Here is a 56,881-nt window from a genome sequence, read left to right as displayed (position 1 = left end):
TGGATATGCTGCATGTCGGGCGTGTTGCAGCAGATCACCCAGGGATCGGCCGGCATCTCGCGATCATATTCGCCCGTCTTCCAGATCAGATTTTTCGGCGCGTCGGGGAAATCGGGAATGTCGAACAGCGGCGTCTCGCCATTGAAGGCGAAGATGCAGCCGTAACGTTCGGCCGTGGGAAAGGCGAAGAGCCGCGCGGTCGGCGGCGTCGGATCGCCCGATCCCGTCGCGACGCAGCGGCCCTCGGCATCGTAGCGCCAGAAATGAAAGGGGCAGCGGACCGTGCCGTCGATCATTTCGCCGGTGCACAGATCGGCGCCCATATGCGGGCAATAGGCACTCAGCACGCGCGCCTGACCGTCGGCATCGCGGATGACGATCACGCGTCCGCCGAGAAAGTCGAACCCCTGGACCGTATCGGCCACGACTTCGTCCGAGCGGCAGACCGGAAACCAGCTCTGGCTGAACAGGCCGTCGGTTCCTTCCGGCTGGGGCGCGAGCGAGCGGGCCGCGAATCTGGGCGCAACCTGGGTCAAGGCAATCTCCTGAAAGCCCGTTTGCCGGGCTGCATTGTGGATATGCCTCGATTCCGATCGAGTCAATAAGGATTCATCACTGTATGGACGGTTATGATAAGGAATACGCATAATATGGACGAATATGTTGCGGAAACCTCCAATATCGGCTAGTCGATCATTGTGGATCCGAAAGTCGCCAGGGAGCGAAGAAATGGCTGAAAAAGGACGAGGCGGCGCGCGGCGCAGGGGTGAAGGGCCATCCGCCATCGCCGGGTCGAGCGGCGTGGACGACACGCATGAACTGAACAGCCGGATCATCAATCTGCTGCAGCAGGACGGGCGTATGCCCTATTCCAACATCGCCGCTGCCGTCGGCGTGTCGGAAGGGACGGTGCGCAACCGCGTCCGCCAGCTCATCGATGACAATGTCATCACCATCCAGGCGGAGGCGCTGCCCGAGGCGTTCGGCTATGCCTTCAACGCGCAGACCTTCATCAACGCGGCACCGGGCGCCGACATCGAAGCGCTGATCGCGCGGCTGAGCGAGGTGCCCGAAGTCTTCTACCTGATCATGACGCTGGGCCGTTTCGATATCGGCCTGGCGACCTATCATCGATCGCACGAAGACTATCGCGCCTTCCTGATCGACCATTGCTACGGCCAGCCGGATATCGCCGCCGTCGAAACCGCGATGGTGCTCAAGGTCCACAAGATGCGGCTGCAATGGGATCTGGACAAGGGCGCGCGCGGCGCGGTCCTCGCCAAGGGAGGCAAGGGGCAATGATCACGATCGAACGCGCTTCGCGCTTCGCGGCGTCGGCCGATCGTCTCTGGCGGTTGTTCGCCACCGAGGATGGCCAGCGCCGTGCCGAACTCGGCTTCGTCTCGTCGATCGAGTTCGAGGGGGAAGGGCTCGGCATGATCAGGACCATGCGGACCGAAGGGCATCTGGGCGACGGCATGGTGAAGGAAAAGCTCGTCCATTTCGATCCGCAGGCGATGGAGATGACCTTCGAGATCGTCGATACCGGCGATATCGTGCCCTTTGCCGGCTATCTTGGGTTCGCCAAGGTGATTCCGGCCGGCCCCGACGCATCGGTGCTGCTCGCGCGCTCCACCTTCGTGCCGGTCGATGTGGCGGAGGACGATGCGCGCGCCATGTCGGAGGCGAACTACACATTGTTCTTCGACAATCTGCGCGACGCGCTTGCTTCCGGAGACTGGTGATGGCGGTGCTGCCGCTTCGGCCGGGCACCCGCTTCGATCATTTCCACTATATCGTCTTCTGCCCCGAAACGCGCGAGGCGGTGTCGGTCGATCCTTATGACGACGAAGCTGTGCGTGCGGCGGTCGCCGCAAACGGTCTGCGGCTGACCGCGATCGTCAACACCCACGAACATTGGGACCATGCCGGGCGTAATGCCGCGATGAAGGCGGAGGACGATCTGCAGATCCTGGCGCCGCTGGCCGCGGCGGGCACGATCCTCCCGATCGACCGGATGCTGTCGGACGGCGACGAGATCGCGATCGGCACGACGGCGATGCTGAAGGTGCTGGCGACGCCAGGGCACACCATGGCGCATATCGCATTGAGCGGCGAGGATGGCGGGATGCCCTTCCTCATTTCCGGCGACACGCTGTTCGCCGCCGGCGCGGGCAATTGCGGCTATGGCGGGCATGCGCCCACGCTTTACGAAAGCCTGACCGGCAGGATCGGGCCGATGGATGGGGCGACCATCGTCTATCCCGGGCATGACTATCTCGTGCGCAACCTGCGTTTCGCGGCGCATGTCGAGCCCGGCAACGACGATGTCCGTGCGCTTGCCGCCGAGGTTGCGGCGCTGCCGTCGGAACGGCTGCGGTTCACGACCCTGGCCGAGGAACGGCGGATCAATCCGTTCCTGCGCTGCGCGAGCCCCATCTTGCGGGGGCGACTTGCCGAACTCGATCCCGCGCTGGATCCGGATGCCGACGATCCTGCGGTGTTCGTGGCATTGCGCGCCTATCGCGATCGCTGGGCCGAAACGGTGCAGTGAAGGGTGTTTCCATATAGGCAGTGAGTGGCCGATCCCGCGTGTCACACCGGAATCATTATGGTAAGCACGCCCGCGCCTCCAGCGCGACCATCCGGCGATCGACTCGACCCGGCTGATAGGTTTCTTTCATATATTCGGCAAATATAACGGTATCTCTTCAATATTCACACATAAAGTGACGAATCTGGAATCATAATTCGCGGAATTAGTGTATAATCGCATCATGGCTGGATCAGATCTCATTCGCCCTCCCGGTTCCGCCGAGGACTGGACCGTTCCGCAGAATTGGTCGTCTTACACAACAGACGAGCATGCGATGTGGGACACGCTCTTCGCGCGTCAGGCGGAGATGCTGCCGTCGCGGGTCGTGCCGGCCTTTATCGACGGGCTCGATATCCTGCGCATGTCGCGGCCGGGCATTCCCGATTTCGAGGAATTGTCGGACCGGCTGATGAAGGCGACCGGATGGCAGGTGGTGGCCGTACCCGGCCTCGTCCCTGACGAGGTGTTCTTCGACCATCTTGCCAATCGGCGCTTCGTGGCCGGCCGTTTCATCCGCACGCCCGAGCAGATCGATTATCTGCAGGAACCCGATATCTTCCACGACGTGTTCGGCCATGTGCCGCTGCTCGCGCATCCGGTGTTCGCCGATTATATGCAGGCCTATGGCGAGGGCGGGCTGCGTGCGGCCAAGCTCGGCATGATCAAGCAGCTCGCGCGGCTCTATTGGTACACCGTCGAGTTCGGCCTGATCCGCGACGGCGACGCGCTCAAGCTCTACGGCGCGGGCATCGTCTCGTCCTTCGGCGAATCGCGCTTCGCGCTCGACGATCCGTCGCCCAACCGGATCGGCTTCGACTTGCAGCGCGTGATGCGCACAGATTATCGCATCGACGATTATCAGCAGACCTATTTCGTGATCGACAGCTTCGAGGATCTGTTGCGCCAGACGCTCGAGACCGATTTCGCCCCGGTCTATGCGGCGATCGCCGATGCGACGGACGTCGCGCCCGATCTCGCGACCGACGATGTGCTTGCGGACGACGTCGTCTTTACGCATGGCACTCAGGCCTATGCGCATTCGCGTCTGGAGTCCGCTGCATGACCACATTGTTTTCGGGGCTCGCGCCCCAACCCGCCGACGGCCTGTTGCGGCTGATCGTGCTTCACCGTGACGATCCGCGCCCCGGCAAGATCGATCTGGGCGTCGGCATCTATCGCGACGATGACGGCGCCACGCCCGTGCTGAGGGCGGTCAAGGCGGCCGAGGCCATCCTGCTCGAGACGCAGGAGAGCAAATCCTATCTCGGCGCGGAAGGCGATGTCCGCTTCGTCGAACTGCTCGAACCGATCGTGTTCGGCGCAGACGGGGCGGGATCGCCGCGGCGGGGCGGCGTGCAGACGCCCGGCGGAACCGGTGCGCTGCGGCTTGCCGCGGAGCTCGTCGCGCGTTCGCGTCCCGGTGCCCGCATCTGGACGGGCACGCCGACCTGGCCCAATCACGCGCCGATCTTCGCGGGCGCCGGGCTCGAAATCCTGCCTCATCCCTTTTTCGACGCGGAAACGCAGCGGATCGAATTCGGTGCGATGATGAACGCGCTGGAGGGCGCCGAGCCGGGCGATGTCGTGCTGGTGCACGGATCGTCGCACAATCCCACCGGCGCCGAGCTGGACGAGGGGCAGGCCGAGGCGCTGGTCGAGCTGTGCGCGCGCCGCGGGCTCGTGCCGCTGATCGACCTGGCCTATCAGGGGCTGGGCCGCGGGCTCGAAGAGGATGCGGGGCTGGCGCGCCAGCTGCTCGCCGCGTGCGACGAAGCTTTGCTCGCTTATTCCTGCGACAAGAATTTCGGCCTGTATCGCGAGCGTGTCGGCGCATTGTGGGTGCAGGGCCGGACCGCCGAAGCGACGCAGATCGCGCGCGACAATATGCTGGTGGTCGCCCGCGGCCTGTGGTCGATGCCGCCCGATCATGGCGCCGCGATCGTCCGCGTCATCCTGGAGCGTCCCGACCTCGTCCAGCTCTGGCACGCCGAACTCGACGAGATGCGCGACCGCATCTCTCGCCTGCGCGAGAAATTGGCGCAGAGCCATCCGCTGTTCGCCGGCGCGGTGCGCCAGACCGGCATGTTCGCGCTGCTGCCCTTCTCGCCCGAGGCGGTGACCGAGCTGCGCGAGATGCACGGCATCTATATGGCGGGCAATGGCCGTATCAACGTCGCCGGATTGACCGAGGAGAATATCGAGCGGTTCGTCGAGGCGGCTGCGCCGCTGCTGAGGGTCTACGCATGACGCCGCTTTCGACGGAAGCGCGGAACGAGGCGTTGGCCGGCCTGGACGGCTGGGCGTTCGATGACACGCGCAATGCGCTGTATCGCCGGCTCCGCTTCCCGAGCTGCACGCTGGCGGTCGGCTTCATGGCGCAGATCGCGATCGCCGCCGATGCCGCCGACCATCATCCCGAATGGTCCAACGTCCACGACCGCGTCGATATCTGGCTGACCACGCATGACGCCGATGGCGTGTCGGACCGTGATATTGCGCTGGCCGGCACGATCAACGCGGCGCTGGCGGATCGGGCCTGATCCCGGTCTGGCGAAAGCTGAGATTGTAACGATACGATCCCGTCGACGGATGTTCGCCGCGCGGCAGCGTGTCGATGCCGTGAAAGCTCAGGCGTGCGGGGCCGCCCCAGACCATCACGTCGCCATGGTGCAGCGGAATCCGGCGCGGCCGATCACGGCGTTCCGCACCGCCCCATAAAAAGGTCGCGGACAGGCCGAGCGAGATCGAGACGATCGGCGCGGTCATGTCGGCTTCGTTGCGATCCTGATGCAGTGTCAGGCGTGTGCCGGGTGCATAGCGATTGATCAGGCACGCGTCGGGTGCGTAGCCGGGAAAGCCCGCGGCGGCGGCAGCACGCCCGGCCAGATCGGCGAAGATCGCGGGCATCGCCGACCAGGCGGCGCCGCTTTCCGGGTCATGCGCGGCATAACGATAGCCGCGCGCGCTGCTCGTCCAGCCCAACGCACCGCAACTCGTCGTCGCCACCGACATGCGGCGCCCGCCGGGCGTCTCCATATGGCGGAACGGCGCCTGCCCGGCGATATCGGCGACATGACCGAGCAGGCATTGCGCGTCGTCGCATGCGAAGCCGCCGAGCAGCACTGCGCCGGGCGCGATGGCCAGTCGATCGCGCGCGAACAGATCATGCAGCATCGTGGAAGATGATCCCCAGCGTATGGCGATGGCCCGACCGCAGCGTGCTTACCCCATGGCGCAGCATCGCGCGATAATCGCCGCGCGTGCCGGCCCGCGGGCGGGCATTGACCGCGAAGACGACCGCATCGCCCTTGCCCAGCGGCACCACTTCCGCCCGCGACTGCATCCTTGGACGCTGTTCGGTGAGCACGAATTCGCCGCCCGTGAAATCCGCGCCCGGCCGCGACAGCAGGATCGCGGCCTGAAGCGGAAAGACGTGCGCGCCGTACAGATCCTGATGCAGGCAATTATAGTCGCCCGCACCATAGCGCAGCAGCAACGGCGTCGGCCGCCTCTGGCCCGCATCGTGGCAGCGGCCGAGAAAATCGGCGTGATCGTCGGGGAAGCGCGCCTCGATCCCCATGCGTTCGTGCCAGCGATTGGCGATCGGTGCGAGGTGCGGATAAAGCGCCGTTCGCAAGTCCTGCACCAGCGGTGGCAGCGGATAGGCGAAATAGCGATATTCGCCCCGGCCGAACCCATGCCGCGCCATGACCACCTGGCTGCGGAAGATGTCGGTCGGCGCATAGAGCGCAGCGGTGGCGTCGCACTCGGCTTCGCTCAGCAGCCCGGGCAGCATCGCCCAGCCCTGCGCATCCAGCCCGGTCCGCGCATTCTCCCAGTCGATCGCATCGACGCGCGCCTGAACCTCGTTCACGCCACGGCTTCCATATTGATCAGCCGCCGCTTGCGCTCGACGCCCCAGCGATAGCCGGAAATGCCGCCATCGGCCTTGACCACGCGGTGGCATGGCACCGCCACGGCAACGCGATTGGCGGCGCAGGCGGCGCCGACCTCCTGCGCGGTGGCGGGAATGCTCAGCCAGCGAGCGAGTTCGCCATAGCCGATCGTATCGCCACCCGGCACCATGCGCAGCGCCTTCCATACCGCGAGCTCGAGCGGCGATCCGCGCAGGTCGAGCGCGAAGGCCGCGCCCTTTTCCGGGTGGGCTAACAGGTCCGACACCGCATCCAGCGCCCCTGCCAGTGCGGTCGGGTCCTCGAGCAGCGTGGCGCCGCCGAGTGTCGCGTGCAGGTCGCGGAGTAAGCGCGCGCGATCGCTGCCGATCAGGATGGCGGCGACGCCACGCTCGCTTGCCGCGACCAATGCGATGCCGAGCGGCGTTCCGATAGAAGCATAGTTCAGGGTTTCGCCCGCAAAGGGGCGATCGTCGGTGCTCATCATATATCTCCAGAAGTTCTCTTGAAGACACAGTGGCATCGGCGCGATCCGCACACTCTCCGCTTCTTGCGGTCAAAACGATAAAATAACTGGGCTATCCCGATCTGTCGTCATTGCGAGGAGCGTAGCGACGAGGCAATCCAGAGTGTTGACGCATCCCCGGATTGCCGCGCTTCGATCCGTAGGATCGAAGTTCATCCTGAGCGCCTGCCTTGGCAGGCAGTCGAAGGGCTCGCAATGACGATGGTGAAGCAGCCCGGCCTCACCCGAAAAGCTAGACGACGCGACGGCCGGTGAAGAGCTGGATCAGCCCCACGATGACCGCGATTACCAGCAGGATATGGATCAGCCCGCCGGCGACGTGGAAGGCGAAGCCCAGCAGCCAGAGCACCAGGAGGATGACGGCAATTGTCCAAAGCATCGATTTATACTCCGAAGGATCGATCGCGTCCGCTAAGGGGCGCATGAAGATCAAACGTGGTGGCGCAGTTAAGCGTTCCACGGACCGGCAATGAGGGGAACAGGGTGAGGAACGGACTTGCGACGACAGCGGCGGCGATGGTGCTGGCCATGGCGATCGGCGGTACGGCGCTGGCGGGGCCGCGTGCCCGCGATGCGGGTGTCGTGGTCGGCATCCTCGAACCCGGGCCGCTCAACGGCATCACCGATGTCGAGGGCGTGCGCGTCGGGCAGGTGACGCTGGTCGAGGGGACGAAGATACATACCGGCGTCACCGCAGTGCTGCCGCATGGCGGCAACATCTTCCAGGACAAGGTGCCCGCCGGCTTTGTCGCGGAAAATGCCTTCGGCAAGTTCATGGGGTCGACGCAGGTGGCCGAACTCGGCGAGGTCGAGACGCCGATCCTGCTGACCAACACGCTCAATGTCGCGGAAGCGGCGGCGGGCGCGATCGAATGGACATTGGCGCAGCCCGGCAACGAACAGGTGCGCTCGGTCAATGCCGTGGTCGGCGAAACCAATGACGGTTACCTCAACGACATACGCGGCCGCCACGTCACCAAGGCCGATGCGCGCCGCGCGATCGAGACCGCGAAGGGCGGTGCGGTCGAGGAAGGTGCGGTCGGCGCCGGCACTGGCACCGTCGCGTTCGGCTGGAAGGGCGGCATCGGCACCTCGTCGCGCAAGCTGCCGGCATCGCTGGGCGGCTGGACGGTCGGCGTACTCGTCCAGTCCAACTATGGCGGTGTACTCAACATTGCCGGCGTGCCTGTCGGCGTCCGGCTCGGCCAATATGATTTCAAGACCGAGATCGAGCAGCGCAAGGCCGACGGATCGGTGGTGATCGTCATCGCCACCGATGCGCCGGTGTCCGACCGCAATCTGCGCCGTATCGCCGAACGCGCCTTTGCCGGTATCGCGCGCACCGGTTCGAGCTTCTCCAACGGATCGGGCGACTATGCCGTCGCCTTTTCGACCAATAAGGCGGTGCGCCGCACGCCCGAGCGCCGTTCGGCGACGGCATCGGTCGAGACCATTCCCAACGACGACATGTCGCCGCTGTTCCAGGCCGTCGCCGAGGCGACCGAGGAAGCGGTGCTCAATTCGCTCTTCACGGCGAAGACGGTCGCGGGCCATAACGGCACGATCGAAGCGCTGCCGCTCGATCGGGTGCTGCCGATGGTGAAGCGGCGCTGAAGGGGCGGCTTGGGGAGCGGGTAACATGAAGCACGAAGAAACCGCGGACCTGCCCTATCTCAAGAAAGTGGTCGGCGCGTCGATGGCGGGCACCGTCGTCGAATGGTATGAATTCTTCCTCTATGGCACTGCCGCCACCCTGGTGTTCGGCAAGCTGTTCTTCCCCAATTCGGGCAACGAGCTGGACGGGATCATCGCCGCCTTCGCCACCTATGCCGTCGGCTTCATCGCGCGGCCGCTGGGCGGTATCGTCTTCGGCCATATCGGCGACCGGATCGGGCGCAAGTCGCTGCTCCAGTTCAGCCTGGTGCTGATCGGTGTCTCGACCTTCCTGATGGGCTGCCTGCCCGTCTACGCATCGATCGGCTATTGGGCGCCGGCCTTGCTGGTGCTGCTGCGCTTCGTCCAGGGCTTCGCGCTCGGCGGCGAATGGGGTGGCGCGGTGCTGCTGGTGACCGAGCACAGCCCCAATCGCAGCCGCGCCTTCTGGGGCAGTTTTCCCCAGGCCGGCGTGCCGCTCGGCAATCTGCTCGCCACCGTCGTGCTGCTGATCCTGTCGGCGACGCTTTCCGAAGAGGCGTTCCTGTCCTGGGGCTGGCGCGTCGGTTTCTGGCTGTCGGTGATCATCGTCGGCATCGGCTATTATATCCGCACCCAGGTGACGGACTCGCCGATCTTCGAAGCGGCGAAGGCGCGGATCGAACAGCAGGCCGATGCCGGCTATGGGCTGACCGAGGTCTTTCGCCGTTATCCGCGCGGCGTGTTCACTGCGATGGGCCTGCGCTTCGGCGAGAATATCCTCTATTATATGGTGGTCACCTTCTCGATCACCTATCTCAATCATCTCAAGGTCGACACGACCCGCATCCTGACATTGCTGTTCTTCGCGCACATCGCGCATGTCGTGCTGATCCCGCTTTACGGCGCGGCGGCGGATCGCTGGGGGCGACGGCCCGTCTATATGCTGGGCGCCGCGCTGACGATGGTCTGGCCGTTCGTCGCCTTTCCGATGTTCGGCACGGGCGAGACCGTCCAGATCCTGACCGCGATCATCCTGGGGCTGGCGGTCCATGGCCTGATGTACGCGGCGCAGCCCGCGGTCATGGCGGAGATGTTCCCGACGCGGATGCGCTATTCGGGGGTGTCGCTCGGCTATCAGGCGACGGCGATCGTCGCCGGATCCTGGGCGCCCCTGATCGGCACCGCGCTGCTGCGCAGCTATGAGGACTGGACGCCGATCGCGATCTACATCCTGTTCGCCGGCGCGGTCAGCCTGGGTGCGGCGCTCTATATGCGCGAAACCCGTGGCGCATCGCTCGCCGCGCTCGACGTCGAGGATCGCGACCGGATGGCGCGCGCGGGATAGATCGGCGGCGGCATCGCGTCGCCGATTCCCCCGGCATCGAAACGGAAGTCGGGGCTGGTCCGGCTCGCCGATGGTGTGCCGGCAGCATGTTCGCATGCTGCCGGCGATCGAAAGATCCGAGAGCGTTGTGCAGGCGATGCATGGCGCTCGTCATACCTGTCACCGCGTAAAATCCCTGAGTTTCCTGGCTTTCGTTGCTTCGTGCGGGATGTGGTTCCGGCCAATTGACTCGTCATTTAATGTATGCATAATACGGCATACATTAAATCAAGAGCGGAACTCGGCACACCTCCACCCCTGTTCGCGGACCTCGATCAACGGCCGGAAACGGTCTGTGTCCGCAGGGTAGAGAGCCGAAACGCCGAACATGCAGTCAGGGAGGGATGGGGCAAATGGCTTTGAAGACGGGAATGCGCATTTCGCGACGGGCAATGCTGCTGGCGACGTGTATCACGGCAACTCTCGGTGGCGGTCAGGCTATCGCGCAGGACGGTTCGGATGCGGTCGCCGCGCAATCCGATGCGGCCGCGCCCGAAGCCGCCGATATCGTCGTCACGGGATCGCGGATCGCGCGGCGTGACCTGACCTCGAACAGTCCGATCGTGACCACGAACGAGCAGGCGCTTGAAAATACCGGTGCGGTCGAACTCGAGCAGAGCCTGTTGCGGCTGCCCCAGTTCACTCCGGGCGGTACCCAGTTCCAGACCGCATTGCTGATCGGCGGCAATGTCGGGCAAGGCGCCCTAAATCTCCGCGGATTGGGATCCGCGCGTAACCTGGTGCTGCTCGATGGCCGTCGCGCGCAGCCGGCCGCCGCCAATCTCCAGATCGACGTCAGCTCGATTCCGGCCTCGCTGATCGAAGGGGTGGAGGTGATCACCGGTGGTGCCTCGGCCGTCTATGGGTCCGACGCGATCGCGGGCGTCACCAATTTCAAGCTCAAGCGCAATTTCACCGGCATCGAACTCGCGTCGCAGGTCGGCGTCACCGAACGCGGCGACGGGCGAACCGTCGATACCAGCCTGACGGCCGGCGCCAAATTCGCCGGCGGCAGGGGATCCGCCATCATGGCGCTGAGCTATTATGATCGCGCCGCCATATCGATTGGCCAGCGCGACTATTTCGACAGGACTGCGGCCGCTGGACTGGGCGGAACGACGATCTTGCCGGAGGGTGTCTATCAGCCTGGCCTCGCCGGGCCGGTCGGGCCCGCCGATCTGGCGACGCCCTATTTTCTTCCCTTCGGCAATCGGCCGTCCTCGACTGTGCTGACGAGCCTGTTCAACACGCGCTATGGCGTTCCCGGAACCGTTTCGAACAGTTCCAACCTGAGTTTCAATGCCGACGGGAGCTTGTTCACGCAAAGCGCTGGGATACGGAACTATCGGGGCGCGGGCATCGACAGCGGCTATTATCTGAACACCGCGAACAACCAGCTCGTCTTTTCAAGCAACCAGGATCCCAACCAGCTGCTTTCCACCGCGCTGAAGCGCTACGGCGCATTCGGGCGGGTTTCCTACGAACTCACCGACGATGTGCGCTTTTTCGCCCAGGGGCTCTACACCTCGACCGAGACCACGCTGAAGATCCCGTTGACGCTGGCCGGCTTCAACGTGTGGGACCTGGTGGTGCCGGTAACCAATCCGTTCATTCCGGCGGACCTCAAGACCGTGCTCGCCTCACGCCCGCAACCCAACGCGAATTTCGCGATCACCAAGGGGATCACCGTCTTCGGTCCGCGCGCGCAGCATCGCAAGACGGATACCTATCAGTTGCTGGCGGGCCTGACCGGCAAGCTCGGGACCGGGGACATGAGCTGGGAAATCTACGGATCGCACGGCAAGACCAAGATCGATGCGCCGATCTCCGGTGCGGTCTCGTACCAGGCGCTCGAACGATTGCTGTTCGCATCGGATGGCGGCGCCAGCCTGTGCGCGGGCGGTTTCAACCCGTTCGGCAACAATCCGGTTTCGGCGCAGTGTATCGCCTTTGCGAGCCGTATCGCGCCGTCCTTCTCGTCGCTGACCCAGGACGCGGTGGAAGCAAGCCTGCAGGGCAGGCTGTTCACGCTTCCCGCCGGCGAAGCGCGCTTCGCCGCTGGTGCCGGCTATCGCCGGAACGGCTTCGAATTCCGGAACGATCCGGTACTCGAAAACGGCCTGCCGACGGCGGATCTGATCGCGCTTTCGCCCTCGAACGCGACCGACGCGAAAACCGAAGTGAAGGAGATGTTCGGCGAGCTGCTGATCCCGTTGCTGAAAGATATTCCGGCGATCCAGGAACTCTCGCTCAACATCGCCTATCGCTATTCGGACTATGATACGACGGGTGGGGCGCACACCTACAAGGCCGATCTCAGCTGGCAGGTGGTCGATGCCTTGCGTCTGCGCGGTGGTTACCAGCGCGCCATTCGCGCCCCCAATATCGGCGAGCTGTTCGGCGGATCGGTCGCCAATCCTCCGTTCATCGGCTTCACCGCGCTCGGCCAGGGCGATCCATGCGACATCGCCTCTACATTCCGGGCGGCGGGCAATTCCCAGGCCGCCAAGGTTCGGACGTTGTGCGTCGCGCAGGGTGTGCCGGCGTCGCTGGTCGACAGCTTCAGCTTCCCGGTGCCCCAGGTCGGGGGATCGACGATATCGAACGAAGCATTGACGCCCGAAAAGGCGGACACTTTCACCATCGGCGCGGTCTTCCGGCCGAGATGGCAGAGCGGTCCCTTCAGGAACTTCACGCTGACGGTCGATTATTACAATGTCGAGGTCAGGAACGCGATCAACTTCATCCCCGCCGCGACGTCGCTCCGGAACTGTTTCAACGAACTCGGTTCGAATCCCGATTTCGATCCGGCCAATCTGTTCTGCCGGCAGATCATGCGTTCTGCGGGCGGCCAGATCATATCGCTCGATACCCGCCCCGTGAATTCGGGTGGGATCAAGACCGATGGCGTCGATTTCCAGCTCAACTGGCGGTTCGATCTGGGCGAAGGCGGTAGCGCGCTCAGCCTCGACATACTGGGGAGCTACGTCAACAGCTTCAAGATCGCCAGCCTCGATACCCTGCCGTTCCTGGACTATGCGGGTACGGTCAATGGTCCACTCGGGCCGCAGGCGAAATGGCGGGTCAACACCACGCTCGGCTACAGCACCTCTTCCGCGAGCCTTGGTCTTCGATGGAATTTCCTCGATGCGATGCGTTCGGCCACCAGCGTGACCACACCGACGACGCCCCGACCCGGTGTGCCTTCGTACAGCAGTTTCGACCTGTTCTGGCGGGCGAAGGTGGACGCGGCGTTCGAGCTTTACGGTGGCGTGAACAATCTGACCGACAAGCGGCCCCTGGATGTGGACGGCATGCCGGGCCAGACCGACCCGTCGCTTTACGATCCATTGGGCCGGCGCTTCTATCTGGGTGCGAAGCTGCGCTTCTAGAGCAGGCTGCGTCACCACCGAACGATCCCTGGGAGAGGGCGATGCGATACCTTGTGAACCGGATCATCGCGGCAATAGGCTTGGCTCTGTTGTCGATGCCATCGCCCGCGGCTGCCCAGCCCGCCATTGCCGGGCTCGATGCCGATATCCGCCCGGCAATGGCCTGCGAGGCGATGACGAAGCGCGATTTCATCGCTCTTGCCGAAGCGCCGGCCACGATCCTCTCGGCGCGAACGGTGGCCGCGTCCGCCGCCGTTGGTGAATATTGCGACATCGTCGCTGTCGTCGCGCCGCAGATACAGGTGCAGTTGCGATTGCCCATGTCGGGCTGGAACGGGCGCTACCTTCAGCAGGGCTGTGGCGGCCTGTGCGGCACCTTGGGCTATATCGAAGGCTGCACGACGGCCCTGGCCGGCAAGTTCGCCGTCGCCGCCCAGAATATGGGGCATGTCGGCGGTGGGCCGGCACTGTGGGGCGGTGTCGAGCAGTTGCGCATCGACTATGGCGCCCGATCGACCCATGTCGCGTCGATCGCAGCCAAGGCGATCGTTGCGGCCTATTATGGAACGCGGCCGGGGAAGTCGTATTTTCGCGGCTGTTCGACGGGCGGCCGGGAAGGATTGATGTCCGCGCAATATCATCCCGGAGACTTTGACGGGATCATCGCCGGCAATCCCGCTTTTGCCGGGCGGCTGGGCGCGTTCGCCAACAATTGGGACGCGCGCCAGTTGCTGACGCGCGATGGCACCCCTGTGTTCAGCGACGATAAGTTGAAGCTGCTGCATCGCGCGGTTCTCGCGAAATGCGACACGCTGGACGGCCTCGCCGACGGCATCCTGAACGATCCGCGGCAGTGCAATTTCGACGTGCGATCGATCGCCTGTCCGGCCGGGAAAGACGCGGCCGATTGCCTGTCCGGCGTGCAGATCCGCTCTGCCGAGAACATCTATGGCGGCGCACGCAACAGCCGCGGTGAGCGTCTGTTCCCGGGCCATTTGATGTTCGGCAGCGAGGTCGGATGGAACGGCTTCTTCCTGCGCGCGCTGACCAACAATTATCTGCCGTATCTCGCATTCGAGAAGAATCCCGATGGCCCCTATGGTTATTGGGATTTCGATTTCGATGCCGATGCCGCCAAGGTTGAGAAAACGGCCGCGCTTTACGATCCCGTGCCGCCACGCGGCCGTCCCGATCTGGGCGCATTCCATGCGCGCGGTGGCAAGCTGATCCTGTATCATAGCTGGTCCGACGAAGGGACCTCGCCCCTCGCCGCGCTCGATTATTACGCCAAATTATGGGCAAGGGACGGGCTCGATGCCACCCGGCAATGGTTCCGTACCTTCATGATCCCCGGCATGCTGCATTGCCGCGGGGGAGAGGCGCCCAACGATTTCGACATGCTCGAGCCGATGGTTCGATGGGTGGAAAAGGGTGAAGCGCCCAATGCCGTCGTCGCGACGCAGCGTCGGCCCGACGGCGGAGTCGTGCGCACGCGACCGCTCTACCCCTATCCCGAATATGCGACCTATTCGGGCAAGGGGTCGGCCGATGACGCGGCGTCGTGGCGGCCGGCTCGGCCAAAGGGCACGCCGCGCGACGATATCGACTGGATCTGGAAGCCTGCGGATTAAGCCGATTCGGGAGTGAGTGGATGCAAGGCGATCTAAGGCGCGGCGATTGGGGGCTGGTCGCATCGGCGGTGCTTGGCGTTGCGGTATCGTTGATCGCCGTGGCGCTGATCCCGCTGTCGGTATTCCTCAAGCCGTTGAACGCGGCCTTTGGATGGGGGCGCGGGGAGATCTCGTTCGCGATCACGGTCATGGCGCTGTCGATGGCCGGGGCCATGCCGATCGCCGGCGCACTGATCGATCGGTTCGGCGTGGTCCGGCCCGCCATCTGTTCGATCCTCGCTTATGCTGCGGGCCTGGCCGCGCTGCCCATGTTGATCGATCATTTCGGTATTGCCGGTCTCTATGCCGGGGCGTGCTGGATTGGCGTGACAGGCTCTGCGTCCAGCTCGGTGATCTACGTCAAGGTCCTGTCCGCGGCATTCGACAGGTCGCGCGGACTGGTGCTCGGTTTTGCGATGAGCGGTATGCCGCTGGGCGCGGCGATGGCGCCGATGATCGCCGTCACCTTGATCGAAAACGGTGGTTGGGCCGCCGGCTTCCATGGTCTGGCGTTGCTCCCGGTCGTGATTGGCATTCCCATGATTCTGGTGGTGGGACGCCGGGCTCGGCCGTCGCGGGAGGGTGCGCCGTCCGTTGAGCGCGGGGCTGTTGGCGAGACGATCGGTCAGGCTGTCGCCACGCGAAGTTTCGGCACGATGTTGGTCGTGTTTCTGCTTGCCGCGGTGGCGCTGCATGGCATCCAGATCCACCTGCCTTCGCTGCTTTCGGATCGCGGCCTCTCGCCGCAGATGAGCGTCGCGACGATGAGCGGCATGTTCGCCGTCTCGCTCGCGTCACGCATCGTCTGCGGATATCTGTTCGATCGGTATTTCGCGCCTTGGGTCGGGGCCATTTGCTTCGCGTTATCCGCCGCTGGTGCGGCGATGCTGATGTTCGCGGATGACGGTGCCCTGCAGATCGCGGTCGCCGTCACCTTCCTGGCGATCGGCACGGGCGCGGAAACCGATCTCCTGGCGCTTCTGGTCAGCCGCTATTATGGCGCTCGTGCCTTTGCCCAGATCTATGGCTGGATCTTCGCCGCCTTCATGATCGGCAGTGCGATCGGGCCCTATCTGGTGGGCGAGGCATTCGATCTCACGGGAAATTACAGAGCGGCGTTGGGCTGGTCTGCAATGGGGTTGCTGCTGTCCACCATATTGCTTGCCACCTTGCCGCGCTTTGGACGCGGGGCGGAGAAAGCGGGCCGCGCGGCAGCGCCGGCCTGAAGTCGATCCCGTTCGGATCGACTCCGATGCTCTGTCCGGTTTTCGCGATTTAGAGCGATTTCGAGGCAGGGGATTCGGCCTGTCTCGAAATCGCTCCAGCTTCGCTGCCTATGACTCCGGGCTGGCAGATAATCCTGCAGCCGCCTGCGCGGGTTCAGCCCGCCGTATCGGCGTAGAGCGCGCCATTCCTCAATTCGACCCTGTAGGTCTTGAGGGGGCGCGTGCAGGGATATTCGGTGGGAGCGCCGGTGCGGATATCGAAGGCGCCGCCATGAAGCGGGCAATAGATGATGCCGTCTTCGACGTCCCCGCCCGACAGCGACACCAGCGCGTGAGTGCACATGTCGTCGGTCGCGAAATATTCGTCGCCGAGCCTGTAGACGGCGATGCCGTCGTCGAACCCGGGCGGGGTAACCTGGACGACGCCGTTTTCCCGCACGTCGTCGGCCTTGCATAGAAAGATGAGGTCGCTCATCCAGAGTCTCCGGTTTTCGGTGATGCGCCGCGCCTCAGGCGTCGGGCTTGTCCTTCTTGAGGACGAGGGCGTCATATTCGTGGCTGTCGACGATCGCCTCGACGATCATCGGCCCATCGGCGGCGAAGGCCTTGGCCAGGGCCGCGCGGAATTCCTCCGGCGTGCGGGTACTCTCGACGGGCACGCCGAACAGATTGTCGCCGCCGATCGTGCCGGTCGCGCGCACGGGCGTGCCGTAGATCGGGTTGCCTTTCTTCTCCTGCTTGATGCGGATCAGCGCCAGGTCGTTGTCGGTCAGGACGATGACGACGATCCGGGCATTGTGGCGCACGGCGGTGGCGAGCTCGCCGACCGTCATCAGGAAACCGCCATCGCCGACCACGGCGCAGACCGGCCGTTCGGGGTGGACCAGCTTCGCGGCGATCGCGGCCGGAACGCCGAAGCCCATGGTCGACCAGCCATTGGTCATGATCTGCGTTCCCGGCGCCGGCGTGCGCCAGAGCTGCCCGATCAGATGCGTGTGCGCCCCGACATCGCAGGTCATGATGCCATCGGCCGGCAAAAGGTCGCGCAGGATGGCGAGCGCCGCACGCGGCCCGAAGGGACCGTTGCCCGGCTCCAGCGCGGCGAACATCGCGTCGCGCCGTTCCGCCAGTGCCGTCAGGTCCCAATCCCTGGTGCCGGCGGGCAGCGCCAACAATGTATCGATGCTCGACATGATATCGCCGACGACATCGATGACGTCGGGATAGGTGGCGCGGTCGATGTCGGCGGGTTCGATGTCGAGGCTGACCAGCGGTACCTCGGCCATCCAGCTCTCATAATTGAACTCGATGGGGTCGTAGCCGATCGCGACGACCAGATCGGCTTCGGCATGGGTCACGCCCACCTGATCGCTCAGCGCATGGAACAGGATGCCGGCATAATTCGGATGATCCTCGGCAAGCAGGCCCTTCGCCATCGGCGTCAATATCACGGGCAGTCCGAAACGCTCGGCAAGCGCCCGCGCCTTTGGCCCGGCGCCCGCAGCGACCGCGCCCAGGCCGAGCGCGAGCACCGGTCTGCGCGCATCGGCGAACAATCGCGCTGCCCTGTCCAGTGCATCGGCGTCGGCGGCGGCGCGCGCCACCGGCGGTTCGAATTGGAGGACTTCTTCGCCCGCTTCCTCCGCCGACATGCCGACCGGCAGGCCGATATGAACCGGGCCGGGGCGTCCCTCCATCGCGACCATGGCGGCATCGAAGATCGTCGCCTTGACGCCGTCCGCGGTCAGCCGGGTCGTCTTCTTGGTGAGCGGCGCGAACAGCGCCTGATGATCGATGCCCATCTGCACGGTGCGGCCGCGCAGCTTCTCGCCGAATTCGTCGGTGAGCGCGATCATCGGCGAACGGTCGAGCAACGCCTCGCCCACCCCGGTCGCGAGATTGGTCGCGCCGGGCCCGAAGGTGCCGAAACAGACGCCCGGCTTGCCGGTCAGGCGGCCATAGACATCGGCCATCATGCCCGCGCCGCCTTCATGCGTCGCCAGCACGAACTCGATACCGTCGGCCTTGCGGAGCTCCTCCATATAATCGACCCAGCCACCGCTCGGCACGCCGAAGACATGGGTGACGCCGATTTCCCTGAGTGCCTCGACGACTTTTTGTGCGACCTTGGCCATATTATCCCCCTTTTTGAGACATGGACGATGTGGCGGGAGACAGACCCACACACATATATTTGAGCTCGGTGAATTCGTTGATCCCGTGGCGGGATCCTTCGCGACCGAGCCCGGATTGCTTGATGCCGCCGAACGGGATCGGCGCGCCCGTCATCGAAACGGTGTTCACCGCGATCATGCCGTATTCGAGCGCGTCGGCCAGGCGATGCGCACGCGCCAGATCATTGGTGAAGACATAGGCGGCCAGGCCATATTCGCTGGCATTGGCCGCTTCGATCAGCGCCGCCTCTTCGTCGAAGGGAAGCAGCGCGGCGACGGGGCCGAAGGTTTCCTCGTGCATGATCTTCATCGCCGGCGTCACATCGGCTAGCACCGTCGGCGCGAAGAAGAGCCCGCCGCGCGCATGCGCGCCGCCGCCCGCGATCAGGCGCGCACCCTTCCCGATGGCGTCGGCGACATGGTCCGCGGCCTTGTCGAAACTGCGCCGGTTGATCATCGGGCCGAGTTCGACCCCCGGATCGGTGCCGTCGCCGACGATGATCCGCGCCGTTGCCGCGGCAAAGGCCGTGACGAAGGCGTCGTAGATCCCCCGATGCACGAAGATGCGGTTGGCGGCGAGGCAGTCCTGTCCGCTGGTCTGGAACTTTGCGGCGGCGGCCGCTTTCGCCGCCGCGACGACATCGACATCGTCGAAGATCAGAAAGGGGGCATGTCCGCCCAGTTCCATCGACAGCCTTTTGAGCGTCGGTGCGCACTGCGCGGCGAGGATACGCCCGACATGCGTCGATCCCGTGAACGACAGGCCGCGGACGCGCGGATCCCGGCACAGGGCGCCGACCAGGGCAATGGGGTCTCCGGTCAGGACGGAGAAGACGCCGGGCGGAATGCCGACATCGGCGGCCAGCTTGGCGAGCGCCAATGCCGAAAAGGGCGTTTCGCCCGAAGGAACCGCGACGACGGTGCAGCCTGCGGCAAGCGCGGCCGACGCCTTGCGCGCCAGCATTGCCGAGGGGAAGTTCCAGGGGGTGACCAGGCCGACGACGCCCAGCGCTTCGCGCTGCGCCAGCAATTTGCGGTTGGGCAGATGGCTTGGGATCACCTCGCCATAGACCCGGCTGGCTTCTTCCGCGAACCAGCGGATGAAGCTTGCGCCATAGTCGATCTCGGATGCCGCATCGGCAAGCGGTTTGCCCTGCTCCGCCGTCATCAGTTCCGCCAGTTCGGCCCGCGCCGCAAGAATCGCGTCGGCCCAGGCAAGCAGCAGCGCGCCGCGCTCACGCGGCAGCAGCCCCTTCCATGCCGGCAAGGCAGCCGATGCGCCGGCGATGGTGGCGTCCATTTCGCCGATCGGGAGATCGGGCACGCTGCCGATGACTCTTCCCGTCGCGGGATTGGTGACGGCGATCCGTTCCGCTGCCGTTACCCAGGCGCCATTGGCATAGGCGCGCTCGCACAGCAGCCGCGCGGCGCCTTCGCGCGGCGCGGTGTGTGTCCGCGCTTGGATCGGCCTGGGGGCGGGCATGTATTTTTCCTCTGGAATAAATTGCTTCTGTCTATCGCGAATTAATGTATACAGTATCCATTAAATTTGTCCAGCCCGGCGCGGCCGGGATGTGATCTTTTTGATGGAGGGTGGATTGAAGGTCGGAATTGCGGGCTTTGGCGTGATCGGGAAGGCCGTCGCGCATGCATTGGTGCGGGGGGTCGAAGGGGCCAGGCTGGAAGCTGTGACGAGTGGCGATGCGGAGAAGGCGCGCGCGGCACTCGCCGCCTTTCCCGAACCGGTGGATGTCGTTTCGGCGGAAGCGCTGGCGGCGCGTTGCGACGTCATCATCGAATGCGCACCGACCGCGGCGTTTCTCGACATCGTTTCGCCTGCTCTGGCTGCGGGGCGGCAAGTGGTGACGGTCAGTGCGGCCGCGCTGATCGAGAATATGGGCGTCGTCGATCTGGCGCGCGAATCGGGCGGACGGATCATCCTCGCGACCGGCGCGCTGCTCGGCCTGGATGCCGTTCGGGCGGCGGCGGAAGGAGAGATCTTCTCGGTGACGATGATCACGCGCAAGCCACCGCGTTCGCTGTTCGGCGCGCCGTATCTGCTTGCCAATGGCATCGACATCGATGCGCTTTCCGAGCCGCTTCGGGTGTTCGCCGGAACGGCGCGCGAGGGCGCGGCCGGCTTTCCGGCGAACGTCAATGTCGCAGCCTCGCTGGCGCTTGCCGGCATCGGCCCGGATCGCACGCAGCTTGAGATCTGGGCGGATCCCACGCGCGAACGGAACACCCATCTGATCAAGGTGGATGCCGACAGCGTCCGTTTCGAGATGATGATCGAGAACATACCGACGCCTGAAAAGCCGGGAACGGGCAAGGTCACCGCGTTGTCGGTGATCGCCGCGCTCCGCAGTCTGACCTCGCCGCTGCGCGTCGGCACTTGAGCCGATCCGTGATCGGCCACCGGACCATGAAGATCAGCCGGTGGCCGATGGGACATGGCCGATCTCGGTCAGCCAGTTTTCAAGCGTGGCGTTGAAGGCGTCGGGGCGTTCGAAACAGGCTGAGTGGCCGGTGCGCGCAAGCTCGACATAGCGCGACCCGGCCACCTGTCGCTGAAAGGCGCGGACGGCCCATGGCGGGAACAGGATATCCTCCTCCCCGACGATGAAGAGCGATGGAATGCCGGTCGCGGAAAGCGCCTCCGCGGTGAAGCTCGGCATCTCGCCCCGCAGCGTCCTCAGGGTCGTCGCGTTGAAGCCGGCGATCTGGGAATAGAGCGTCGCGAAGGCTGGCGACTGGCGCTGGATCGTCGTTCCCAGCACCCGGGCGATTTGCGGAAGATCGGCTGTCCGCGCGGCATTTTCGGCCATTCGGGCGGCAATATCGGTCGGCAATATCGCCTGAGAGAGGCTGTCGGCCATCACCAGCCCGGCAACACGATCGGGGTGGGTGCAGACGAAGCCCAGGCTGGTGCCGCCGCCCATCGACTGGCCGACCAATACGCAACGGTCGACCCCGGCGGCGTCCAGAACGGCTTTCAGATCGTCGATGAAGCCCGCGCGGCCCAGTCCCTCGGCATCGGATGAAAGGCCGAAACCGCGATGATCCCAGGTGACGATGCGGAACCGGCCGGCGAGTGCCGCAATCTGCGGAAACCAGCTCGCATGATTGCCGCCGACGCCATGGCTCAGCACCAGAGCCGGGCCTGCGCCCGCACTTTCGTAATAGAGCCGGCTGGCGCCGCGATCGACAAAGGCCATCTCAGCGCCAGACCGCGAAGGTCATGCCGCAGCCGGTGCCGGCAAGGCTGCGATAGCAGGGAACATAGTCGATCAACTCCATCTCCATGCCTTGCACCGCGCCGGCGAGCGCGGACCAGCAGCGGAACTCGGAATTGCCCGATTGCAGTTTTTCCAGCGGCAGATTGGCATGGTCTTCGGCGGTGCCGCTGCGCATGATCTCGATAAAAGCCCTGTCGAATGCCTCGTCGACCACGAAATGGCTGAGGCCGCCGGTCGCCACCACCGCGACGCGCAGATCCTCCGGCCAGGCCTCGATCGCGGTGCGGATCGCTTCGCCCAGGCGATAGGCGCGCAAGGGATGGAGATTGTTGGGCGGATAATAGGTGTTGATGCTCACCGGAATGCTGGCGATCGGCTTTTCGGGCATCATCCGGCGATAGACATAGCCGAAGGAATGGCTCATCGCCTGATCGTCGCGCATATGTTTCGAATGGGCGGGATCGAAGCCGCCGGCCATCAACTGCTCGATCAGACGATAGGCGAGGTCGGACGCGACCGGATAATCGACCGGTTCCTGCCCATACCATAATTCCTGTTTCAGCGTCGGATCATATTTCCACTTCATGATGCCCTGGGGGCGATAGGGCACGGTCTCGCCCCAATAGACCGACAAGGCCGGCATATTGTCGTCCTTGAACACTTCCTTGTGATCGTCTCCGATGATGATGACGATGTCGGGATCGGCTTCGGCGAGCAGGCGTGCGGTTTCGGCGATGGCGCGCTGGTTGGCCGCGTGCCGCGCGTCCATCCGCTCATCGGTGATTTCGTCGGCCAGGCCGGGGTCGGCGCGTTCGAGCAGTTCGTCGAACTGGACCCGGGCGCCGCTGTGATCGTGGAGCACGAAGAAATTGCGGTCGTCGGTCTCGGCGCGCGCGCCCCAGGCCGGGGGCTCCATCAGCAGTGCCGGACTGTGGGATGAGCCGATACCCAGAACGATCTTCGCCATATTTCTCGCCTTGCATTTAATGGATGCAGTATACGTACATTCACTTTGGCGAACGCGCAAGACGCGACGGTGGGGCGATCCCGCCCCTTGCGGAAGGCTTCTCATTTAATGTATGCGGTATACATTATGACGATCCGGTCGCTTCTATCCGCATTGTCGCGACTGATGATCGCGCAGGGGCTGGCCGCGGCGCGCGGGCAACGGGGCGGCATGTTCCTGGCGCTCGGCTTTGTCGGATCGGATCATGGGGTTTGCGAGGGAGAGAGCGATGTTGAGTGCGGAAGAGAATGAGCTGCTGACCCGCGTCGGGCCGGGAACGCCGATGGGAAACGCCTTTCGCCGGTTCTGGCTTCCCTTCATGCTCTCGTCCGAACTGAAGGCCGATGCGCCGCCCCGGCGCGTCCGCCTGCTTGGCGAGGATCTGATCGCCTTCCGCGATACGCTCGGCCGGCCGGGGCTGGTCGATCGCTATTGTCCGCATCGCCGCGCGGACCTTTATTATGGCCGCAACGAACAATGCGGGCTGCGCTGCGCCTATCATGGCTGGAAGTTCGACGTGGACGGCAATGTCATGGAGATGCCGGCCGAACCCGCCAACACGCCGCTGCTCGCGGAGGTGCGGATCAAATCCTATCCGATGCGCGACTGGGGCGGCGTGATCTGGGCTTATATGGGTGATGCGGACAGGATGCCGCCGGAGATCCCGCAATTCGAATGGGGGACGGTGCCCTCGCATCGGCGCTTCATTTCGAAGCGGCTGCAGCAGAATAACTATGCGCAGGCCGTCGAAGGCGGGATCGATTCCTCGCATGTCGGCATCCTGCACAGCCTGCTCGATCCTGACACCAGCGTGCCCTTTCGCCAGCGGCAGCAGCCGATCAATCCCAATCTGCCGCTGATGGCCAAGGATACGTCACCGCGCTTCTTCGTGCGCGATACCGATTATGGCTTCATGGTCGGCGCCCGGCGGCTCGCGAGCGAAAGCGACTATTATTGGCGGGTCACCCAGTTCCTGCTGCCGTTCCACACCATGATCGCGCGCTGGGATGGCGAACCCGTGGTCGGCCATGCCTGGACGCCGATCGACGACTATAACACATGGACATTCACGATGACCTGGCATCCCGAACGGGATTTTGTCGATGGCGAGCAGGATCCGCATGAGATCCATGCCGACCTGGTCGATGAAATCGATTTCATGCCCGTCGCCAACAACCGCAACGACTATCTGATCGATCGCGAGCATCAGCGGTTGCGCAGCACCACCGGCATTCGCGGAATCGGTGCGCAGGATGCGGCGATCCAGGAAAGCATGGGGCCGATCGTCGATCGTTCGCGTGAAACCCTGGGATCGGGCGATGCGGCGATCGTCCGTTTCCGCCGCCTGTTGCTGAAGATGGCGCGCGATCTGGAACAGGGGATCGAACCCGCGGCCGCGACCGGGGCGGATCTTTACCGCGTGCGATCGGCCGGCATGATCCTCGATCGCAACGTCGATTTTGCCCAGGGGCTCGAATCGCGGATGCGCGTGGCGTGACGATATGCGCCGGGCATCGCGATGCCCGGCGCTTCGCGTTTCATACGCGATCTCGAAGATGCTGACGCATCCTCGATCGGTTCGCTCAAGCGCCGCGCGGGCTGATACCAGATCTCGATGAGTTCGACTCATCGAGATCTGGTATCAGTCGGTCGTGCGTGGCCGGCGCGGCCGGCGCTTGACCTGCACCGGTTCGCTGCTGCCGAAATCCTCGGGCGTGCTGATCACCAGCTTGCTGACTTCCAGCATATAATTGCGGGTCGCCTCTTCGGCGGCGGGGCCGTCGCCGGCCTCGATCGCCCGGAGGATGCGGTCGTTATGATCCAGGTCCATTTCCCGATAGGAGTCTTTCTTGAAGAGCTCGTTGCGGGCGGGAAGGAACTGGTCCTCGATCATCAGCGCGCAGCGGCGCAGCGGTTCATTGTCGCACATCTCGCGCGTGCCGACGCGGAACTGGTGGATGGCGTCGACATAAACGGCATATTTGCCGGTCTCGTGCGCGCGCTTCGCCTTGTCATAGGCTTTCCGCAGCGCCTTCACCGCCTCCGCGTCGTTCTTGGTGGCGGCATAAAAGGCGACCCTGGGATCGAGCAGGATATGCACTTCGATCCGGTCGGCGAAACGCTTCGGCGTATCGACGGGCAGGGTATAGCCGCGTTCCTCGCTGACGAGCAGGCCGTCGCGGATCAACTGGAACAGCGCTTCGCGCACCGGGGTCCGCGAAACGCCGTATTTCTCGGCAAGCTCGAATTCGTAGAAGCGCTGGTGCGGCTCGAAGCTGCCTGCTTTCAGGTCTTCCTTGATCAGGTCGTACACCTGATCGCGCAACCGTCGTCCTTGTACGACCTGAGTCGCTGCCTTTGCCACTTTTCTCGCTCCCATATGTCGTCGGAAGGCCGTTGGGAAAGCTCGTATATATGGCTCTTCCGAGTAGCGTAACCTCTTAATGGATGCACGAACAGGTTTTGACAGCCTTTTCATTTTGTGCATACTGCATCCATTAAATGCATTCAATCCATGGCAGGGGTACGGGAATGGAGAGGTCGACGTTCGTCGATGAAGCGCTGTTGAAGAAGGTGCCGCGCTGGCGCGACTATCTTGAAGCGAAGCTTGGTTTTCGGAATCACTGGTATCCGGTCCGGCTGTCGCGCGACGTGCCGGAGGCGCAGGTCGTGCAGGTCACCGTCTGCGGCGAGAAGATCCTGCTCAAGCGGATCGACGGCACGGTCCGCGCCATTCGCGATCGCTGCCTGCACCGCGGCGTACCCTTTTCGCAGAAGATCGAATGCTACACCAAGGGCACGATCACCTGCTGGTATCACGGTTTCACCTATCGCTGGGACGACGGCATGCTGACCGACATCCTGGCCTCGCCCGACAGCAAGGCGATCGGGCGGCAGACGCTGCGCACCTATCCAGTCGAGGAAGCCAAGGGCATCGTGTTCGTGTTCGTCGGGGACCAAGGCGCCGAGCCCCATCCCCTGGCGGAAGATGTCCCGCCGATGCTGCTCGACGACGACATGGTGCTGGAAGGCGATTCCTATGTCGTTCCCTCGAACTGGCGCGTCGGCTGCGAGAACGGCTTTGACGGCCTGCACGTCTATATCCATCGCAGTTCGCCACTGGTGCCCGACACCCAGCGCTCGCTGCCGATCGGGCACACCGCGCAATCGGGCCAGATCGTCATTCACGACACCGATGGCGAGCCGAAGGGCGTCTATGACTCGTTCGCGCATCACAATGTCCTGTGGGACGGTGCGATCGGCGGAGAGGTGGTGGTCAAGGGCGTGCGCAGTCCCAAGACCGACGGCAGCGCGACACGCACGACCGCCGCGTCGCTATGGCTGCCGGGGGTATTGCGCGTCGACGATTTCCCCGATGCGGGCAGGCACCAGTTCGAATGGTATGTGCCGATCGACGAGGACAATCATTATTATCTGATCATGATCGGCAAGCGCTGCGCGACCGATGCGGAGGCGCACGCCCACCGCCAGGAATTCTGGAATCGCTGGAAGCCGGTCTCGCTCGACGGCTTCAACAATCAGGATATCGAGGCGCGGCTGGCGCTCCAGACCTTTTACAAGGATGACGGCGCCTGGCTGCAGGAAATGCTGATCGAAGGCGACATGCCGATCGTCAAATGGCGCGAGCTGTGCCACGCGCATAATCGTGGCGTCCAGTCTCCTGGAGACCTGCGATGAGCCTGTCCCCGATCATCCATCCGGGCTTCGCTTCGCGCTCGCTCGAAGCCGATGGGCTCGAGACCCATTATCTCGAAGGCGGCGACGGTCCGGCACTGGTGCTGGTGCATGGCGGCGGGGCAGGCGCGGACGGCTGGGGCAATTGGCGTTCCTGCATCGACGCCTATGCACGGCATTTCCGTGTGCTGGTGCCCGACATGCCCGGCTTCGGCCGTACCGCAAAGCCCGACCCGGCCGACTATGCCTATGATCAGGCCGGGCGCACGCGTCATCTGATCGCCTTCCTCGATGCGCTCGGCGTCGCGCAGGCGCATCTGGTCGGCAATTCGATGGGCGGCGCGACCGCTCTTGGCATGGCGATGGAGCGGCCCGAACGCGTCGGCAAACTGGTGCTGATGGGCAGTGCCGGGCTCGCCATCGCCAATCCCGATCCATCCTATATGAAGCATCTGGTCGGCTATGATTATACGATCGAAGCGATGCGGCGGATCGTCGAGGCGCTGACCGCGTCCGGCCATGCGATCGATGAAAAGGCCGTCCTCTATCGTCACGAAATCATGCAGGACGAGCACGCCCGCAAGGCGTTGAAGGCGATCGTCTCTTCCAAGCTCAGCTATGAACGCGATGCGATCGCGGCGGTGAAGACGCCCACGCTCGTGGTCGGCGGCAAGGAGGACAAGGTCGCGATCCTGGCGCGGACCTATGGCTATCTCGAGCTGCTCGAGAATAGCTGGGGCTTCGTTCTGCCGCATGTCGGCCATTGGGCGATGATCGAGGCGCCCGGCGAATTCCTGGCCGTCACCTCCGCCTTTTTGCGTGACGACCTGTTCGGAGTGCGGCGATGACCGACAGCTATCGCATCAACCGCATGATCCAGGATCTGAACGGCGATCCGGCGGCGCGCGAACGGCATCGCGCCGATCCGGTCGCGACCTACGTCCGATACGATATCGATGCCGGGGAACAGGCGCTGCTGGCCGATGGCTCGATCGCGGCGATGACGCGGCTGGGCGTGCATCCCAATCTGCAGATGAAATGGATGTTCATCGATGCGAAGGGTGCGCCGTCCGGACCCGGTCCGCTAGCCTCGTTTATCGACCGGCTGCTTGCCGGCGCCGGTACGGAGGTCAGCTGATGGGACGGATCGTGGGTGGTTTCGCCACGTCGCATGTCCTGTTCCCGCCCGATGGCGTCGAGGTGCAGGCCGAACGGGTGTTCGCGGGCATGATGGCGATCCGCGCGGCGGTGCGCGCGCTGGCGCCCGACGTGCTGGTGGTGGCCTCGGGCGATCATCTCAACAATTTCACGCTGCGCCAGCAAGTGACCCTTGCGGTCGGCATCGCCGATATCTTCACGCCCTGGGGCGATATGGGCATTCCGCAAACCCCCTTTGCCGGACATCGCGCCTTTGCCGAGGGGATGGCACGCCACGCCGCCGGGGCCGGTTTCGACCTGGTCCAGGTCGAGGAGGTCCGGCCCGATCATGGGCTGATGCTCACCAAGCTGATCGGCGATCCGCAAGGCGACTGGCCGGTCGTGCCGGTCTTCATCAACAGCGCCATGCCGGTGCCGCCGACGCCGGCGCGCTGCTTCGCGCTGGGCGAGGCGTTGCGGACCTATGTCGAGGATGAGAGGCCGGGGGACGAACGTGTCGTCGTCATCGGTGGTGGTGGCTTGTCGCACTGGCTGCGGGTGCCGGGACAGGGCAGGGTGGCCGAGGATTATGATCGGCGTATCCTTCGCGACCTGGTCGAAGGACGCGCGCGTGCGTTGGCGGGGATCAGTAACGCCGAACTGCTTGCCGAAACCGGCAATGGCGGGCTTGAGGTCGCGTCCTGGCTGTTCATGGCCGGCACCCTGCCTGCGCGCGCGCGGGGCGAGATCGTCTATTATGAACCGGTGATCCAATGGGGATCGGGCATGGGGGGAGTCGCCTTTCATGTCTGAGCCCATCGGAAACCGCCTCGTCATCGTCGGCGCCGGGCTTGCCGGCGATCGTTGCGCCTTCGCCGCGCGTGCGGCCGGCTTTGCGGGAGAGATCGTTCTGGTCGGCGCCGAGACGGTCCGCCCCTATGATCGTCCACCCTTGTCCAAAAAGGTGCTGAAATCGCCGGGCGAGGAAGATGCGATCTTCTATCGTGGCGAGGCCGATTATGCGGAAGCCCGGATCGACCTGATGCTCGGCCGTCCCGTTGCTGCCATCGATCGGATCGAGGCGTGTGTGGTTTTCGGCGATGGCGATCGGCTCCCCTATGACACGCTGGTGCTGGCGACGGGGTCGCGGCTGCGCGTGCTGCCCGATCTGCCCCACGGTGCGCCGGGCATATTCTATCTGCGCGATCGCGAGGATGCGGTGCGGCTTCGCAAGGCCTTTGCAGAAGGCGGGCGCGTCGCCGTCGTCGGCGGCGGCGTGATCGGGCTGGAGGCGGCGGCGTGCGCGGTGTCCCATGGTCTTTCGGTGACCGTCATCGAACCGGAAACGCGCATCATGGCGCGTGCCTGCGGTGAGACGATGGCGGCGCTGCTGACGGAGCGGCATCGTGCCGCGGGCGTTGAGATTCGCTGCGGCGCCGGCCTGCGCGCGGCGGTGCGCGAGGGCAGGTATCACCGGATCGCACTTTCCGATGGCGGCACCGTCGAAGCGGAGATCGTCATTGTGGGCGTCGGCGTGATCCCCGAAACGCGCCTTGCTGCCGAGGCTGGTCTGGATGTCGTGCCGGGCGGTATCGTCGTCGATGGTCAGGGGCGCACGAGCGACCCCGCGATCCGCGCGGCGGGAGAGGTCGCCTATCATTACAATGCGCGAACCGGCGGCCATGAGCGGCAGGAGAACTGGCATCATGCGGCGGCGCATGGCGAGCATGTCGGTCGTACGATCGCCGTGGCCGAGGCGGATTATGCCGAACTGTCGGGTTTCTGGACCGATCAATATGATCTGTCCGTGCAAGCCGTCGGCCGCCCGGTCGCCGCGCACGATGTGCTGCGCGGCCACCCGGCGGACGGGCGCTTCATCGTCTTCCATCTCGATGGCGGGGTGCTGGTCGGGGCGACCGGCGTCAACGCTGCGAGCGAACTCAGGCAAGCCAAGGGGCTGATCCGGGCGGCCGTTCCCGTCGATCCTGCGAAACTGGCCGATCCGGCGGTCAAGGTCGGCGCCGCGACGGCGTGAAGCTAGAGTCGATCCGGTTCGGGTTGAACCGTATCGACTCTCGACTTCCCTTGTTCTCCGTGATTTCCGAGTCGGCAGGTGATTCCACCTGCCTCGAAATCACTCTTGATCGCCGGACCGCCCAGGCCGGTCAGAAGAAGCCGAGCTTCTTGGGGCTGTAGCTGACCAGCATATTCTTGGTTTGCTGATAATGGTCGAGCATCATCTTGTGGGTTTCGCGCCCGATGCCCGATTGTTTGTAGCCGCCGAACGCCGCGTGCGCGGGATAGGCGTGGTAGCAATTGGTCCAGACGCGGCCCGCGCGGATGGCACGGCCGAAGCGGTAGCAGGTATTGGCGTCGCGGCTCCAGACGCCTGCGCCCAGGCCGTAGAGCGTGTCGTTGGCGATCTCGAGCGCTTCGGTCTCGTCCTTGAAGGTCGCGACCGACAGCACCGGCCCGAAAATCTCCTCCTGGAATATCCGCATGCCGTTATGGCCCTTGAACACCGTCGGCTGCACATAATAGCCGCCCGACAATTCGCCGCCCAGATCGGCGGCCGCGCCCCCGATCAGCAACTCGGCGCCTTCCTGCTTGCCGATATCGATATAGCTCAGGATCTTGTCGCACTGCTCCGACGAGGCCTGGGCGCCGATCATCGTCGCGGGATCGAGCGGATTGCCCTGGACGATCGCTGCGACCCGCTTGAGCGCGCGTTCCATGAACCGGTCGTAGATGCGTTCATGGACAAGCGCGCGGCTGGGACAGGTGCAGACCTCGCCCTGGTTGAGCGCGAACATCACGAAGCCCTCGATCGCCTTGTCGAGGAAATCGTCGTCCTCGCGCGCGACATCCTCGAAGAAGATATTGGGGCTCTTGCCACCCAGCTCCAGCGTGACCGGGATCAGGTTGGCGCTGGCATATTGCATGATCAGCCGGCCGGTCGAGGTCTCGCCGGTGAAGGCGACCTTGGCGATCCGGTTCGACGAAGCGAGCGGCTTGCCCGCTTCCAGGCCGAAGCCGTTGACGATGTTGAGCACGCCCGGCGGCAGCAGATCGCCGACCAGCTCTATCCACACCATGATCGATGCCGGCGTCTGTTCGGCGGGCTTCAGCACCACGCAATTGCCCGCGGCGAGCGCTGGGGCGAGCTTCCATGCCGCCATCAGGATCGGGAAGTTCCAGGGGATGATCTGCGCGACCACGCCGAGCGGTTCGTGGAAATGATAGGCGATGGTGTCCTGGTCGATCTCCCCGATCGATCCCTCCTGGCCGCGGATCGCACCCGCGAAATAGCGGAAATGGTCGATCGCCAGCGGAATGTCGGCGGCGGTGGTCTCGCGGATCGGCTTGCCATTGTCCCAGGTCTCGGCGAGCGCGAGCGCTTCGAGATTTTCCTCCATCCGGTCGGCGATGCGGTTGAGGATCAGCGCGCGCTCGGCGGCGGAGGTGCGGCCCCAGGCGTCCTTGGCGGCATGCGCGGCGTCGAGCGCTGCCTCGATATCGGCGGCGTCCGATCGGGCCACCTCGCCGACGGGCCTGCCGGTGACGGGCGAGATATTCTCGAAATAGCGGCCCGATTTCGGCGCCACCCATTGGCCGCCGATGAAATTGTCGTAGCGCGCGGCGAACGGCGCCTTCAGCGTTGAAGCGCGATCCTGAACGATCATGTCCATATCAGCTTGTCCTCTTCCCAAGAAACTGCCGTTTGCCGGCGTCGCGGGCGAGATTAGCGTCGATGGCGTGCAGCGCGGAAGCGCCGCTCCGAAACGCCGGCCTCCAACTGTCTCAATATCGAGACAGGTGGCCGGCGCATCGCGTCATTGGCGCAGGCCCGAGCGCGACATGCGCCGATAGAGTGTCGCGCGGCCGATCCCCAGCAGCTGCGCCGCCTTGCTTGCATTGCCGCCGGCCTGGGCGAGCGCACGGCGCAGGACCGCGCGGTCGCCATCCTCGAACGATGGTGATTCCCCGCGCCCGAGCAATTGGTCGAGCGGGCGCGGATCGGCGAGCACCGCATCGTCCAGGCCCAGCTTCAGCCGCGCCGCCCGGCTTGCACCGACCACCAGATCGTCGCGGTCGGCGGCGAGCAATGCCGTGCCGTGCGTTGGATCGTCGGCCAGGAAGATGATCCGCGTGCCTTCGAAATGGCTGCAGAAATAGTCGCGCTCGATTCGCCGTGCCGCGTCGCGGACGAATGCGATAATGATCTCCGCCATCGCCGAACCGTGATCGTCGCGGCAGGTGGAGATATCGAGTGCGGCGACCAGCCGTCCGTGCGGATCATGGACGGGGGCATCCATGCAGCTGATCCCGATATTGCGGCTCGCGAAATGCTGGTCGCGATGGATCACCACCGGCCTGTCCTCGAACAGGCAGGTGCCGATGCCATTGGTGCCTTCCTCCGCCTCGGCCCAGCGGGCGCCATCGGCGAGTCCGGCCTGCGAGAATTCGCGATCGTCTCCGGCGCCGATCCGGCGTTCGAGGATCACGCCGTGCGCGTCGCTCAGGATCACGCCGCACCCCGACCGTCCGACCGAGCGGAACATCTGGTCGAGCACGGGATTGGCCACGTCCAGCAAGGGGCGATGCGCATCGCGCAGCGCACGCAGCGACGATTCGTCGATCAGTTCGCGCGTGCGTCCGTCGGTGGGATCGAGACCGTGATGAAGCGCGGAACGGCACCAGGATGCGGCCACCGGCGAAACCGCCGCGCTGGTCGTCGACTGCACCGTGTCGAACACGATGTCTGCATGGGGGGATATGGCCCGATTCATCCTTGCTCCAGTCCCCCGAGGCTGCGCCCGACCGAAGGCGGAGTCAAACCCCGGATTGCACGGGTGTCGTCGCCCCGCCGGTTTGCGTGGCCATTGCGAATATTGTAGTAGCCAAAATATGCGCCAATATGAACCTTGCTCGCGATCCTGGTGTTTTTCCGAAGCGACGGGCGGCATCGCGGTCCGATTCGTGTCCAGCCACGATCTGCCGCACCTGCCGGACGAAGCTGGATCGCATATCGGTTCCTGGCTGCGCATGTCGGGTTTCCGGGCGCGCATGGGCGAATATCTGCTCCTGCCAGACAACAAAGGTGAGCCATCTGAAATGCTCGTCGGCACCGGCAAGGGCGCGCCGACCGATCCGGCCACCTATGCGTTGTCGGTGCGCCGATTGCCGGCCGGGCTTTACCGGTTGCGCGACGAAGATGGGCCGGTCGGGGCGATTGCGATCGGCTGGGCGCTGGGCAGCCATGGCTGCGCGGGGGCGGTCGGCCCCATGCTGGCCTGGCCTGCGCGTCTCGATCCGGCGATCGCCGTGCTTGCCGATATGGAGCGCTGGGCCCGCGATCTCATCGACATGCCCGGCGGCGAACTCGGGCCCGACGAACTCGCCGCCGAGGCCAGCCGTCTGGCGGAGCGTCACGGTGCGCAGGTTGCGATCGTCCGGGGGGAGGCGCTGGTCGCGCACGGCCTGCCCGGCATATTCGCGGTGGGCAAGGGCAGCAGCCGTCCGCCGCTGTTGATCGATCTGCGCTGGGGCGATCCGGACGCGCCGCGCGTGGCCCTGGTGGGCAAGGGCGTCTGTTTCGATGCCGGCGGACTCGATCTCAAGCGCCAGCCCGAGATCGCGATGATGAAAAGCGACATGGCGGGCGCCGCGCATGTCCTGGCGCTCGCGGCTTTGGTCATGGAGGCCGGGCTGAACATATCGCTGCGCGTGCTGATCCCCGCAGTGGACAATCTGCCCTCCGCGACATCGGTCATGCCCGGCGACATGGTCCGCAACCGCAACGGGCAGACCATCGAGATCGTCAATACCGATTATGAGGGGCGGATCCTGCTCGCCGATGCATTGGCGCTCGCCGCGGAGGAACAGCCGGCGCTGCTGATCGATTTCGCGAGCCTGACGACGACCGGGCTCGGGCCGGATATCGCCGCCTTGTTCGCACGGCAGGACGAGACCGGTGCCGCACTGCTGCGTGCCGCAGCGGAAACGCAAGACGCCCTGTGCCGGCTGCCGCTCCATGCCGGCTATCGGCCGTCGATCCGTGCTGAGGCTGCGCAGCTCACCAATTTTCCGCCGCTCGAACATGGCATATCGAGCATCGCGGCGGCGCTGTTCCTGGCGGAGTTCGTCCCGCCAGCGCTCGACTGGGTCCATCTCGATATCGAGAGCTGGAACGTGATGCGCGACATCCCGCGTCCTTATGGCGGTAACGTCAGCGGGCTGCGCGCCGTCTGGCGCATGCTGGAGACGCGCTTCGGCGCTTGAGACTGGCTGCTAAGCCTCGAACTGCGCGGTCGCGAGTACGGTGCCGCCTTCGCGCCAGCGATTGAGGTGGCGGTCGACCAGTGCGACCAGCCCATCGGCGTCGCGCGCTTCCAGCAGCCGCACCATCTCGGCATGGTCCTGGTTGCTCTGGCGGATCGAGGCGTGTGAGCGCCAGCCGCGTGCGCCGGGCAGGCCGCGCTGGCGCATCGCGGTGATTTCGCCAGCCAGGATGCGGTTGCCGCAGGTCGCGTAGAAGCGATCGTGGAAAGTGAAATTGAGATCGCGCAACATCTCCATCTCGCCTGTGTCGATCGCATTTTCGAAGCGTTCAACCAGCGTGCGCAATTCGAGCAGATCCTCTTCGTCGCGATGCTTCACCGCAAGCCGCACCGCCGCCGTTTCCAGCACCGTGCGCGTATGGATCAGGTCCTCGCGCTCGCGCTCGGTCAGGTTGATGACGCGATAGCCGCGATTGGGGATATGCTCGATCAGGTGGCGCGTCTTCAGGTCGAGCAGCGCCATGCGCACGTCGAAGCGGTGCGCATTGTACATCGTCTCGATATCGGCCTGTTTCAGCCATTCTCCGGGCCTGAACATGCCCGCGATCAGGTCGGCCTCGAGCAGGCTGGTGACGCCGCGACTCTCCTCCGGCGTCTTCGCCGTTGACTTGCGCACAATAGTAGCCAATCTTTGCTGCCAATAACGAGCAACTTTTCTAGCATCTGTCTGGCGCGCTGGCCAGCGGCGGCTGGCAATTTTCCGAGGGAGACGAGATCGTGATCGATGAAGGGAAGACGCTACGCGTCGCCGCGGTGCAGATGTGCGCGACGCCCGACGTGGCGGCCAATCTCGCCGCGGCCGAAGCGGCGGCGCGGGAGGCTGCAGGCAAGGGCGCACAATGGATCGCCTTTCCGGAAGCCTTTGACTGTCTGGTGCCGACCGCGGCGGAAATGCATGCTTATGCGCGGCCCGAAGAGGATCATCCGGCGGTGCGGAGCTTCACGCGCCTCTCGCGCGAGTTAGGGCGCTGGCTGCTCGCCGGTTCGGTCTCGGTCCGCTCCGCCGACGATGCCGTCGTCAACCGGACCCTGGTCTTCTCGCCCGAAGGCGTCATCACCGCGCGCTACGACAAGATCCATCTGTTCGACATCGATCTGCCCAATGGCGAATCCTCGCGCGAGTCGGATTTCTACCGCCCTGGCGGCACGGCGGTGGTCGCCGATCTCGATGGCGTCGGGCTGGGGCTCAGCATCTGCTACGATATCCGTTTCCCGCAATTGCTGCGCGCGCTGGGCCAGGGCGGCGCCCGGGTGATCGCGACGCCCGCCGCGTTCAGCAACTATACCGGGCCGCTCCATTGGGAACCCCTGTTGCGCACGCGCGCGATCGAGACCGGCTGCTTCGTGATCGCCGCCGCCCAGTGCGGCGACAATTATCCCGGTCGCGTCAGCCATGGCCAGTCGATGATCATCGATCCCTGGGGACGGGTGATGGCGCGCGCCGGCGATGCGCCGGCGGTGATCCTCGCCGATCTCGATCTGGCCGAGGTCGACCGGTTCCGCGCCGCGATCCCATCGCTTGCCAAGGGGCGCGACTTTGCCGTCGGGACGGTGGCGCAATGACGATCGAAGCGACACGCCTGCCGATCCGCCTCGCCGGCGGACATATGGTGATGGGCTATTGCTACGGTGACGGGCCGGAGACGCTGATGCTGGCCAATGGCGGGCCGGGACTGCCGAGCCTGTATCTGCGCGCACCCCATGCCCGACTCGCGGCGAAGGGCTGGCGCGTGATCACCTGGGATCAGCTCGGCTGCGGCGATTCCGACCGGCCCGACGACCGGTCTCTCTGGACGCTCGAACGCTATGTCGACGAGGCCGATCAGGTGCGCGCGGCGTTCGGCGCGGATCGCGTGCATTTCCTCGGGCATAGCTGGGGGACGTGGCTGGGCACCGAATATGCGCTGACCCATCCCGATCGCGTGAAGAGCTATATCGTCGCCGACGGCGCGTGCGATATTCCGCACCTCGTCTCCGAACTCGGCCGGCTGCGGCTGGCGCTGGGCGGAGAGACGGTGACGATGATGACCGCGCACGAGGCGGCGGGCTCGATCGACCATCCCGAATATCAGGCGGCGATCACCCTGCTCAACCATCGTCATGTCTGCCGTCTGGCCGAATGGCCGGCGACGCTGACCGATGCGCTCGCCGACTGGAACATGGCGCCGTACGAAACGATGCAGGGGCCGAACGAGTTCACCTATACCGGCAATATGAAGGACTGGAATCGCGTGCCCGACATGGGCGCGATCCAGGCGCCGTGCCTGGTGCTGTGCGGCCGGTACGACGAACTGACGCCCGCCTGCTCGATGCGCATGCATGCGGCACTGCCATCGTCGCGAATCCATATATTCCCGCACAGTTCGCACATGCCGTTCTACGAAGAACCTGATGCCTATTTCACTGTTCTGGAACGATTTTTGCACGATGTTTCGTCCCTATGAGATTTCTGTTGCTGAAATTGGCTACAAATAGTAGCCAATGTGAGCGACACCGGAGAATCAAGGTCTTCGGGCGTGGGGACAGGGAAGGGGTGAGATTATGCGCGGACTGAAGATTCTGATGATGACGACGGCGCTCGCGGCACTGCCGATGGCGGCGCATGCCCAGGCGGTGGCCGAGGCGGAAGAGGGCGATGGCGACATCGTCGTCACGGCCACCCGGCTTGGCGAGACCATCGCCGATTTCCCGGGATCCTCGACCGTGGTCAACGCCGCGCAGCTCGAAAGCCAACTCGCGACGACGCGCGATCTTGGCAGCGTTCTCGCCTTTTCGGTTCCGGGCCTGTCCGCATCGAGCAACACTGCGGCCAATGTCGAACAGGGCCTGCGTGGCCGTCCGCTGCGTATCTTCGTCGACGGTGTGCCGGTTTCCAACCCGCTGCGTGACGGCGGTCGCGACCTGCGCCTGATCGCCCCCACCGCGATCGGCGCGATCGAGGTGATCCGCGGCGCTTCCGCCATTTACGGCCAGGGCGGTGCCGGCGGCATCATCAACTATGTCACGAAGCGCGGCAAGGCGGGCGATGCCTGGACCTTCCGCACCGAAGCCGGGCTGGGCTTCTCCACCCAGAATGTCGGCGACAGCCTCAATCCGATGATCCTGCAGAGCGGATCCGGGGCGATCGGCGATTTCGACGTCACTTTCGCCGGCAGCTATGAGCGGGTGAACGGCCAGTTCGATGCCGAGGGCGATCGCCTGCCGCCCGATCCGCAGAATTTCGGCGGCATCGCCGATTCCGATATCTGGAACTTCTTCGGCAAGGTCGGCTATAATTTCGGCGGACAGCGCCTTGAGGCGATGTTCAACTATTATGACCAGCACCAGCGCAGCGACTTCATTCCCACAGGCGGCAATGTTGCGCTGGGGCAGAAGGTGCGCGCGGTGCGCGGCAGCTACGATCCGCGCGCGATCGATCCGATCAACCGCAACGTCATGGGCTATCTCGCCTATTTCAACGACAATCTGCTCGGCACCTTCCACGCCCAGCTCTATCATCTCAGCAGCTATTCGGTGTTCTCGTTCAACGCCGCGCGACTGGGCGGCACGCAGACCACGATCAATTCGAAGAAGACCGGCCTCCAGGCCGATTTCAAGACGCAGTTCGAAACGCTCGGGCTGGGCGACGGCTATTTCCTGTGGGGCGTCGATATCGCGCGCGACACGACCGAACAGCCGCTGATCCCGCTGACCGACAAGCCGGGCGACGGGCGCACCTTCACCCCGCCGCTCAAGCAGATGAACTATGCGGCGTTCATCCAGATCGACAAACCGATCACGCCCTGGCTGTCGCTCAATGCGGGCATCCGTCATGACGAATTCACGCTCGACATCGACGATTTCGTCGCCGGCCTCACCAATGTCCATGTCGCCGGGGGCAAGCTCAAATACAGCGCGACGCCGGTGAATATCGGTCTGAAGGCGCGGGTCGGGCCCGAGCTGGAGCTGTTCGGCGGCTTCTCCCAGGGGTTCTCGATCCCCGATATCGGATCGCCGCTGCGCAGCGTGGTCGCACCCAACCTCAACGGTTTTCGTCCGGAGCCGCAGCTCGTGAACAATTACGAGATCGGCGTGCGCGGCAAGATCGCCGGCATCAGCTATTCCGCCGCTTATTATATCAGCACCGCCGATTTCGGGACGGACTTCGTGATCGACACGGTCAACCCCACCGAGGCGCTGACCTTGCGCGAAAAGGAAAAGGTGCAGGGCTGGGAAGTCAGCCTGAGCGGCACCATCGCAACCAGCACCCGGTGGATGGCGAATTATTCGCACAATCAGGGGCGCCGCGACGCGAACAAGGACGGCAAGCTCGATACGCCGCTCACCAATCGCCGCATCGGGCCCGACCAGTTCAACCTCGCGGTCGATCACGACATCACCACCGACTGGTCGGTGCGCCTGCAATATAATCACTCGGGCTCGCGCAATGCCTTTCCCGGCTCGGCGGCGGGCAATTTCTACACCGGCCGCATTCGCCCGACCGATCGCATCGATCTGTCGACCAAGTTCAAGGCCGATCCCTTCGATGTGAGCGTCGGCGTCAACAACCTGCTCAACGAGGATTATTTCTCGGTCTCGGCACAGCTCATCAACCGCAACGAGCTCTACACCAAGGCCGAGGGGCGGACCGTCTATGTGAAGCTCGGCGTCAACTACTGAGCGTTCGCATATCCCGACAGACCCGAATGAAGGCAGCCGGCCGTTCGTGCCGGCTGCCGAGAGGAACCGCATGACTCCGTCGACCCAGCCGCCCAGCCTTTCGCCTTATGATCTGGGGGCGACGCCCGCCACAGCCTGCGCGATGGATCAGCGCTTCTCCTATTGCCTCTATGTTCCCCGCGACGGGGATCCGGCGACGCGGCGTATGCTCGTCGCGGTGCATGGCACCGGGCGCGGCAACCAGGTGGTTCGCGACAGCTTCACGGCGCTCGCCGACCGGCTGAACCTGATCATCCTCGCGCCGCTCTTTCCGTGCGGGATCGATGACCCGAACGATCGCGACAACTATAAATATATCGAATATCGCGGTATCCGGTTCGATCATGTGTTGCTGGCCATGATCGACGAGGTCGCCGCGAAATACGGCGTCACCGACACAAGTTTCGGCCTGTTCGGCTTTTCGGGCGGGGCGCATTTCGCGCATCGTTTCTATTATCTCTATCCTGAACGCCTGTCGGCCGTGTCGGTCTGCGCGCCGGGATCGCCGACATTGCCCGATCCGGATCGCCCCTGGTGGGTCGGCGTCGCCGATATGGAGGCACGCTTCGGTCGCCCGCTCAACCTGCCGGCGATGCGCGCGGTGCCCGTCCATCTCGCCGTCGGCACGCGCGATGTCGAGACCTGGGAAATCACGCACCGGCCGGGCAGTGCGCACTGGATGGACGGTGCCAACGATACCGGCGACACAAGGGTCGAGCGGATCGGCGCGCTGCACGATGCGCTGCGCGCGTCGGACATCGATGTGCGGCTCGATCTGGTCGAAGATACGGCGCATGAATATGAGCCGCTCGTGCGGCAGGCGATGGCCTTTTTCGCCGAAACGCTCGGCGATGTTGCGCGCTAATCGTCTGAAGCGCCGGCTGGCGGCCGGCGCGCCATCGCTCGGCTGCTGGCTGTTCATGGGCAGTCCGCCTGCGGCGGAACTGCTGTCGCATCTGCCGTTCGACGCGCTGATCGCCGATCTGGAGCATCGCAGCACCGGCATCGGCGCGATGACCGACCAGCTGCGCGCCGCCAATGGCGGCACCCAGCCGACCCTGCTGGTGCGCGTGCCCGACGGACGGCCCGAAACGGTGAAGCCGGTGCTCGACAGCGGTGCCGAAGGGCTGCTGCTGCCCTGTGTCGAGCGCGCCGAGGATCTGGCCGGACTGGTCGCGGCGGCAAGCTATCCGCCGCATGGCGTACGCGGGCTGCATTACACCGTCTCGCGTGCGTCGGGCTGGGGCGCCTATGCCGACGATTATCCCGCCCATGCCGCCAGCGAGACGCTGATCGTCGCGATGATCGAATCCGCCGCCGGGGTTCAGGCGATCCCCGAGATGGCGAAGGTTGCGGGCATCGACATGTTTTTCATCGGCCCGCTCGACCTGTCGGCAAGCATAGGTGTGGCGGGGCGTTGGGACGATCCCGGCTTTCTCGATCTGTGGCGCGAAGCCGAGCGGCGCATCGTTGAAAGCGGCGTCGCGCTGGGCGGGACGATCCTGCCTGGTCATGGTGCTGCGGCGCTGTTCGAGCGCGGCTATCGCTTCGCGACGCTGGGTGCGGATGCCGGCTTTCTCCGCAATGCGGCGCTCGCCGCGCTCGAAGTGGTATGACCGAGATGGACGAGGGTAGCGGAACGCTTTCGCGCCGGATGCTGCTGGCGGGCGGCGCCGCGACGCTGTTCGCCGGGGGCGCCGAGCAACGCGCCGAAGCGGATACGCGCCTCGTTGCAGCCGCACGGCGCGAGCCCCCGGTGCGCATCTATTCCAATATGTCGCAATATAATTGGCGTCCGGTCCTCGCCGGATTGCGCCAAGCCTATCCGACGCTCGCGATCGAGACGATCGACATGGGGCCGACCGAGCTGTTCGAACGCTATTATGCCGAAAGCGCGGCGGGCCGCCGCAGTGCCGACATGCTGATCAGCAATGCGCCCGATGCGTGGCTGCGCCTGGTCGGACGCGGGCAGGTGCTGCCCTATCGCAGCAGCCAGATCGCGGCGCTGCCCGGCTGGAGCCTGCCTTTCCCAGGGCTCTACACGCTGTCGGCGGATCCGATGCTGCTCATCTACAACAAGGCTTTGCTCGATCCGCCGCTACGCCCGACCGGGCTGCTGCATCTGGCGCAAATCGCCGCCACCAATCCGCGCAAGTTCCGCCACCGCATCACCACCTATGACGCGGCCAGCCATGCGCTCGCATATGCGCTGCAGCGCGCCGCGATCGTCGCGGGCAAGCCCGGCGGCTGGGATCTGATGCAGCGGCTGGCGCCCTATACGCGCCTCGAAACCGGCGGGGCGACGATGTTGGACAAGGTCACGACCGGCGAATATCTCGCCGGCTTCCATGTCTCGGCGGTGACGGTGCTGCCGCAGATGCGCACCAAGGGACGCGCGCAGCTGCTCGACTGGACATTGTGCCGCGACGGCACCCCGCTGGCGCTGCGCGGCATGGCGATCACCAAAGCGACGCGCACCCCGGCGGGATCGCGGCTGGTGCTCGACTGGCTGCTGTCGCGCACCGGGCAGATCGCTGCGGCCAATGGCGGGCTTACGCCCTGCCGGCGCGACATCGCCGAGCGCGAAGTGCCCTTCCTGACGATCGACGGCATCGTGCGCCGGCTCGGCGGTACCGCGCCGATCGTGCTGGTCGGTTATGACCGGCGGCTGATCGCCGACTATCCCGGGTTCATCGCGCGTTGGAAGCGCGTCTTCGCACCGGTGCGGGCATGAGCACGGCTGTCCGCGATCCCGCCATGGGCTGGGCCGGCCGCGCGCTGACGATCCAATGGGGCGTCGCGCTGCTGACGCTGCTGCTCGTCGTCGCGCCGCTCGGCCCGATCCTATGGCAGTCCTTTCTCGACCGGCCGCTCTACGAGGCGGGCGCGGTGCTCGGCTTCGCGAATTATGTCCGGCTGTTCGGCGATCCGGACTTCCATGCGGTGCTGCGCAACTCCTTCGTCTTTGCAGCGCTGGCGACGGCGATCGCGGTGCTGGCGGGCGTCGCCTTCACCCTGTTCCTCGAACGGACCCGGCTGCCCGGCCGCAATCTGCTGCGCAACCTGCTGATGTGGCCGCTCTATATCTCACAGCTCGTCACCGCCTTTTCCTGGTACACGCTCTACGGCCCGGCCGGCTATTTCACCCTGCTTGGCGAGCGCATCTTCGGGGTGCCGCTATGGGATATGTATTCGGTTCCCGGCATGGCGATCCTGGGCGGCGTCACCCAGGCGCCCGTGGTCTATCTGTTCTGCGCCAGCAATGCGCGCATGGCCGATGCCACGCTGGAGGATGCCGCGCGCAGCGTCGGCGCGGGGCCGTTCCGGATCCTGTGGTCGGTGGCGCTGCCGATGCTGCGTCCGCCGATCATCTACAGCGCGATCCTGGTCTTTATCGGTTCGCTTGAGACGCTGGCGATCCCGCTGATCTTCGGCCGGCCGGTTGGGATCGAGTTCTTCACCACCTTCCTCTACAGCAAGGGGCTCGGCGCGATCACGCCCGACTATGGCATGATCGGCGCCGCAGCCTCGCTGCTGCTGGTGATCGTGACGCTGCTGCTGGTCGTGCAGGGGCTGTTGCTGCGCCGCGCCGGCCGGTTCGTGTCGGTCAAGGGCAAGTCGCAGCGGCCCAAGCGGATTGATCTCGGCGCGGGCGGTTATGTCGTCTCCGCCCTGCTCGCGCTCTATCTGCTCGTCGGCGTGCTGCTGCCGATGGCGGCGGTGCTGCTGCGCGCCTTCACTACTTTCCTCACGCCGTTGCTGTCGCCGTTCGACCTGCTGACCCTGGAGAATTTCCAGAGCATCTTCGATTATCCGGTCCATGTCCGCGCGATCGTCAACAGCGTGGTGATCGCGAGTGTCGGCGGGCTGGTCGCGACCGTGCTGATCGCGGTGATCGCGCTGGTCATCCGCCGTTCGACCTTCCCCTTTGCCCGGGTGCTCGAATATGTCGCGCTTTATCCGCGCGCGATGCCGGGGATCGTCGCGGGCATCGGTTTCTTCTGGGCGATGCTGTTGCTGCCTTTCATCGGCGCGCTTTCGGGCACGATCTGGATCCTGATGATCGCCTTCACCATGCGCGGCATTCCAACCGCCTATGGTGCGATCGCGCCGGCGCTGATGCAGATCGGGCCGGAACTGGACCAGAGCGCGCGGTCGCTCGGCGCGGACTGGTGGACGGCAGTGACGCGGATCATCCTGCCGCTGACCAAGCCGGCGCTGTTCGCGGCCTATACGCTGCTGTTCCTGAGCTTCCTCAAGGAATATTCGGCCGCCGTCTTCCTCTATGCGCCGGGGGCCGAGATCATCGGCACCACCATGCTGTCCTTCTGGGCGGAGGGCGAAGGCGGCGCGGTCGCGGCGCTTTCGGTGATCCAGCTTCTCATTACCCTGGCGTTCGTCCTGATCGCCAATCGCTTCACGAGGACGCATCGCGATGTCTGAGGTCGTCATCGACAATCTGGGCAAACATTATGGCGCGGTCCGCGCGCTCGACAATGTCAGCCTGCACGTCGCGGAAGGCGAGTTCGTCACCCTGCTGGGGCCGTCGGGCTGCGGCAAGTCGACCACGCTCTTCGCGCTGGCCGGGCTCGACCGCCCGACCGAAGGCACGATCCGCGTCGGCGATCGCGTCTTTTTCGACGCGGCGGCGGGGATCGACGTGCCGGCGGAGCGGCGCGGCATCGGCCTGGTCTTCCAATCCTATGCGCTGTGGCCGCATATGACGGTGCGCCAGAATCTCGCTTTCCCCCTGAAGCTGCGCAAAGTGTCCAGGGCCGAACAGGCGGTGCGCATCGAAGAGGCGCTGGCGCTGGTCGATCTGACCGGTCTTGGCGAGCGGCTGCCGCACGAATTGTCGGGCGGACAGCAGCAGCGCGTCGCGCTGGCGCGCACGCTCGTCTTCCGCCCCTCGCTGCTGCTGCTCGACGAGCCGCTCTCCAATCTCGACGCCAAGCTGCGGCACAAGGCGCGCGACTGGTTGAAACAGCTCCAGCGCCAGCTCGGCCTCACCACGCTCTACGTCACCCACGACCAGGAAGAGGCGCTGGCGATGAGCGACCGGATCGCGGTGATGCAGGCGGGCAGGATCGTCCAGCTCGACACGCCCGAACGTATCTATCGCCGCCCGGCGACGCGCTTCGTCGCCGACTTCATCGGCGCAGGCAATTTCCTGCCGGTGCGTTTTGTCGCGTTCGACGGCGACGGACGGGCGCTGGTCGAGACGACGGGCGGCATAAGGCTGGTTACCGCGGCGACGGCGGCGCCGACATCGGCTGCCGCGCTGATGGTGACCATCCGCCCGCAGCATCTGCGGCTGTCGGCGGCACCGCTCGACGGCGAGAACAGCCTGACCGGCGCGATCGTCGATCGCACCTATCTCGGCGCGCGCCACGGCTATACGATCGCGATCGGGGATCAGCGGATCCAGGCGGAGTCGGAACAGCTTTTCGAACCCGGCGCGATCCATCTGGCCTTTCGCGCCGAGGACACGCTGCTGCTGGACGGATAGGATGAGCTTCGCGATCGATCTGGGCGGCACGCGCTATCGCTTTGCGGACCTGAAGGCGCTGCTGGCCGCGGCATCCCCGCATCGGTCGGGCGATGTGCTGGCGGGCCTAGCGGCGGCCGACATGCGCGAACGCGTCGCCGCGCGCCATCTGCTGGCGGACCTGCCCTTGCGCGCCTTTCTCGACGAAGCGCTGATCCCCTATGAAGCGGACGAGGTGACGCGGCTGATCGTCGACAGCCACGATGCCGCCGCCTTCGCGCCCGTCGCGCATCTGACGGTGGGCGGGCTGCGCGACCTGCTGCTCTCCGAAACGGTCGATGGCGCAATGCTCGCCGCGCTGGCGCCGGGGCTGACACCGGAGATGGTCGCCGCGCTGTCCAAGCTTTGCCGCAACCAGGATCTGATCGCGATCGCCGCCAAGACGCGGGTGGTCACGCGTTTCCGCAGCACGATCGGACTCGCCGGCACATTGGCGGTGCGGCTGCAGCCCAATCATCCCGTCGACGATCCGATGGGGATCGCGGCATCGACGCTCGACGGCCTGCTGCTCGGATCGGGCGATGCGGTGATCGGCATCAATCCGGCGAGCGACAGCGTGCAGCGCGCGGGCGAACTGCTGCGCCTGCTCGACGATCTGCGCCAGCGTTATGCGATCCCGACGCAGAGCTGCGTGCTGACGCATGTGACCAACAGCATCCTCGCGATCGAGCAGGGCGCGCCGGTCGACCTCGTCTTCCAGTCGATCGCCGGATCGGAAGCGGCCAATCAGGGTTTCGGCGTCACGCTGGCACTGCTGCGTGAGGCACATGATGCGGCGCTGTCGCTCGGCCGCGGCACGATCGGCGACAATGTCATGTATTTCGAGACCGGCCAGGGTGCGGCGCTGTCCGCCGACGCGCATCATGGCATCGACCAGCAGACCATGGAGGCGCGCGCCTATGCGGTCGCGCGCGCGTTCGATCCGCTGCTCGTCAACACCGTGGTCGGGTTCATCGGCCCCGAATATCTCTATGACGGCAAGGAGATCGTCCGCGCCGGCCTTGAGGATCATTTCTGCGGCAAGCTGCTCGGCCTGCCGATGGGCGTCGACGTCTGCTACACCAATCATTGCGAGGCGGATCAGGACGACATGGACACGCTCCTGACCCTGCTCGGCGTTGCCGGGGTGAATTTCGTGATCGGCGTGCCCGGCTCCGACGACATCATGCTCAACTATCAGTCGACCAGTTTTCACGACGCGCTGTATCTGCGGCGCACGCTGGGGCTGGCGCCCGCGCCCGAATTCGCGGCGTGGCAGCGCGAGATGGGATTGGTCGAGGCCGACGGATTGCCGCGCCGGCTTTCCCCCGACGAGGCGGCCCGGTTGCTGCCGCCGCCGCTATGACGCTGCCGGTCGACGACAGCCCGGCTGTGCGGCTGCGTGTGGCGACCCAGGCGCGGATCGCGTTGGGCCGCAGCGGTGCGGCGTTGCCGACCGCGCCGATGCTCGCTTTCCAGCTCGACCATGCCAGCGCACGTGACGCCGTGCACCTGGCAATGGATGGCGACACGCTGGCGCAGATGATCGGCGGCGAGACGCTGTCCGTTCAAAGCCGGGCGGGCACGCGCGAAACCTATCTGAAGCGCCCCGATCTCGGCCGCGCGCTCGATCCCGACTCCGCTTCCGCGCTCGGCGATGCAGTGGGGCAGGGCCATGATCTGGCACTGGTCGTCGGCGACGGCCTGTCCGCCCATGCCGTGCACGCACACGCCCCGGCGCTGGTCGCGGTGCTGCGCGATCGCCTGTCCGGCTGGCGGATCGCGCCGGTGGTACTGGCGCGCCAGGCGCGCGTGGCGCTCGGTGACGAGATCGGAGAGCGGCTGGGCGCCGCGATGGTGCTGATGCTCATCGGCGAGCGGCCCGGGCTGAGCTCGCCCGACAGTCTGGGGGCCTATCTCACCTGGGCGCCGCGCGTGGGACGGCGCGACAGCGAGCGCAACTGCGTCTCCAACATCCGCCCGCCGCACGGCCTGTCCTACGATCAGGCGGCGGACCGGATCGCCTGGCTGCTCAACGCGGCGCGTGCGCGCAGCGTCAGCGGCATCGCGCTCAAGGACGAGACCGACATGCCGGCGATCGAATATCGGAGCACGCCGTGATGCAGCTGATCGATTTTCTCCATCGCTGGATCGGCGGTACCATCGGGCTGCTGCTGGCGCTGCTCGGCCTTTCCGGCATCGCGCTGGTGCATCGCTACAGCTGGATCATGCTTCCCCATGCCGGCGAGACCGGCCCGCAATCGGCGGAGCGTGTCGCCGTGCTCGCCCAGGCGGTGATGACGCATGGCGCGTCGCGGCCGCGAAGCATCCTGTTCGCCGGCGAGGAATTCGGCCTGTCGCGCCTCACCTGGCCGGGCAGCGGCGGCGGCGCCTATGTCGACTGGGCGGGCAACGCCGTCGCGCGCTGGGACAGCGCCTGGGGCCGTCCGGAATTGTGGCTGTTCGAATTCCATCATTATCTGTTCGCGGGCGACACGGGCAAGACGGCGACCGGCATTGCCGGACTGGCCGGATTCGCGCTGGTGCTGATGGGCGTCATCCTGTGGTGGCGCACACGCAAGAGCTTCGAATTCCGTCTATGGCCGAAGCGGATGAGCCGGCCTGCGATCGTGCGCCAGCATCGCGATCTCGGCATCCTGCTCGCGCCGCTGCTGCTGCTCTCGCTGGTGACCGGGACGGTGCTGATCTTCCGGCCGATCACGAATATCCTGTTCGGACCGGGCGCCAATGCGGTGATCCAGGCGGCGCTGGACGACCCGGCCGCACCGCCGGGCGCGATCGGACCCGATCTGGACTGGCATGAAATGATCCTTGCCGCGCATGCGCGTTATCCCGATGCGGAGATCCGCGCGCTGATCCTGCCCGCAAAGCCGGGTGCACCGATCGCGATCCGGATGCGGCGTCCGTTCGAATGGCTGCCCAATGGCCGCACGATGATGTGGTTCGCGCCGGCCACGGGGCAGGTGATTGGTACACGCGATGCCGCCACACTGCCCTGGCAGGCAAAGGCGTTCAACCTCGTCTATCCGCTCCATTCCGCCTCGGGCACCGGGCTGATCCATCGGCTGCTGATGACGCTGTCGGGCCTCGGCCTCGCGCTGTTCGGATCGCTCGCGGTCTGGACCTTCTGGTTCAGGCGCCCGCGCGCGGCCGTCGGTCCGCGCCGTCCGAACACCATCGGTGCCCGATGATGCGTCATACGAAGGTGCAGGGATGCTGACGCATCCGCACCTTGAAACGCTCAAGCGCCGCGCGGGCTTTGCCAAGGTTCGATGAGTCATACTCATCGAACCTTGGTATCAGACATCCTGCACGATGATCACGATCGTGCCTTCGGGATCGTAGATCACTGCCTCGTAAACGGCATAGACTTCGCCCTTCTGGCTGACGGCGGTCATCTTCATCGGCGCGCGATTGAACTCGATGTCGAAGGGCTTCATCTTTGCCAGCGCGGCATCGAGATCCGGCACATGGATCACGAAATAATGATCCCCGGCAAAGGGCGCGGCGCTGCGGACACGCGGTAGCGGCTTGAGCGTCTGGCCGGTGACATAGGTCACCTGCAATTCCATGTCGCCGCGCGGCGCGCGCATCAGCATGCCGTTCAGCCGTGCGCCCTTGTCGAGCTTCCATGCCTTGGCGATCATCTCGGCATTCTCGCCTTCGCCGATCACGCCCTGCCACAGCGGCTGGAAACCGAACACCTCGGTGTAGAAGCGGCGCAGCCGGTCGGGATCGGCCGAAAGCATGCTGACCCGCGCGACCGTCTTGCGCGCGGGCGCGGCATCGGTCTGCTGCGCGGGCGCCTGGGCCGGCAGCGCGGACAATGGCAGCGTCAGCAGCGAAGCGGCCATCAGGCCGTGCAGCAGCGAATTCCGGATCGACATCATGCTTCTCCCTTGGGTCAGTAGCGGAATGAGATTTCGCCGCCGACATATCGCGGCTGCGCGAAATAGGCGCCGCGCGTGGCGCCGCCGAGCAGGTTCTGGAGGTTCGAGACATAGCGCTCGTTGGTCGCGTTGCGGACGACCGCTGCCACTTCCCAGCGGCCGTCGGCGGGGCCGATGCCGGCACGCAGATCGACGTTGATCACGGAAGGGCGCAGATAGGCCATGCGCGCCGGCTGGATCAGCGCCTCGAGATAATATTTGTCCTCCATGCTCACCGACGCGCGCAGATTGGCCTCGAGCCCGCTCGACACCGCGAAGCGATAATCGGCGGCGACCGACGCCTTCCATTCGGGTGCGCGCGTCAGCGGCTGGCCGCCGATATTGGTGCCCGCCGGATTGCGATCGTCGAGTATGAAATCGTCGTAGCGCGCGTCGATATAGGCGAGCGAGGCGTTGATCGACATGCCCGGAGTCGGGATCGCGACCGCCTCGATCTCGATGCCCTTGATCGTCGAGCTTGCCGCATTCTGGATCAGCGCCAGGCCGTTGCCGGTGTTCTTCGACACCTGGATATTGCTGTAATCCATATAGAAGGCGGCGATGTTCAATCGCAGCGACCGTCCGATCAGGTCGGACTTCAGGCCGATCTCGTAATTCCAGACATTCTCGGGCGCGAAGGGCGCGACGGGCGAGATGTTGAAGCCGCCGCTCTTGAAGCCCTTGGATGCGGTCGCATAGGTCATCACCGCGTCCGACCAGCGATAGTCGACACCGACCAGCGGGGTGAAGGACGACCAGCTTTCGTCCGCCTTGGCGACGGTGCGTGTCGATCCGGTGGCGGTGAACAGGTCGAAATCGATATCGACCGCTTTCTTCTCCCGGCTGTAGCGGCCGCCGGCGCGCAGCGTCAGCTTCGGGCTGGGCGACCAGGCAACATGCGCGAAGGCGGCATAGGCGTCGCTCGTCGAATCCTGCAGCCGGAAATAGGTGCCGCCATTGCGCACGCGGGGCGGACCGGTGACCGCGAACAGTCGCACGTCATTGTCATATTCGTGCGGATTTTCGTGGATGTAATAGACGCCGACATCCCATTGGAATGGCGATGTGCCGGTGGAGGACAGGCGCCATTCGGTGGAGAAAGCCGAATATTCGACATGACGCTGCTCATTCTCCGACCGCACCACCGTCGAGCCATCCGAATCCCCGCGCGAATGCTGCTTGAAACCCTGATAGCCGGTCAGAGTGACCAGCTCGACACCGCCGAAATCATATCTGGCTTCCAGCGAGGCGCTATAGCCGTCGCGGTCGGTGAAGCCCTGATAATCATTGCCCAGATGATAGGGGCGATAGGCCGGGTCGTGGAAGATCGCGCGATAGGTGTCGGTGCCGAAGGCGACGATGTTCTTGATGCCGAAGCTGTTCCAGTTGTTCGAGACATTGCCGCGCAGGATCACTTCCAGATCGGGTGTCGGGGTCAGTCGGATCGTGCCGCGCACGCCCCAGCTCTTCTCTCCGAACAGCCTGTCGCCCGTCACGTCATTGGTCACATAGCCGCCCGAATGGGCATAGAAGCCGGCGAGGCCGACCTGGAGCAGATCCTCGACGATCGGCCCGCGCACCGAGAATTGCCCCTGATAGGTGTCGAACGATCCGCCTTCGATCCGCCCCATCACCGACCAGTCATTGTCGGGCAGCCGGTGGATGAGCTGGATCGCGCCCGCCGTGGCGTTGCGGCCGAACAGTACGCCCTGCGGACCGCGCAGCACTTCGATCCGCTCCATGTCGAACAGATGGTCGCGAATGCTGTAGGGGCGATCGGTGAACAGCCCGTCGATATAGAAGGCGACGGGATAGCTGACCGCGGTGATCCCGCTGTAGAAGCTGATCCCCCGGATCGCGACCGCCGGATTGTTGTTCAGGCTGGCGCCCGGCATCGTCAGGCTGGGCACGGCCTTGGCCACGTCCTCGATGCGATTGGCGCCGGTGCGCTCGAGGAAATCGGCGCTCAGCGCGGTGATCGCGGCGGGTGTGTCCTGCAGCTTGGTTTCGCGGCGCTGCGCGGTGACGACGATGTCCTCGACGGTATCGCCCGTCGGTATCGCAGCCTGCGGCGTATCGGCGGACATGTCCTGCGCGAATGCTGGGCCGGCTGCCGCCAGGGTGGCGAGTGCCACGCCGCCGAGCATTGCGCCGCGACGGTCGCGCACCGCCCCCATGCTGAATCCTGTCATATCCATCCCCTCTCCCGGCGGTGACGGTCGGTTTTCGTCGCCGGTGCCCATCGTCGCCTACGCGGACCGATCCCGGCGACGCGCCTTGCTTTCCCGCCGGCTCGAACTTTCGCGCCCGCGCCGGCCAAACGTCAATACAAAATCATTTTACGGGATAATATTCCCATTTTATGGGATTTAAGATCGTGCTTCCCGCACTCGGCGTCGAGCACGGCCCATTGCCGCCGCATCCGGTGCGGATCCGGTATAAGGCGATCGGCAGCTTGCTTCATTTTCCCAAACAGAACTGTATTGTTTTTGTCGTTGGAATCGGATGATATGATTGCAGAAGGCCGGGCGTCCTTCGGTTGACGAGCGAGACCGGCGCCAGCCATGAGGGAGCACCCATTGAGTCAGGATCATCCTCTCCGCCAGCAACTCACCCAGGAAATGCATGCCCGGCGGCTGGGCCATATCGAGGCCCCAAGCCACATGACGCAGCTGCTCGCGGTGTTCGCGGAAGGGGAGCAGGAGGCCGTCCGTCAGCATGCCCTGAAGATCGCCGGTGCGATGCCCGATGCGTGCCCCGCCAATCCTAACCATCTCAGCGCATCGCTTGCGGACGTCGACTTCACATGGGAATGCCATACCGAATTCTCGACATATAGCTTCATCCGGCGCGGCGGCGCGGATGATGACGCCGAAGGCTGGATCTCGGCCATCCCGCGTGGGTGGATGGCGGACCTGCCGGCCAGTATCCTGCGCGGAACACAGATCAGGCTCCTATCCGCGACCGACCCCGAGCCCGTGAAGCTGCTGGAGGCGTTCGATCAGGGCGATCTTGTCAGCTGCGACGTTTTTGATGGCGGCGCCCGCATATGGGCCGATTTCAGGCTGCACGCTGATGGGTTCGGCAGGATTGTCGTCAAGGATCGAGGGCTGATCGGAGGCGAGGCGACGCGGCTGATCCAATGGCTGCAGGAACTTGGCAATTATCGCAAGATGGCGTTGCTGGGCCTGCCGCTCGCACGCGAGCTCGGGACCCGTCTGAAGCAAATCGAGCTCGATTTCGCGGATCTCGTCGACCGCATCGCATTGCCTCAAAGCCAGACCGACGCGGCGCTGTTTCAGCGGCTTTCCCGGCTGAGCGCGGAACTGAACATGCTCGAAACCGAAGCCAGCTTTCGAATGAGTGCGACGCGCGCCTATGCCCAGCTCGTCTTCGATCGGCTGGATTCGCTGCGGGAACGCAGGATTCCGGGCCATCCCACCCTGTCCGAATTCACCGAACGCAGATTCATGCCGGCGATTCGAACCTGTGAATCCTTCATGGATCGAACCCAGCAGGTTTCGCGGCGGGCCGATTCCGCCAATGCGCTGATGCGCACGCGGATCGAGGTGGATCTGCGGAGCCAGACCCGCGACCTGCTGGCATCGATGGACCATCGCGCGACGCTGCAGCTCAGACTTCAGCAGGCGGTCGAGGGGCTGTCGGTCGCGGCGATCACCTATTATCTTGTGGGGCTGCTCAATTATGAGCTGAAAGCGGCGCATCCGTTGCTGCCCAGGCTCGATCCCGCGATCGCCCTGGCGATTGCCATACCCCTGATCTTCGCAGTCATCTGGCGCGTGATTCATTCCAGGGGGCATGGTTTGCAACGGGTTCCCGATCCCCGAAATGGCTGAGCAACGCGTGCATCGGTCCTCGTATCGGGCAGGCGCTTTCAAGCGCGCTCAGTCGAGGTTTTCGCCTTTCCGTGCAATTGGGTCGGATATCAGATCTCGGGTGCGGTGAAGCCGCCGGCGACGAAGGCGACGAGCTGGTGAAGTGTCTCGGTGTCGTCGCGGATCTGCACCGCGCCGGCGGTCAGTTCCTGGATCCGATGCGCGTCGGAGATGAGGTAGAGATAGGCGCCGATGGTCTGTACCAGCCGCCAATAGATCGTCCGCTCGGACAGATGCGGCAGATGCTCGCCCAGCAGCGTGGCATAGGCGCGCGTCGATTCGTCATAGGTCTGCCGGCGAATGTCATAGGCATAGACCATCGGTTCGGTATGAAGTCGGGCCTGGAGCCGCAGGAAGGCGCGGCCGCCGGACGAGCGGCGCAGCTCGAATCCCGGCGAGAGATAGCAATGGAGGATATCGGCCACGCCGAAGCGATCCGTCCGTTCGCGCAACGCCGCCAGATTTTCCATGCGGCGATCGGCGACCACGCGGCCCCGGCGCAGATAGACCTCCACGAACAGGCTGTGTTTCGAGCCGAAATAATAATTCACCAGCGCCTGCGTCACGCCCGCCTGTTCGCCGATGTCGCGCAGCGAGGTGCCGGCAAAGCCATATTCGGCGAACTTCTCCTCCGCGGCGTCCAGGATCTCCGCGCGGACATTGCTCGGGCCCTCCGGCCGGCCCGGGCTGGCTCTCTTCTTGCGGGCCTCTCCGGGCGGTTTGTTCGGCCTGGTCGCCATCGGTTCTCGCTCCTCCCGCCTCACGCGCCGGCAGGTTGCGTGCCGAGCGGGACTGTGGTGGCGTCGTAGGCGTAGATCCAATCGGCCTGCAAGCCCGACGCGTGCGGATCGCGCAACGCGCGCAGCCGGTGCATCACGTCGCGGAGCTTGCGACCCAGCCAGGACGATCGGTGATAGCTGTGACCGCGCGCACGCGCGCCGAGCTGCACCCGGGCGGTGCGAGGCCGGCGATCCGCCTCATAGGCGGCGAGCCTGACGGCGAGATCGCCCCGCACTTCGTCGAGCGCGCGTGCGAGGACATAGCCGTCCTCGATCGCCATGGCCGCGCCCTGTGACAGGAAGGGGAGCATGGGGTGCGCGGCATCGCCGAGCAGGGTCACGCGCCCCACCGTCCACCGCTCCATCGGATCGCGGTCGAACAGGCCCCATTTGAACACACTGTCGGTACGCGACAGCAGTTCGAGGACGCGCGGGTGCCAATGCGCATAGGCCGCGCCCAGTTCGGCGGGAGAACTCGGCGTGGTCCAGCTTTCCTCTTCCCAGGCGTCGGTCTCGTGAATGGCGACGATGTTCACCGCCTTTCCGCCACGCACATAATAGGTGACGACATGGCCGCGCGGGCCGAACCACATGGTGGATCCGGGCAGGACCAGATCGAAATCGGGCGGGTCGAGCGGCACCACGGCGCGCCAGCACATATTGCCGGTATAGCTGGGTTCGGCGCCCGCGAAGAACTGGGAACGGACCGCGGAGCGGATGCCGTCGGCGCCGACCACCAGGTCCGCGGTCGCGCTGGCGCCGTTCTCGAAATAGATGGTCGCGCCATCCGCATCCTGTTCGATCCGGGCGCAGCGATGGGCGAGACGGATGCGCTCGGGCGGCACCAGATCGCGCAGCAGATCGTGCAAATCGGCGCGGTGGACATGATAATAGTCTGCGCCATAGACCCGGTCGCAATAGCCGGCGAGCGGGGTGCGGAATGCCTCTCGCCCGGTCTTCCAGTCGAGCCCGAAAATCGCCTCCGGCTTGAAGCCGAGTCGCGCCAGCCCGTCCTCCACGCCGAGCGCGCGCAATATCTTGGTCGCGTTGGGCGTCATCTGGATTCCGGCGCCGACCTCGCCCAGCCTGTCCGCCTGCTCGTAGACGGAAACCTCGAAGCCCCGCTGAAGCAGTGCGGCCGCGGTCGCCAGGCCGCCGATTCCCGCGCCGACGATTGCTACATGCACCTGAAAATCCCTTGCTGCCGATGAAGTCGCGACCGCCGGGTCGGCAGGCCACAATAATTAATTATATGATCATATAATTATAGTCAATGCCGCCCCCGCGTGATATTTGCGAAGCGATGACATCACGGCTGGGGCCGTTCTTCATCGGGGAGTGGACCATGATGGCGTGCAGGGAATCGATGCTGGCGCGGTTGCGGCAATCATGGCTGGCGGTGGCGTTCGTCCTGCTCGTCCTCGCCGGCGCGACACGTCCGGCCCGTGCCGAGATGCGCTGGGTCCGCCCGGCAGCCGAGGGCATCGCGGGATGGCAGAAGATCGGTGCGGACGGTTGGCGCGCGGAGGCCGGTATGCTCGAGGGCCGCGTGCGTCGCGGCGGCGAGAGCATCGTGATGCACGATCGCGGTTATCAGGATTTCATGATCCGCGCGGCGTTTCGCTGCACCGACTGCAAAGCAGGTATCGTCGTCCGCGCGACGCCGACAGCCGCCGGGTTGAGCGCGATCTACATTCCAGTGTCGGGGCCGGATCTCGGCAAGCTGTATCGGGTCACGATCGATCCGCGCACCGGCGCGCTATCCGGCGCGACGGTCATGCCTGCGCCGCCGCCATCGCCGCCGCCCGGCAAGATCGATGCCGGCCCGTGCCGGCCGCTCGCCTGTGCGGGGATCAGGGACGGACATGGCGGTGCACCGTTGGCGCGTCCGGCCGGTCCGGTGACGATCGCGCTCGATCGTACCGGTTGGAACCAGATCGAGATCGTCATGCGCGGCGATGCGATCACGGCGTCGATCAATGGCCGCAGGCTTGCCGCGGCGCGGATGGATCGCGCGCCGCTATTCGGCCGGATCGGGTTGCGTATCGCCGGTGCACAGCCGATCCAGCTTCGCGATCTGCGCATGCTCGACCTGATGGAGCGTCCGTCCGGCTTCGCTGCGGCCCATAGCGACCCCGGATTCGCGCGGCGCCAGTTGAGCGATGCCTATTATTCGGAAGGGGCGTCGATCGGGGATATCAACCGCGACGGCCATGTCGATCTGGTCGCCGGACCCTTTTATTATCCGGGGCCCGATTTCGCTGTCGCGCGCGAGATCTATCCGCCCGAAACCGCCAATATCGCGGGGCCGCAAGGCGGCCAGTTCGACGGGCCGTCGATTCCCGGCATCGGCATGTCGTCCGCGGCCGCCTCCGAACCGGGGGGGCGGGTGCCGGCGATTTCGCACGGCAGCTACAGCAACGCCTTCCAGTCCTGGGTCCATGATTTCGATGGCGATGGCTGGCCCGATATCCTCGCGATCCTGGGGCTGGGCGGCAAACCGACCTTTTCAGCGCATCTCTTCATCAATCCCGGCGCGGAAAGCCGGAGCTGGGACAATTACGAAATCGCCTCGATCGTCGCGGACGAGCAGGAGGATCTGGTCGATATCGATGGCGACGGCCGGCTCGAACTCGTGATGCGCCGCGCGGGCCTTGCGAGCTGGGACGATGCCGAAGTGGGTATCCTACGCCCCGATCCCGCCGACGTCACAAAGCCGTGGATCTTCACGCCGGTTTCCGAAAAGGGCACCTGGCGCGGCCATGGCGCCGGAGTGGGCGATATCGACGGCGACGGCCGGCTGGACATCGTCAATGGCGAGGGTTGGTGGCAGCAGCCCGAGCCCGGCCACACCGGGCTATGGACCTATCACAAGCAACTTTTCCGCACCGACGATCCGGTCTGCGGCTTCATCTGCGGCGGCGCGCAGATGTCGGTCTATGACGCCGATGGAGACGGGCTAGCGGACGTCGTCACCAGCCTCGTCGCCCATGGCGTCGGCCTAGCCTGGTACCGGCAGCAACGCGACACGACCGGCAGGATCACTTGGGAGAAGCATCTGATCATGGGCAGCCCGGAAAGCGATCCGGCGTCGCGCGGCGGCTGGGCCGAAACCGACGCGTCAGTTGCCTTCACCGAACTGCACGCATTGGGGTTCGCGGACATGAATGGCGACGGGCTGCAGGATATCGTCACCGGCAAACGCTGGTGGTCGCACGGCCCCCAGCCGCAGGAGAGCGAAGTCGACGATCCGCCGGTGCTTTACTGGTTCGAGCTCAGCCGCGCCGGCGGGATCGTGCGCTGGATTCCCCATCTGATCGACAATCGCTCGGGCGTGGGCACGCAGATCGCGGTGGCGGATGTCGATGGCGACGGGCGCCCCGATATACTGACATCGGCCCGCAAGGGGACGTTCCTGTTCACCAACCGGCTTGGGAAGCGGTGACCCTGCGCGGCTTGATCAGCCGACCTGCACTTCGTTGAGATTGGTGCCCACCCAGAGGACGAGCGCATCCTCCTTGCTCACCGAAATGCAGAGATGGCCCATGCGCGCGTCGAAATAGGCGCTGTCGCCGGCCTGCATGCGCTGTGGCTGGTAGAATTCGGTGTGCAACTCGATCTCGCCCTCGATCACCAGCAGGAAATCGTCGCCTTCATGGCGCACCCAATCCTTGAACTCGGTCAGCGAGCGGGCATGCACCCGTGCCTTTGACGGCAGCACGCTCTTTTGCGTCAGGCCGGCACAGAGGAATTCGCTGGTATAGGGGCCGGTGTCGCGAATCTGGCCCTCACCGTTGCGCGTCATGCTCCAGCGGCCGATCGGCGCCAGTGCCGCGGGGGAGGAGAGCAGCTCGTCCATCGCCACGCCCAGCCCGAAGGCGAGCTTCTGGAGGACTTCGAAAGTGGGGGATGTGTGGTCGTTCTCGATCTTCGACAGCGTCGATCGCGCCAGTCCGGCCCGCTCGGCGACTTCGTTCAAGGTAAAACTCTTCGCCGCACGAAGTGCGCGCACCCGTTCGCCAAGTTTGAACTCGGTGGGTGATGCGGGCCTCGGAATATGGGGGCCGCCTGGTTCATCGCTATTCTGGCCCATCT

General features: G+C 65.0%; 51 protein-coding genes (1 of these 51 running past the window's edge). 32 read left to right on the top strand and 19 right to left on the bottom strand.

What is annotated here, in order from left to right:
- Positions 1-536, bottom strand: the 5' portion of a protein-coding gene (locus tag AC3WN8_RS15740) for an aromatic ring-hydroxylating oxygenase subunit alpha (RefSeq protein ID WP_492670395.1). 460 nt of this gene lie to the left of the window's left edge; 536 of the gene's 996 nt are visible here — the first part of the coding sequence; the start codon lies at positions 534-536; its stop codon lies off the left edge, out of view.
- A 193-nt stretch (positions 537-729) separates the two neighbouring features.
- Between AC3WN8_RS15740 and AC3WN8_RS15735 the strand changes: the two genes are divergently transcribed.
- The 6 genes from AC3WN8_RS15735 to AC3WN8_RS15710 all read left to right on the top strand — a co-directional run bounded on the left by AC3WN8_RS15735 (position 730) and on the right by AC3WN8_RS15710 (position 5,136).
- The gene (locus AC3WN8_RS15735) at positions 730-1,302 is read left to right on the top strand and encodes an Lrp/AsnC family transcriptional regulator (RefSeq protein WP_492670394.1); all 573 of its coding nucleotides are present in this window, start codon (positions 730-732) and stop codon (positions 1,300-1,302) included.
- Entirely contained in the window at positions 1,299-1,745 is a 447-nt protein-coding gene (locus AC3WN8_RS15730) for an SRPBCC family protein (protein WP_492670393.1), read from the top strand. The genes AC3WN8_RS15735 and AC3WN8_RS15730 overlap by 4 nt, the downstream gene beginning before the upstream one ends.
- A complete protein-coding gene (locus tag AC3WN8_RS15725) occupies positions 1,745-2,554 on the top strand; it encodes a hydroxyacylglutathione hydrolase C-terminal domain-containing protein (protein WP_492670392.1) in 810 nt (269 codons plus the stop codon). The genes AC3WN8_RS15730 and AC3WN8_RS15725 overlap by 1 nt, the downstream gene beginning before the upstream one ends.
- 223 nt (positions 2,555-2,777) lie before the next feature.
- Positions 2,778-3,659 (top strand): phenylalanine 4-monooxygenase, encoded by an 882-nt coding sequence (gene phhA, locus AC3WN8_RS15720; RefSeq protein ID WP_492670391.1) that lies wholly within the window; start codon positions 2,778-2,780, stop codon positions 3,657-3,659.
- Complete coding sequence (locus AC3WN8_RS15715; RefSeq protein ID WP_492670390.1) at positions 3,656-4,843, top strand: amino acid aminotransferase; 1,188 nt, start codon at positions 3,656-3,658, stop codon at positions 4,841-4,843. Before phhA ends, AC3WN8_RS15715 begins: the two co-directional genes overlap by 4 nt.
- The gene (locus AC3WN8_RS15710; protein ID WP_492670389.1) at positions 4,840-5,136 is read left to right on the top strand and encodes a 4a-hydroxytetrahydrobiopterin dehydratase; all 297 of its coding nucleotides are present in this window, start codon (positions 4,840-4,842) and stop codon (positions 5,134-5,136) included. Before AC3WN8_RS15715 ends, AC3WN8_RS15710 begins: the two co-directional genes overlap by 4 nt.
- Here AC3WN8_RS15710 and alkB read toward each other — a convergent pair.
- From alkB to AC3WN8_RS15690, 4 genes are all read right to left on the bottom strand, one after another.
- Entirely contained in the window at positions 5,108-5,770 is a 663-nt protein-coding gene (gene alkB, locus AC3WN8_RS15705; protein WP_492670388.1) for a DNA oxidative demethylase AlkB, read from the bottom strand. The genes AC3WN8_RS15710 and alkB overlap by 29 nt on opposite strands.
- Positions 5,760-6,470 carry a 2OG-Fe(II) oxygenase gene (locus AC3WN8_RS15700; protein WP_492670387.1) on the bottom strand — a complete coding sequence of 237 codons (711 nt, stop codon included), beginning with the start codon at positions 6,468-6,470 and terminating at the stop codon, positions 5,760-5,762. Before AC3WN8_RS15700 ends, alkB begins: the two co-directional genes overlap by 11 nt.
- The gene (locus AC3WN8_RS15695; protein WP_492670386.1) at positions 6,467-6,994 is read right to left on the bottom strand and encodes a methylated-DNA--[protein]-cysteine S-methyltransferase; all 528 of its coding nucleotides are present in this window, start codon (positions 6,992-6,994) and stop codon (positions 6,467-6,469) included. The genes AC3WN8_RS15700 and AC3WN8_RS15695 overlap by 4 nt, the downstream gene beginning before the upstream one ends.
- A 274-nt stretch (positions 6,995-7,268) precedes the next feature.
- Positions 7,269-7,415 carry a lmo0937 family membrane protein gene (locus AC3WN8_RS15690; protein WP_222991311.1) on the bottom strand — a complete coding sequence of 49 codons (147 nt, stop codon included), beginning with the start codon at positions 7,413-7,415 and terminating at the stop codon, positions 7,269-7,271.
- Between the two features lie 137 nt (positions 7,416-7,552).
- On the opposite strand from AC3WN8_RS15690, the gene AC3WN8_RS15685 reads away from it, so the two are divergent.
- The 5 genes from AC3WN8_RS15685 to AC3WN8_RS15665 all read left to right on the top strand — a co-directional run bounded on the left by AC3WN8_RS15685 (position 7,553) and on the right by AC3WN8_RS15665 (position 16,343).
- Positions 7,553-8,650: a DmpA family aminopeptidase gene (locus AC3WN8_RS15685; RefSeq protein ID WP_492670409.1), complete on the top strand. Its 1,098-nt coding sequence runs from the start codon at positions 7,553-7,555 to the stop codon at positions 8,648-8,650.
- Positions 8,651-8,675: 25 nt separating this feature from the next.
- The gene (locus AC3WN8_RS15680; protein ID WP_492670385.1) at positions 8,676-10,016 is read left to right on the top strand and encodes an MFS transporter; all 1,341 of its coding nucleotides are present in this window, start codon (positions 8,676-8,678) and stop codon (positions 10,014-10,016) included.
- A gap of 392 nt (positions 10,017-10,408) precedes the next feature.
- Positions 10,409-13,447 carry a TonB-dependent receptor domain-containing protein gene (locus AC3WN8_RS15675; protein ID WP_492670384.1) on the top strand — a complete coding sequence of 1,013 codons (3,039 nt, stop codon included), beginning with the start codon at positions 10,409-10,411 and terminating at the stop codon, positions 13,445-13,447.
- Between the two features lie 41 nt (positions 13,448-13,488).
- Positions 13,489-15,078 (top strand): tannase/feruloyl esterase family alpha/beta hydrolase, encoded by a 1,590-nt coding sequence (locus AC3WN8_RS15670; protein WP_492670383.1) that lies wholly within the window; start codon positions 13,489-13,491, stop codon positions 15,076-15,078.
- A gap of 20 nt (positions 15,079-15,098) precedes the next feature.
- The gene (locus AC3WN8_RS15665; RefSeq protein ID WP_492670382.1) at positions 15,099-16,343 is read left to right on the top strand and encodes an MFS transporter; all 1,245 of its coding nucleotides are present in this window, start codon (positions 15,099-15,101) and stop codon (positions 16,341-16,343) included.
- A gap of 154 nt (positions 16,344-16,497) precedes the next feature.
- Here AC3WN8_RS15665 and AC3WN8_RS15660 read toward each other — a convergent pair whose 3' ends face one another.
- Genes AC3WN8_RS15660 through AC3WN8_RS15650 form a run of 3 tightly spaced genes read right to left on the bottom strand, consistent with a single transcriptional unit; the run spans position 16,498 to position 20,000 of the window.
- A complete protein-coding gene (locus AC3WN8_RS15660; RefSeq protein WP_492670381.1) occupies positions 16,498-16,818 on the bottom strand; it encodes a non-heme iron oxygenase ferredoxin subunit in 321 nt (106 codons plus the stop codon).
- A 34-nt stretch (positions 16,819-16,852) separates the two neighbouring features.
- A complete protein-coding gene (locus AC3WN8_RS15655) occupies positions 16,853-18,478 on the bottom strand; it encodes a thiamine pyrophosphate-binding protein (RefSeq protein ID WP_492670380.1) in 1,626 nt (541 codons plus the stop codon).
- A 1-nt stretch (position 18,479) separates the two neighbouring features.
- Entirely contained in the window at positions 18,480-20,000 is a 1,521-nt protein-coding gene (locus tag AC3WN8_RS15650; RefSeq protein WP_492670379.1) for an NAD-dependent succinate-semialdehyde dehydrogenase, read from the bottom strand.
- Positions 20,001-20,115: 115 nt separating this feature from the next.
- Between AC3WN8_RS15650 and AC3WN8_RS15645 the strand changes: the two genes are divergently transcribed.
- A complete protein-coding gene (locus tag AC3WN8_RS15645) occupies positions 20,116-20,916 on the top strand; it encodes an aspartate dehydrogenase (RefSeq protein ID WP_492670378.1) in 801 nt (266 codons plus the stop codon).
- 33 nt (positions 20,917-20,949) lie between these two features.
- Here AC3WN8_RS15645 and AC3WN8_RS15640 read toward each other — a convergent pair whose 3' ends face one another.
- On the bottom strand, positions 20,950-21,735 hold the full coding sequence (locus tag AC3WN8_RS15640; RefSeq protein ID WP_492670377.1) for an alpha/beta fold hydrolase: 786 nt from the start codon (positions 21,733-21,735) through the stop codon (positions 20,950-20,952).
- A 1-nt stretch (position 21,736) separates the two neighbouring features.
- The gene (locus tag AC3WN8_RS15635) at positions 21,737-22,723 is read right to left on the bottom strand and encodes a DODA-type extradiol aromatic ring-opening family dioxygenase (protein WP_492670376.1); all 987 of its coding nucleotides are present in this window, start codon (positions 22,721-22,723) and stop codon (positions 21,737-21,739) included.
- Positions 22,724-22,991: 268 nt separating this feature from the next.
- Between AC3WN8_RS15635 and AC3WN8_RS15630 the strand changes: the two genes are divergently transcribed.
- Positions 22,992-24,260, top strand: coding sequence for a Rieske 2Fe-2S domain-containing protein (locus tag AC3WN8_RS15630; RefSeq protein WP_492670375.1), 1,269 nt, complete (start codon positions 22,992-22,994; stop codon positions 24,258-24,260).
- A 144-nt stretch (positions 24,261-24,404) separates the two neighbouring features.
- On the opposite strand, the gene AC3WN8_RS15625 is transcribed toward AC3WN8_RS15630, so the two are convergent.
- Entirely contained in the window at positions 24,405-25,127 is a 723-nt protein-coding gene (locus tag AC3WN8_RS15625; RefSeq protein WP_492670374.1) for a GntR family transcriptional regulator, read from the bottom strand.
- Between the two features lie 167 nt (positions 25,128-25,294).
- Between AC3WN8_RS15625 and AC3WN8_RS15620 the strand changes: the two genes are divergently transcribed.
- The 5 genes from AC3WN8_RS15620 to AC3WN8_RS15600 are packed head-to-tail and all read left to right on the top strand — an operon-like array spanning position 25,295 to position 29,630.
- Complete coding sequence (locus AC3WN8_RS15620; protein ID WP_492670373.1) at positions 25,295-26,461, top strand: Rieske 2Fe-2S domain-containing protein; 1,167 nt, start codon at positions 25,295-25,297, stop codon at positions 26,459-26,461.
- Positions 26,458-27,306 carry an alpha/beta fold hydrolase gene (locus AC3WN8_RS15615; protein ID WP_492670372.1) on the top strand — a complete coding sequence of 283 codons (849 nt, stop codon included), beginning with the start codon at positions 26,458-26,460 and terminating at the stop codon, positions 27,304-27,306. The genes AC3WN8_RS15620 and AC3WN8_RS15615 overlap by 4 nt, the downstream gene beginning before the upstream one ends.
- Positions 27,303-27,596, top strand: a complete 294-nt coding sequence (locus tag AC3WN8_RS15610; protein WP_492670371.1) for a hypothetical protein — start codon at positions 27,303-27,305, stop codon at positions 27,594-27,596. The genes AC3WN8_RS15615 and AC3WN8_RS15610 overlap by 4 nt, the downstream gene beginning before the upstream one ends.
- On the top strand, positions 27,596-28,408 hold the full coding sequence (locus AC3WN8_RS15605; protein WP_492670370.1) for a DODA-type extradiol aromatic ring-opening family dioxygenase: 813 nt from the start codon (positions 27,596-27,598) through the stop codon (positions 28,406-28,408). The genes AC3WN8_RS15610 and AC3WN8_RS15605 overlap by 1 nt, the downstream gene beginning before the upstream one ends.
- The gene (locus AC3WN8_RS15600; RefSeq protein ID WP_492670369.1) at positions 28,401-29,630 is read left to right on the top strand and encodes an NAD(P)/FAD-dependent oxidoreductase; all 1,230 of its coding nucleotides are present in this window, start codon (positions 28,401-28,403) and stop codon (positions 29,628-29,630) included. Before AC3WN8_RS15605 ends, AC3WN8_RS15600 begins: the two co-directional genes overlap by 8 nt.
- A 130-nt stretch (positions 29,631-29,760) precedes the next feature.
- On the opposite strand, the gene adh is transcribed toward AC3WN8_RS15600, so the two are convergent.
- Positions 29,761-31,278 (bottom strand): aldehyde dehydrogenase, encoded by a 1,518-nt coding sequence (gene adh, locus AC3WN8_RS15595; RefSeq protein WP_492670408.1) that lies wholly within the window; start codon positions 31,276-31,278, stop codon positions 29,761-29,763.
- A 150-nt stretch (positions 31,279-31,428) separates the two neighbouring features.
- Positions 31,429-32,385, bottom strand: coding sequence for a GAF domain-containing protein (locus tag AC3WN8_RS15590; RefSeq protein WP_492670368.1), 957 nt, complete (start codon positions 32,383-32,385; stop codon positions 31,429-31,431).
- A gap of 190 nt (positions 32,386-32,575) precedes the next feature.
- Here AC3WN8_RS15590 and AC3WN8_RS15585 point away from each other — a divergent pair, with 190 nt between their 5' ends.
- Positions 32,576-33,877 (top strand): leucyl aminopeptidase family protein, encoded by a 1,302-nt coding sequence (locus AC3WN8_RS15585; protein WP_492670367.1) that lies wholly within the window; start codon positions 32,576-32,578, stop codon positions 33,875-33,877.
- A gap of 9 nt (positions 33,878-33,886) precedes the next feature.
- Here the strand turns inward: AC3WN8_RS15585 and AC3WN8_RS15580 are convergent, their stop codons facing one another.
- A complete protein-coding gene (locus AC3WN8_RS15580) occupies positions 33,887-34,552 on the bottom strand; it encodes a GntR family transcriptional regulator (RefSeq protein WP_492670366.1) in 666 nt (221 codons plus the stop codon).
- A gap of 101 nt (positions 34,553-34,653) precedes the next feature.
- Between AC3WN8_RS15580 and AC3WN8_RS15575 the strand changes: the two genes are divergently transcribed.
- From AC3WN8_RS15575 to AC3WN8_RS15525, 11 genes are all read left to right on the top strand, one after another.
- Positions 34,654-35,499: a carbon-nitrogen hydrolase family protein gene (locus AC3WN8_RS15575; protein WP_492670365.1), complete on the top strand. Its 846-nt coding sequence runs from the start codon at positions 34,654-34,656 to the stop codon at positions 35,497-35,499.
- Positions 35,496-36,380, top strand: a complete 885-nt coding sequence (locus AC3WN8_RS15570; RefSeq protein ID WP_492670364.1) for a proline iminopeptidase-family hydrolase — start codon at positions 35,496-35,498, stop codon at positions 36,378-36,380. Before AC3WN8_RS15575 ends, AC3WN8_RS15570 begins: the two co-directional genes overlap by 4 nt.
- 97 nt (positions 36,381-36,477) lie before the next feature.
- Positions 36,478-38,595 (top strand): TonB-dependent receptor, encoded by a 2,118-nt coding sequence (locus tag AC3WN8_RS15565; RefSeq protein WP_492670363.1) that lies wholly within the window; start codon positions 36,478-36,480, stop codon positions 38,593-38,595.
- A 70-nt stretch (positions 38,596-38,665) separates the two neighbouring features.
- Entirely contained in the window at positions 38,666-39,499 is an 834-nt protein-coding gene (locus AC3WN8_RS15560; protein ID WP_492670362.1) for a hypothetical protein, read from the top strand.
- Positions 39,486-40,250, top strand: a complete 765-nt coding sequence (locus tag AC3WN8_RS15555; protein WP_492670361.1) for an HpcH/HpaI aldolase family protein — start codon at positions 39,486-39,488, stop codon at positions 40,248-40,250. The genes AC3WN8_RS15560 and AC3WN8_RS15555 overlap by 14 nt, the downstream gene beginning before the upstream one ends.
- Positions 40,247-41,368: an ABC transporter substrate-binding protein gene (locus tag AC3WN8_RS15550; RefSeq protein WP_492670360.1), complete on the top strand. Its 1,122-nt coding sequence runs from the start codon at positions 40,247-40,249 to the stop codon at positions 41,366-41,368. Before AC3WN8_RS15555 ends, AC3WN8_RS15550 begins: the two co-directional genes overlap by 4 nt.
- Positions 41,365-43,077: an ABC transporter permease gene (locus tag AC3WN8_RS15545; protein ID WP_492670359.1), complete on the top strand. Its 1,713-nt coding sequence runs from the start codon at positions 41,365-41,367 to the stop codon at positions 43,075-43,077. Before AC3WN8_RS15550 ends, AC3WN8_RS15545 begins: the two co-directional genes overlap by 4 nt.
- Positions 43,070-44,143: an ABC transporter ATP-binding protein gene (locus AC3WN8_RS15540; protein ID WP_492670358.1), complete on the top strand. Its 1,074-nt coding sequence runs from the start codon at positions 43,070-43,072 to the stop codon at positions 44,141-44,143. Before AC3WN8_RS15545 ends, AC3WN8_RS15540 begins: the two co-directional genes overlap by 8 nt.
- Position 44,144: 1 nt before the next feature.
- On the top strand, positions 44,145-45,527 hold the full coding sequence (locus tag AC3WN8_RS15535; protein WP_492670357.1) for an ethanolamine ammonia-lyase subunit EutB: 1,383 nt from the start codon (positions 44,145-44,147) through the stop codon (positions 45,525-45,527).
- Complete coding sequence (gene eutC / locus AC3WN8_RS15530; protein ID WP_492670356.1) at positions 45,524-46,282, top strand: ethanolamine ammonia-lyase subunit EutC; 759 nt, start codon at positions 45,524-45,526, stop codon at positions 46,280-46,282. Before AC3WN8_RS15535 ends, eutC begins: the two co-directional genes overlap by 4 nt.
- Complete coding sequence (locus tag AC3WN8_RS15525; protein WP_492670407.1) at positions 46,282-47,373, top strand: PepSY-associated TM helix domain-containing protein; 1,092 nt, start codon at positions 46,282-46,284, stop codon at positions 47,371-47,373. Before eutC ends, AC3WN8_RS15525 begins: the two co-directional genes overlap by 1 nt.
- A 108-nt stretch (positions 47,374-47,481) precedes the next feature.
- Here the strand turns inward: AC3WN8_RS15525 and AC3WN8_RS15520 are convergent, their stop codons facing one another.
- Positions 47,482-48,069, bottom strand: coding sequence for a VOC family protein (locus AC3WN8_RS15520; protein WP_492670355.1), 588 nt, complete (start codon positions 48,067-48,069; stop codon positions 47,482-47,484).
- Positions 48,070-48,086: 17 nt separating this feature from the next.
- On the bottom strand, positions 48,087-50,303 hold the full coding sequence (locus AC3WN8_RS15515) for a TonB-dependent receptor (RefSeq protein WP_492670354.1): 2,217 nt from the start codon (positions 50,301-50,303) through the stop codon (positions 48,087-48,089).
- 387 nt (positions 50,304-50,690) lie between these two features.
- Between AC3WN8_RS15515 and AC3WN8_RS15510 the strand changes: the two genes are divergently transcribed.
- A complete protein-coding gene (locus AC3WN8_RS15510; protein WP_492670353.1) occupies positions 50,691-51,968 on the top strand; it encodes a DUF3422 domain-containing protein in 1,278 nt (425 codons plus the stop codon).
- An 89-nt stretch (positions 51,969-52,057) separates the two neighbouring features.
- Here AC3WN8_RS15510 and AC3WN8_RS15505 read toward each other — a convergent pair whose 3' ends face one another.
- Both AC3WN8_RS15505 and AC3WN8_RS15500 read right to left on the bottom strand, forming a co-directional pair.
- On the bottom strand, positions 52,058-52,747 hold the full coding sequence (locus AC3WN8_RS15505; RefSeq protein WP_492670352.1) for a TetR/AcrR family transcriptional regulator: 690 nt from the start codon (positions 52,745-52,747) through the stop codon (positions 52,058-52,060).
- A 20-nt stretch (positions 52,748-52,767) separates the two neighbouring features.
- The gene (locus tag AC3WN8_RS15500) at positions 52,768-53,973 is read right to left on the bottom strand and encodes an FAD-dependent monooxygenase (RefSeq protein WP_492670351.1); all 1,206 of its coding nucleotides are present in this window, start codon (positions 53,971-53,973) and stop codon (positions 52,768-52,770) included.
- Positions 53,974-54,131: 158 nt separating this feature from the next.
- Here AC3WN8_RS15500 and AC3WN8_RS15495 point away from each other — a divergent pair, with 158 nt between their 5' ends.
- Complete coding sequence (locus AC3WN8_RS15495) at positions 54,132-56,231, top strand: FG-GAP-like repeat-containing protein (RefSeq protein WP_492670350.1); 2,100 nt, start codon at positions 54,132-54,134, stop codon at positions 56,229-56,231.
- Positions 56,232-56,246: 15 nt separating this feature from the next.
- Here the strand turns inward: AC3WN8_RS15495 and AC3WN8_RS15490 are convergent, their stop codons facing one another.
- Positions 56,247-56,879 carry a helix-turn-helix domain-containing protein gene (locus tag AC3WN8_RS15490; RefSeq protein ID WP_492670349.1) on the bottom strand — a complete coding sequence of 211 codons (633 nt, stop codon included), beginning with the start codon at positions 56,877-56,879 and terminating at the stop codon, positions 56,247-56,249.
- Positions 56,880-56,881 lie beyond the last annotated feature (2 nt).

This window comes from Sphingobium sp. FW305-3-2-15-F-TSA7 (genome assembly GCF_058787155.1).
The sequence above is the reverse complement of the archived record's forward strand: the minus strand, read 5'-3'. Positions and strand labels throughout refer to the sequence as shown.

What these genes read in the sequence shown, in the direction of transcription:
- AC3WN8_RS15630 (WP_492670375.1), top strand. Translation starts at nt 22,992, where the DNA reads ATGTTGAGTGCGGAAGAGAATGAGCTGCTGACCCGCGTCGGGCCGGGA.
- AC3WN8_RS15555 (WP_492670361.1), top strand. Translation starts at nt 39,486, where the DNA reads ATGTTGCGCGCTAATCGTCTGAAGCGCCGGCTGGCGGCCGGCGCGCCA.
- AC3WN8_RS15635 (WP_492670376.1), bottom strand. Translation starts at nt 22,723, where the DNA reads ATGGCGAAGATCGTTCTGGGTATCGGCTCATCCCACAGTCCGGCACTG.
- AC3WN8_RS15655 (WP_492670380.1), bottom strand. Translation starts at nt 18,478, where the DNA reads ATGGCCAAGGTCGCACAAAAAGTCGTCGAGGCACTCAGGGAAATCGGC.
- AC3WN8_RS15665 (WP_492670382.1), top strand. Translation starts at nt 15,099, where the DNA reads ATGCAAGGCGATCTAAGGCGCGGCGATTGGGGGCTGGTCGCATCGGCG.
- AC3WN8_RS15490 (WP_492670349.1), bottom strand. Translation starts at nt 56,879, where the DNA reads ATGGGCCAGAATAGCGATGAACCAGGCGGCCCCCATATTCCGAGGCCC.
- AC3WN8_RS15600 (WP_492670369.1), top strand. Translation starts at nt 28,401, where the DNA reads ATGTCTGAGCCCATCGGAAACCGCCTCGTCATCGTCGGCGCCGGGCTT.
- AC3WN8_RS15685 (WP_492670409.1), top strand. Translation starts at nt 7,553, where the DNA reads ATGGTGCTGGCCATGGCGATCGGCGGTACGGCGCTGGCGGGGCCGCGT.
- alkB (WP_492670388.1), bottom strand. Translation starts at nt 5,770, where the DNA reads ATGCTGCATGATCTGTTCGCGCGCGATCGACTGGCCATCGCGCCCGGC.
- adh (WP_492670408.1), bottom strand. Translation starts at nt 31,278, where the DNA reads ATGATCGTTCAGGATCGCGCTTCAACGCTGAAGGCGCCGTTCGCCGCG.
- phhA (WP_492670391.1), top strand. Translation starts at nt 2,778, where the DNA reads ATGGCTGGATCAGATCTCATTCGCCCTCCCGGTTCCGCCGAGGACTGG.
- AC3WN8_RS15505 (WP_492670352.1), bottom strand. Translation starts at nt 52,747, where the DNA reads ATGGCGACCAGGCCGAACAAACCGCCCGGAGAGGCCCGCAAGAAGAGA.
- AC3WN8_RS15660 (WP_492670381.1), bottom strand. Translation starts at nt 16,818, where the DNA reads ATGAGCGACCTCATCTTTCTATGCAAGGCCGACGACGTGCGGGAAAAC.
- AC3WN8_RS15590 (WP_492670368.1), bottom strand. Translation starts at nt 32,385, where the DNA reads ATGAATCGGGCCATATCCCCCCATGCAGACATCGTGTTCGACACGGTG.
- AC3WN8_RS15535 (WP_492670357.1), top strand. Translation starts at nt 44,145, where the DNA reads ATGAGCTTCGCGATCGATCTGGGCGGCACGCGCTATCGCTTTGCGGAC.
- AC3WN8_RS15675 (WP_492670384.1), top strand. Translation starts at nt 10,409, where the DNA reads ATGGCTTTGAAGACGGGAATGCGCATTTCGCGACGGGCAATGCTGCTG.
- AC3WN8_RS15650 (WP_492670379.1), bottom strand. Translation starts at nt 20,000, where the DNA reads ATGCCCGCCCCCAGGCCGATCCAAGCGCGGACACACACCGCGCCGCGC.
- AC3WN8_RS15640 (WP_492670377.1), bottom strand. Translation starts at nt 21,735, where the DNA reads ATGGCCTTTGTCGATCGCGGCGCCAGCCGGCTCTATTACGAAAGTGCG.
- AC3WN8_RS15495 (WP_492670350.1), top strand. Translation starts at nt 54,132, where the DNA reads ATGATGGCGTGCAGGGAATCGATGCTGGCGCGGTTGCGGCAATCATGG.
- AC3WN8_RS15525 (WP_492670407.1), top strand. Translation starts at nt 46,282, where the DNA reads ATGCAGCTGATCGATTTTCTCCATCGCTGGATCGGCGGTACCATCGGG.
- AC3WN8_RS15515 (WP_492670354.1), bottom strand. Translation starts at nt 50,303, where the DNA reads ATGACAGGATTCAGCATGGGGGCGGTGCGCGACCGTCGCGGCGCAATG.
- AC3WN8_RS15690 (WP_222991311.1), bottom strand. Translation starts at nt 7,415, where the DNA reads ATGCTTTGGACAATTGCCGTCATCCTCCTGGTGCTCTGGCTGCTGGGC.
- AC3WN8_RS15670 (WP_492670383.1), top strand. Translation starts at nt 13,489, where the DNA reads ATGCGATACCTTGTGAACCGGATCATCGCGGCAATAGGCTTGGCTCTG.
- AC3WN8_RS15710 (WP_492670389.1), top strand. Translation starts at nt 4,840, where the DNA reads ATGACGCCGCTTTCGACGGAAGCGCGGAACGAGGCGTTGGCCGGCCTG.
- AC3WN8_RS15695 (WP_492670386.1), bottom strand. Translation starts at nt 6,994, where the DNA reads ATGAGCACCGACGATCGCCCCTTTGCGGGCGAAACCCTGAACTATGCT.
- eutC (WP_492670356.1), top strand. Translation starts at nt 45,524, where the DNA reads ATGACGCTGCCGGTCGACGACAGCCCGGCTGTGCGGCTGCGTGTGGCG.
- AC3WN8_RS15615 (WP_492670372.1), top strand. Translation starts at nt 26,458, where the DNA reads ATGAGCCTGTCCCCGATCATCCATCCGGGCTTCGCTTCGCGCTCGCTC.
- AC3WN8_RS15545 (WP_492670359.1), top strand. Translation starts at nt 41,365, where the DNA reads ATGAGCACGGCTGTCCGCGATCCCGCCATGGGCTGGGCCGGCCGCGCG.
- AC3WN8_RS15605 (WP_492670370.1), top strand. Translation starts at nt 27,596, where the DNA reads ATGGGACGGATCGTGGGTGGTTTCGCCACGTCGCATGTCCTGTTCCCG.
- AC3WN8_RS15550 (WP_492670360.1), top strand. Translation starts at nt 40,247, where the DNA reads ATGACCGAGATGGACGAGGGTAGCGGAACGCTTTCGCGCCGGATGCTG.
- AC3WN8_RS15735 (WP_492670394.1), top strand. Translation starts at nt 730, where the DNA reads ATGGCTGAAAAAGGACGAGGCGGCGCGCGGCGCAGGGGTGAAGGGCCA.
- AC3WN8_RS15565 (WP_492670363.1), top strand. Translation starts at nt 36,478, where the DNA reads ATGCGCGGACTGAAGATTCTGATGATGACGACGGCGCTCGCGGCACTG.
- AC3WN8_RS15610 (WP_492670371.1), top strand. Translation starts at nt 27,303, where the DNA reads ATGACCGACAGCTATCGCATCAACCGCATGATCCAGGATCTGAACGGC.
- AC3WN8_RS15620 (WP_492670373.1), top strand. Translation starts at nt 25,295, where the DNA reads ATGGAGAGGTCGACGTTCGTCGATGAAGCGCTGTTGAAGAAGGTGCCG.
- AC3WN8_RS15560 (WP_492670362.1), top strand. Translation starts at nt 38,666, where the DNA reads ATGACTCCGTCGACCCAGCCGCCCAGCCTTTCGCCTTATGATCTGGGG.
- AC3WN8_RS15715 (WP_492670390.1), top strand. Translation starts at nt 3,656, where the DNA reads ATGACCACATTGTTTTCGGGGCTCGCGCCCCAACCCGCCGACGGCCTG.
- AC3WN8_RS15730 (WP_492670393.1), top strand. Translation starts at nt 1,299, where the DNA reads ATGATCACGATCGAACGCGCTTCGCGCTTCGCGGCGTCGGCCGATCGT.
- AC3WN8_RS15725 (WP_492670392.1), top strand. Translation starts at nt 1,745, where the DNA reads ATGGCGGTGCTGCCGCTTCGGCCGGGCACCCGCTTCGATCATTTCCAC.
- AC3WN8_RS15540 (WP_492670358.1), top strand. Translation starts at nt 43,070, where the DNA reads ATGTCTGAGGTCGTCATCGACAATCTGGGCAAACATTATGGCGCGGTC.
- AC3WN8_RS15520 (WP_492670355.1), bottom strand. Translation starts at nt 48,069, where the DNA reads ATGTCGATCCGGAATTCGCTGCTGCACGGCCTGATGGCCGCTTCGCTG.
- AC3WN8_RS15570 (WP_492670364.1), top strand. Translation starts at nt 35,496, where the DNA reads ATGACGATCGAAGCGACACGCCTGCCGATCCGCCTCGCCGGCGGACAT.
- AC3WN8_RS15680 (WP_492670385.1), top strand. Translation starts at nt 8,676, where the DNA reads ATGAAGCACGAAGAAACCGCGGACCTGCCCTATCTCAAGAAAGTGGTC.